The 56,190-nt window shown below is 42.6% G+C and carries 61 protein-coding genes, 1 tRNA gene, 1 other RNA gene and 1 pseudogene (2 of these 64 running past the window's edge); 49 read left to right on the top strand and 15 right to left on the bottom strand.

What is annotated here, in order from left to right; translation table 11 throughout:
• The 12 genes from comGC to folK all read left to right on the top strand — a co-directional run.
• Positions 1-131, top strand: partial view of a competence type IV pilus major pilin ComGC gene (gene comGC / locus O3629_RS01375; RefSeq protein ID WP_101770912.1) — the 3' end only. It extends 187 nt beyond the left edge of the window; only the last 131 of its 318 coding nucleotides appear in the window; its start codon lies off the left edge, out of view; it ends in the stop codon at positions 129-131.
• On the top strand, positions 121-525 hold the full coding sequence (gene comGD, locus O3629_RS01370) for a competence type IV pilus minor pilin ComGD (protein ID WP_061455769.1): 405 nt from the start codon (positions 121-123) through the stop codon (positions 523-525). The genes comGC and comGD overlap by 11 nt, the downstream gene beginning before the upstream one ends.
• The gene (gene comGE / locus O3629_RS01365) at positions 491-778 is read left to right on the top strand and encodes a competence type IV pilus minor pilin ComGE (RefSeq protein WP_003004353.1); all 288 of its coding nucleotides are present in this window, start codon (positions 491-493) and stop codon (positions 776-778) included. Before comGD ends, comGE begins: the two co-directional genes overlap by 35 nt.
• Positions 768-1,220, top strand: coding sequence for a competence type IV pilus minor pilin ComGF (gene comGF / locus O3629_RS01360; protein WP_049496849.1), 453 nt, complete (start codon positions 768-770; stop codon positions 1,218-1,220). The genes comGE and comGF overlap by 11 nt, the downstream gene beginning before the upstream one ends.
• Positions 1,207-1,644: a competence type IV pilus minor pilin ComGG gene (comGG, locus tag O3629_RS01355; RefSeq protein WP_371608608.1), complete on the top strand. Its 438-nt coding sequence runs from the start codon at positions 1,207-1,209 to the stop codon at positions 1,642-1,644. The genes comGF and comGG overlap by 14 nt, the downstream gene beginning before the upstream one ends.
• Positions 1,645-1,674: 30 nt before the next feature.
• Positions 1,675-2,628 (top strand): class I SAM-dependent methyltransferase, encoded by a 954-nt coding sequence (locus O3629_RS01350; RefSeq protein WP_371608607.1) that lies wholly within the window; start codon positions 1,675-1,677, stop codon positions 2,626-2,628.
• 51 nt (positions 2,629-2,679) lie between these two features.
• The gene (locus O3629_RS01345; protein ID WP_371608606.1) at positions 2,680-3,873 is read left to right on the top strand and encodes an acetate kinase; all 1,194 of its coding nucleotides are present in this window, start codon (positions 2,680-2,682) and stop codon (positions 3,871-3,873) included.
• Between the two features lie 72 nt (positions 3,874-3,945).
• Positions 3,946-4,677: a CPBP family intramembrane glutamic endopeptidase gene (locus O3629_RS01340; protein WP_371608605.1), complete on the top strand. Its 732-nt coding sequence runs from the start codon at positions 3,946-3,948 to the stop codon at positions 4,675-4,677.
• A 162-nt stretch (positions 4,678-4,839) separates the two neighbouring features.
• Positions 4,840-5,790 carry a dihydropteroate synthase gene (folP, locus tag O3629_RS01335; RefSeq protein WP_371608604.1) on the top strand — a complete coding sequence of 317 codons (951 nt, stop codon included), beginning with the start codon at positions 4,840-4,842 and terminating at the stop codon, positions 5,788-5,790.
• Positions 5,791-7,101: a folylpolyglutamate synthase/dihydrofolate synthase family protein gene (locus O3629_RS01330; RefSeq protein WP_195327209.1), complete on the top strand. Its 1,311-nt coding sequence runs from the start codon at positions 5,791-5,793 to the stop codon at positions 7,099-7,101.
• Positions 7,102-7,109: 8 nt separating this feature from the next.
• Positions 7,110-7,664, top strand: coding sequence for a GTP cyclohydrolase I FolE (gene folE / locus O3629_RS01325; protein ID WP_195327208.1), 555 nt, complete (start codon positions 7,110-7,112; stop codon positions 7,662-7,664).
• A gap of 25 nt (positions 7,665-7,689) precedes the next feature.
• Complete coding sequence (gene folK / locus O3629_RS01320) at positions 7,690-8,499, top strand: 2-amino-4-hydroxy-6-hydroxymethyldihydropteridine diphosphokinase (protein ID WP_195327207.1); 810 nt, start codon at positions 7,690-7,692, stop codon at positions 8,497-8,499.
• Positions 8,500-8,834: 335 nt separating this feature from the next.
• On the opposite strand, the gene O3629_RS01315 is transcribed toward folK, so the two are convergent.
• Positions 8,835-10,319 (bottom strand): DUF1846 domain-containing protein, encoded by a 1,485-nt coding sequence (locus O3629_RS01315; RefSeq protein WP_371608603.1) that lies wholly within the window; start codon positions 10,317-10,319, stop codon positions 8,835-8,837.
• A gap of 244 nt (positions 10,320-10,563) precedes the next feature.
• Complete coding sequence (pepA, locus tag O3629_RS01310) at positions 10,564-11,628, bottom strand: glutamyl aminopeptidase (RefSeq protein WP_014712788.1); 1,065 nt, start codon at positions 11,626-11,628, stop codon at positions 10,564-10,566.
• A 142-nt stretch (positions 11,629-11,770) separates the two neighbouring features.
• Here pepA and O3629_RS01305 point away from each other — a divergent pair, with 142 nt between their 5' ends.
• The 19 genes from O3629_RS01305 (at position 11,771) to O3629_RS01215 (ending at position 28,013) form a co-directional block, all read left to right on the top strand.
• Positions 11,771-12,061, top strand: coding sequence for a DUF4651 domain-containing protein (locus O3629_RS01305; RefSeq protein WP_371608602.1), 291 nt, complete (start codon positions 11,771-11,773; stop codon positions 12,059-12,061).
• On the top strand, positions 12,058-12,375 hold the full coding sequence (locus O3629_RS01300) for a thioredoxin family protein (protein WP_021154296.1): 318 nt from the start codon (positions 12,058-12,060) through the stop codon (positions 12,373-12,375). The genes O3629_RS01305 and O3629_RS01300 overlap by 4 nt, the downstream gene beginning before the upstream one ends.
• A gap of 9 nt (positions 12,376-12,384) precedes the next feature.
• Entirely contained in the window at positions 12,385-13,011 is a 627-nt protein-coding gene (gene ytpR, locus O3629_RS01295; RefSeq protein WP_371608601.1) for a YtpR family tRNA-binding protein, read from the top strand.
• Positions 13,012-13,112: 101 nt separating this feature from the next.
• Positions 13,113-13,508, top strand: a complete 396-nt coding sequence (locus tag O3629_RS01290; RefSeq protein WP_003004675.1) for a single-stranded DNA-binding protein — start codon at positions 13,113-13,115, stop codon at positions 13,506-13,508.
• A gap of 189 nt (positions 13,509-13,697) precedes the next feature.
• The gene (locus tag O3629_RS01285) at positions 13,698-14,681 is read left to right on the top strand and encodes a substrate-binding domain-containing protein (RefSeq protein ID WP_371608600.1); all 984 of its coding nucleotides are present in this window, start codon (positions 13,698-13,700) and stop codon (positions 14,679-14,681) included.
• Positions 14,681-15,997, top strand: coding sequence for a sensor histidine kinase (locus O3629_RS01280; RefSeq protein WP_371608599.1), 1,317 nt, complete (start codon positions 14,681-14,683; stop codon positions 15,995-15,997). The genes O3629_RS01285 and O3629_RS01280 overlap by 1 nt, the downstream gene beginning before the upstream one ends.
• A gap of 5 nt (positions 15,998-16,002) precedes the next feature.
• Positions 16,003-16,686, top strand: coding sequence for a response regulator transcription factor (locus tag O3629_RS01275; RefSeq protein WP_037585171.1), 684 nt, complete (start codon positions 16,003-16,005; stop codon positions 16,684-16,686).
• A complete protein-coding gene (locus tag O3629_RS01270; RefSeq protein WP_371608598.1) occupies positions 16,683-17,981 on the top strand; it encodes an ABC transporter substrate-binding protein in 1,299 nt (432 codons plus the stop codon). The genes O3629_RS01275 and O3629_RS01270 overlap by 4 nt, the downstream gene beginning before the upstream one ends.
• Before the next feature lie 140 nt (positions 17,982-18,121).
• On the top strand, positions 18,122-18,559 hold the full coding sequence (locus O3629_RS01265; protein ID WP_024054947.1) for a PTS sugar transporter subunit IIA: 438 nt from the start codon (positions 18,122-18,124) through the stop codon (positions 18,557-18,559).
• A gap of 14 nt (positions 18,560-18,573) precedes the next feature.
• Positions 18,574-19,068: a PTS sugar transporter subunit IIB gene (locus O3629_RS01260; protein ID WP_000261775.1), complete on the top strand. Its 495-nt coding sequence runs from the start codon at positions 18,574-18,576 to the stop codon at positions 19,066-19,068.
• A 56-nt stretch (positions 19,069-19,124) separates the two neighbouring features.
• A complete protein-coding gene (locus O3629_RS01255) occupies positions 19,125-19,967 on the top strand; it encodes a PTS sugar transporter subunit IIC (RefSeq protein ID WP_003004789.1) in 843 nt (280 codons plus the stop codon).
• On the top strand, positions 19,951-20,805 hold the full coding sequence (locus O3629_RS01250; RefSeq protein ID WP_037585172.1) for a PTS system mannose/fructose/sorbose family transporter subunit IID: 855 nt from the start codon (positions 19,951-19,953) through the stop codon (positions 20,803-20,805). Before O3629_RS01255 ends, O3629_RS01250 begins: the two co-directional genes overlap by 17 nt.
• A gap of 101 nt (positions 20,806-20,906) precedes the next feature.
• A complete protein-coding gene (locus O3629_RS01245) occupies positions 20,907-21,200 on the top strand; it encodes a hypothetical protein (RefSeq protein ID WP_003004348.1) in 294 nt (97 codons plus the stop codon).
• A 129-nt stretch (positions 21,201-21,329) separates the two neighbouring features.
• Complete coding sequence (gene groES / locus O3629_RS01240; protein WP_003013619.1) at positions 21,330-21,611, top strand: co-chaperone GroES; 282 nt, start codon at positions 21,330-21,332, stop codon at positions 21,609-21,611.
• Between the two features lie 21 nt (positions 21,612-21,632).
• Positions 21,633-23,258 (top strand): chaperonin GroEL, encoded by a 1,626-nt coding sequence (groL, locus tag O3629_RS01235; RefSeq protein WP_003004647.1) that lies wholly within the window; start codon positions 21,633-21,635, stop codon positions 23,256-23,258.
• A gap of 1,029 nt (positions 23,259-24,287) precedes the next feature.
• Positions 24,288-25,022, top strand: a complete 735-nt coding sequence (locus O3629_RS01230; RefSeq protein ID WP_371608597.1) for a response regulator transcription factor — start codon at positions 24,288-24,290, stop codon at positions 25,020-25,022.
• 12 nt (positions 25,023-25,034) lie between these two features.
• On the top strand, positions 25,035-26,339 hold the full coding sequence (locus O3629_RS01225; RefSeq protein ID WP_021154308.1) for a sensor histidine kinase: 1,305 nt from the start codon (positions 25,035-25,037) through the stop codon (positions 26,337-26,339).
• Between the two features lie 289 nt (positions 26,340-26,628).
• Complete coding sequence (locus O3629_RS01220) at positions 26,629-27,309, top strand: ABC transporter ATP-binding protein (protein ID WP_347089457.1); 681 nt, start codon at positions 26,629-26,631, stop codon at positions 27,307-27,309.
• Positions 27,306-28,013: an ABC transporter gene (locus tag O3629_RS01215; protein ID WP_371608596.1), complete on the top strand. Its 708-nt coding sequence runs from the start codon at positions 27,306-27,308 to the stop codon at positions 28,011-28,013. The genes O3629_RS01220 and O3629_RS01215 overlap by 4 nt, the downstream gene beginning before the upstream one ends.
• 129 nt (positions 28,014-28,142) lie before the next feature.
• On the opposite strand, the gene O3629_RS01210 is transcribed toward O3629_RS01215, so the two are convergent.
• On the bottom strand, positions 28,143-28,676 hold the full coding sequence (locus O3629_RS01210; protein WP_371608595.1) for a hypothetical protein: 534 nt from the start codon (positions 28,674-28,676) through the stop codon (positions 28,143-28,145).
• A gap of 215 nt (positions 28,677-28,891) precedes the next feature.
• Here O3629_RS01210 and O3629_RS01205 point away from each other — a divergent pair, with 215 nt between their 5' ends.
• The 3 genes from O3629_RS01205 to O3629_RS01195 all read left to right on the top strand — a co-directional run bounded on the left by O3629_RS01205 (position 28,892) and on the right by O3629_RS01195 (position 31,033).
• Positions 28,892-29,422, top strand: coding sequence for a hypothetical protein (locus tag O3629_RS01205; RefSeq protein ID WP_024056220.1), 531 nt, complete (start codon positions 28,892-28,894; stop codon positions 29,420-29,422).
• Positions 29,423-29,631: 209 nt separating this feature from the next.
• Entirely contained in the window at positions 29,632-30,219 is a 588-nt protein-coding gene (locus tag O3629_RS01200) for a type IV toxin-antitoxin system AbiEi family antitoxin domain-containing protein (RefSeq protein ID WP_003004721.1), read from the top strand.
• Positions 30,212-31,033, top strand: coding sequence for a nucleotidyl transferase AbiEii/AbiGii toxin family protein (locus tag O3629_RS01195; protein ID WP_371608594.1), 822 nt, complete (start codon positions 30,212-30,214; stop codon positions 31,031-31,033). Before O3629_RS01200 ends, O3629_RS01195 begins: the two co-directional genes overlap by 8 nt.
• 646 nt (positions 31,034-31,679) lie before the next feature.
• Here O3629_RS01195 and O3629_RS01190 read toward each other — a convergent pair.
• From O3629_RS01190 to O3629_RS01180, 3 genes are all read right to left on the bottom strand, one after another.
• Positions 31,680-32,285: a DUF1269 domain-containing protein gene (locus O3629_RS01190; RefSeq protein ID WP_037611158.1), complete on the bottom strand. Its 606-nt coding sequence runs from the start codon at positions 32,283-32,285 to the stop codon at positions 31,680-31,682.
• A 773-nt stretch (positions 32,286-33,058) separates the two neighbouring features.
• The gene (locus O3629_RS01185; protein ID WP_037611159.1) at positions 33,059-33,574 is read right to left on the bottom strand and encodes a DUF308 domain-containing protein; all 516 of its coding nucleotides are present in this window, start codon (positions 33,572-33,574) and stop codon (positions 33,059-33,061) included.
• Between the two features lie 218 nt (positions 33,575-33,792).
• On the bottom strand, positions 33,793-34,305 hold the full coding sequence (locus O3629_RS01180; RefSeq protein ID WP_024052628.1) for a helix-turn-helix domain-containing protein: 513 nt from the start codon (positions 34,303-34,305) through the stop codon (positions 33,793-33,795).
• Between the two features lie 207 nt (positions 34,306-34,512).
• Here O3629_RS01180 and O3629_RS01175 point away from each other — a divergent pair, with 207 nt between their 5' ends.
• The 4 genes and pseudogenes from O3629_RS01175 (at position 34,513) to O3629_RS01160 (ending at position 37,059) form a co-directional block, all read left to right on the top strand.
• Positions 34,513-34,695, top strand: coding sequence for a hypothetical protein (locus tag O3629_RS01175; protein ID WP_082901105.1), 183 nt, complete (start codon positions 34,513-34,515; stop codon positions 34,693-34,695).
• 45 nt (positions 34,696-34,740) lie between these two features.
• Positions 34,741-35,718 carry a replication initiation protein gene (locus tag O3629_RS01170; RefSeq protein WP_371608593.1) on the top strand — a complete coding sequence of 326 codons (978 nt, stop codon included), beginning with the start codon at positions 34,741-34,743 and terminating at the stop codon, positions 35,716-35,718.
• 11 nt (positions 35,719-35,729) lie between these two features.
• Positions 35,730-35,918, top strand: coding sequence for a DUF3173 domain-containing protein (locus O3629_RS01165; protein ID WP_000369785.1), 189 nt, complete (start codon positions 35,730-35,732; stop codon positions 35,916-35,918).
• Position 35,919: 1 nt separating this feature from the next.
• Positions 35,920-37,059, top strand: a pseudogene (locus tag O3629_RS01160) (tyrosine-type recombinase/integrase).
• Positions 37,060-37,145: 86 nt separating this feature from the next.
• On the opposite strand, the gene O3629_RS01155 reads toward O3629_RS01160, so the two are convergent.
• From O3629_RS01155 to O3629_RS01145, 3 genes are all read right to left on the bottom strand, one after another.
• A tRNA-Lys gene (locus O3629_RS01155) sits at positions 37,146-37,218 on the bottom strand.
• A gap of 5 nt (positions 37,219-37,223) precedes the next feature.
• Positions 37,224-37,416, bottom strand: a non-coding RNA gene (gene ssrS, locus O3629_RS01150) — 6S RNA.
• Positions 37,417-37,482: 66 nt separating this feature from the next.
• Complete coding sequence (locus O3629_RS01145) at positions 37,483-38,754, bottom strand: replication-associated recombination protein A (protein ID WP_371608592.1); 1,272 nt, start codon at positions 38,752-38,754, stop codon at positions 37,483-37,485.
• A 114-nt stretch (positions 38,755-38,868) separates the two neighbouring features.
• On the opposite strand from O3629_RS01145, the gene O3629_RS01140 reads away from it, so the two are divergent.
• The 7 genes from O3629_RS01140 (at position 38,869) to dtd (ending at position 45,365) form a co-directional block, all read left to right on the top strand.
• Positions 38,869-39,339, top strand: a complete 471-nt coding sequence (locus tag O3629_RS01140) for a DUF3013 family protein (RefSeq protein ID WP_003009881.1) — start codon at positions 38,869-38,871, stop codon at positions 39,337-39,339.
• A 12-nt stretch (positions 39,340-39,351) separates the two neighbouring features.
• Positions 39,352-39,792, top strand: a complete 441-nt coding sequence (locus O3629_RS01135; RefSeq protein WP_371608591.1) for an NUDIX hydrolase — start codon at positions 39,352-39,354, stop codon at positions 39,790-39,792.
• Positions 39,789-40,262, top strand: a complete 474-nt coding sequence (locus O3629_RS01130; RefSeq protein WP_371608590.1) for a GNAT family N-acetyltransferase — start codon at positions 39,789-39,791, stop codon at positions 40,260-40,262. Before O3629_RS01135 ends, O3629_RS01130 begins: the two co-directional genes overlap by 4 nt.
• Before the next feature lie 137 nt (positions 40,263-40,399).
• Positions 40,400-41,350 (top strand): 50S ribosomal protein L11 methyltransferase, encoded by a 951-nt coding sequence (prmA, locus tag O3629_RS01125; protein ID WP_371608619.1) that lies wholly within the window; start codon positions 40,400-40,402, stop codon positions 41,348-41,350.
• A gap of 1 nt (position 41,351) precedes the next feature.
• Positions 41,352-42,095 carry a 16S rRNA (uracil(1498)-N(3))-methyltransferase gene (locus tag O3629_RS01120; protein ID WP_371608589.1) on the top strand — a complete coding sequence of 248 codons (744 nt, stop codon included), beginning with the start codon at positions 41,352-41,354 and terminating at the stop codon, positions 42,093-42,095.
• A 162-nt stretch (positions 42,096-42,257) separates the two neighbouring features.
• Positions 42,258-44,477 carry a bifunctional (p)ppGpp synthetase/guanosine-3',5'-bis(diphosphate) 3'-pyrophosphohydrolase gene (locus O3629_RS01115; protein WP_371608588.1) on the top strand — a complete coding sequence of 740 codons (2,220 nt, stop codon included), beginning with the start codon at positions 42,258-42,260 and terminating at the stop codon, positions 44,475-44,477.
• 444 nt (positions 44,478-44,921) lie between these two features.
• Positions 44,922-45,365 carry a D-aminoacyl-tRNA deacylase gene (gene dtd, locus O3629_RS01110; protein WP_151379110.1) on the top strand — a complete coding sequence of 148 codons (444 nt, stop codon included), beginning with the start codon at positions 44,922-44,924 and terminating at the stop codon, positions 45,363-45,365.
• A 21-nt stretch (positions 45,366-45,386) separates the two neighbouring features.
• Here the strand turns inward: dtd and O3629_RS01105 are convergent, their stop codons facing one another.
• The gene (locus tag O3629_RS01105) at positions 45,387-46,040 is read right to left on the bottom strand and encodes a metal-dependent transcriptional regulator (RefSeq protein ID WP_371608587.1); all 654 of its coding nucleotides are present in this window, start codon (positions 46,038-46,040) and stop codon (positions 45,387-45,389) included.
• Positions 46,041-46,164: 124 nt separating this feature from the next.
• On the opposite strand from O3629_RS01105, the gene O3629_RS01100 reads away from it, so the two are divergent.
• Positions 46,165-47,190: a DUF3114 domain-containing protein gene (locus tag O3629_RS01100; protein WP_061455732.1), complete on the top strand. Its 1,026-nt coding sequence runs from the start codon at positions 46,165-46,167 to the stop codon at positions 47,188-47,190.
• A 34-nt stretch (positions 47,191-47,224) separates the two neighbouring features.
• Here the strand turns inward: O3629_RS01100 and tpx are convergent, their stop codons facing one another.
• The 4 genes from tpx to O3629_RS01080 form a co-directional block, all read right to left on the bottom strand.
• Complete coding sequence (gene tpx / locus O3629_RS01095) at positions 47,225-47,719, bottom strand: thiol peroxidase (protein WP_049491046.1); 495 nt, start codon at positions 47,717-47,719, stop codon at positions 47,225-47,227.
• Positions 47,720-47,797: 78 nt separating this feature from the next.
• Positions 47,798-48,727, bottom strand: coding sequence for a metal ABC transporter substrate-binding lipoprotein/fibrin-binding adhesin FimA (gene fimA, locus O3629_RS01090; protein WP_371608586.1), 930 nt, complete (start codon positions 48,725-48,727; stop codon positions 47,798-47,800).
• Between the two features lie 11 nt (positions 48,728-48,738).
• Positions 48,739-49,581, bottom strand: a complete 843-nt coding sequence (locus O3629_RS01085; protein WP_003004302.1) for a metal ABC transporter permease — start codon at positions 49,579-49,581, stop codon at positions 48,739-48,741.
• Positions 49,578-50,300 (bottom strand): metal ABC transporter ATP-binding protein, encoded by a 723-nt coding sequence (locus tag O3629_RS01080; protein ID WP_023919584.1) that lies wholly within the window; start codon positions 50,298-50,300, stop codon positions 49,578-49,580. Before O3629_RS01080 ends, O3629_RS01085 begins: the two co-directional genes overlap by 4 nt.
• Before the next feature lie 192 nt (positions 50,301-50,492).
• Between O3629_RS01080 and O3629_RS01075 the strand changes: the two genes are divergently transcribed.
• Both O3629_RS01075 and O3629_RS01070 read left to right on the top strand, forming a co-directional pair.
• Positions 50,493-52,388 carry a M13 family metallopeptidase gene (locus O3629_RS01075; protein WP_371608585.1) on the top strand — a complete coding sequence of 632 codons (1,896 nt, stop codon included), beginning with the start codon at positions 50,493-50,495 and terminating at the stop codon, positions 52,386-52,388.
• A gap of 404 nt (positions 52,389-52,792) precedes the next feature.
• The gene (locus tag O3629_RS01070) at positions 52,793-53,884 is read left to right on the top strand and encodes a glycerol dehydrogenase (protein ID WP_031574902.1); all 1,092 of its coding nucleotides are present in this window, start codon (positions 52,793-52,795) and stop codon (positions 53,882-53,884) included.
• A gap of 315 nt (positions 53,885-54,199) precedes the next feature.
• Here O3629_RS01070 and O3629_RS01065 read toward each other — a convergent pair whose 3' ends face one another.
• The gene (locus tag O3629_RS01065) at positions 54,200-55,522 is read right to left on the bottom strand and encodes a DUF1958 domain-containing protein (protein WP_371608584.1); all 1,323 of its coding nucleotides are present in this window, start codon (positions 55,520-55,522) and stop codon (positions 54,200-54,202) included.
• A gap of 144 nt (positions 55,523-55,666) precedes the next feature.
• On the opposite strand from O3629_RS01065, the gene O3629_RS01060 reads away from it, so the two are divergent.
• On the top strand, positions 55,667-56,190 hold the beginning of the coding sequence (locus O3629_RS01060) for a peptide ABC transporter substrate-binding protein (protein WP_371608583.1). The gene runs 1,456 nt beyond the window's last position; only the first 524 of its 1,980 coding nucleotides appear in the window; the start codon lies at positions 55,667-55,669; the stop codon falls past the right edge of the window.

Genomic DNA, 56,190 nt, shown 5'->3' with positions numbered 1-56,190 from the left:
TCAATCATACCAATGACCAAGCCACTCTAGCCAAACTGATTGCTGATGGAAATATTACCAACAAACAAGCAGAATCCTATCGTGCCTATTATGCGAAAAATAGTGGAGAAACTCGTGCGGTTGCAGATTAAGGCCTTCACCTTGGTGGAGACCCTTCTGACCTTGATGATCGTCAGTTTTATCTATCTGGGCTTATCGGGATCGATCAAGAAGAGCTTTCAGCAGGTGGAAGAAAAAGTATTTTTTGCAGAGTTTGAACACCTCTATCAAGAAAGCCAAAAGATAGCCTTGGCAAGGCAAACGGAATTGGATGTTGAAGTGACTGCAAGGAAGATTCAAACGCCCTACCAGACGGTGGAGATTCCTGATTCTGTCATTTTGCAAGATCCTAAAACTATTCGTTTAGACCGTGCAGGTGGCAATTCATCCCTGGCCAATGTTCACTTTCAGACACAGAGAGGAGTGGTGACCTATCAGCTTTCGCTTGGAAATGGGAAAATTAAAAAAAGCATCCGTTCCCGCTAGTATTCTCATAGAATCTTTGGTAGCCTTGGGTTTATTTGCCATGATTACGACCTTATTGTTAGGGGAGATCCGGCGTTCGCGCAAGGAGCGACTAGCGGATTTCAAAGAGGTAGAGGTCTTATCTGTCGCTCAAATGGCGCTTCAGACAGGGCAAAATCATCTAGAGGCCAATGGCATTCAGGTTCAAGTCGAAAAAGATGCCGATCAACTCACGGTCTATCATCAAGGAAAGGTGGTACTGCATGTGGAATAAAGGAAAGGTCAAGGCCTTTACCCTGCTCGAAGCCTTGGTCGCTCTCTTAGTGCTTAGTGGGGGAGTGTTAGTCTTTCAAGGCTTGACCAAGCTCCTGCATGCTGAATTGGACTACCAGGCGCATCAAAAGCAGGAAGAATGGATACTTTTTCAGCAACAATTGCAGGTGGAATTGGATCGGAGCCATTTTGAAAAAGTAGCGGACAATCATATCTACTTGGTTCAGGATCAAAAACCAATTGCCATTGGTCAATCTAAAGGAGATGATATCCGAAAAACAGATGATAAGGGCAGGGGCTATCAGCCTATGATTTCAGAGGTTCGCTCTAGCCAAATTTGGCAGGAGGGAGAGTTGATTCATCTGCGGTTGAATTTCGAAGAAGGTCTAGAAAGGGAGTATGTCTACCATGTGGTACCAGCGATGCAAAATGAAAAAAGTTAAGGCTGGTGTCTTGCTTTACGCTCTCTTGATGGCAGCGATTTTTAGTCTCTTACTTCAGTTTTACCTGCACCGACAGGTTGCGGAAAGACGAATCTTAAAGACGAGTCAAGATCGACTTCGGGCCTATGCTTTGGTACAATTGGCTCTTGAAAAAGGAAAGGGTGATGAGAAGGTGTCAGAGATTCACTTAAAGTCTGGAGTTGTTCAGCTACAGCAGGATCCTGGTTTTCTTCATGCTCAGGCTAAGATGAATGGCGAAAGCTATGAGTTTGTCCTTCCTGTAAGGGAAGAAAAGGAAAGCAAGAAGAGTCAAAAAGAAAAGAAGAAGACACAGAAAGATAAGGAGAAGGCAGAGACCGAAACGCCTTCTGAAGAGACGCCAAAAGAGACCAAGGAACCATCAGAAAATAGCGAAAAAGACTAATTTTTGGTATGATAGGGTGCGGAGGAAATCATGAATTTCGAAAAAATTGAACAAGCCTATACCTATCTATTAGAAAACACTCAAAGTATTCAAAATGAATTGTCGACCAACTTTTATGACGCCTTGATTGAACAAAATGTCATGTATTTGGATGGCAAGACGGATCTAGACATTGTTAAAAACAATAGCAAAAAATTAAAAGAACTAGGTTTAAGTAAGGAAGAATGGCGCAGAGCCTACCAATTCCTTTTTATGAAAGCTGCTCAGACAGAACCTTTACAAGCGAATCACCAGTTCACACCAGATGCGATTGGTTTTATCATTACATTTTTGATCGATCAGTTGGCCAAAGGCGACCAATTGGATGTCTTAGAAGTGGGAAGTGGAACCGGAAATCTCGCTGAGACCATTGTCAACAATAGCCGCCTCACGATTGATTACTTAGGATTGGAAGTGGATGATCTCTTGATTGATCTATCTGCTAGTATCGCAGATGTGATGGAGTCTAGCGTTGTCTTTGCACAAGGCGACGCGGTGCGTCCACAAGTGTTGAAAGAAAGTGACTTGATCGTTAGCGACTTACCGATTGGCTATTATCCAGATGATGCGATTGCACAGCGCTATCAGGTGGCGAGCTCCGAAGGCCATACCTATGCTCATCACCTCATGATGGAACAGGCTCTGAAATACCTGAAACCTCAAGGAGTAGCCATCTTTTTGGCTCCAAATAACCTCTTGACGAGCCCTCAGAGTGATCTGTTGAAAGCTTGGCTAACAGACAAGGCTCAAATCCTTGCCATGCTGACCTTGCCAGAATCTCTTTTTTCAAATCCCGCCTATGCTAAGACGATTTTCGTCCTACGAAAACAAGAAGAAGAGTCTGTTCAGCCCTTTGTCTATCCGTTTACCGATCTCCAGGATCAAGACCAGGTGGTTCACTTTATGGAAAGTTTCCAAAACTGGTTAAAGGATAGTGAAATTTGATCAAAGATCTGATATAATAGAGGAAGTGAAAACGCTTAATGAGGTGAATATATGTCGAAAACAATTTCTATTAATGCAGGAAGCTCTAGTTTGAAATGGCAATTGTACCAAATGCCAGAGGAAACTGTTCTTGCAAAAGGGTTGATTGAACGGATCGGTTTGAAGGATTCTATTTCAACCGTTAAATTTGATGGACGCTCTGAAAAACAAGTATTAGATATCCAGGACCATACACAAGCTGTAAAAATTTTGTTGGATGATTTGATTCGCTTTGATATTATCAAATCCTACGATGAGATTACAGGTGTGGGTCACCGTGTCGTTGCTGGTGGAGAATACTTCAAGGATTCTGCCTTGGTAGATGACGAAGTCCTTCGAAAAGTAGAAGAATTGTCTTTGTTAGCACCTCTTCATAATCCTGCAAATGCAGCCGGAATTCGTGCCTTTAGAGAGATTTGTCCAAATATTACCAGTGTTGTGGTATTTGATACTTCTTTCCATACAACCATGCTGGAAAAAGCTTATCGTTACCCTCTTCCAACTAAATATTACACAGAAAATAAGGTCCGTAAGTACGGCGCTCATGGAACCAGTCATCAGTATGTAGCTGGTGAAGCTGCTAAACTTCTTGGAAAACCATTAGAAGAATTGAAATTGATCACCTGCCACGTTGGAAATGGTGTATCTGTTACAGCGGTTGACAAGGGAATCTCTGTGGATACCTCAATGGGCTTCACCCCTCTAGGTGGAGTCATGATGGGAACCCGTACAGGGGATCTCGATCCAGCGATTATTCCTTACTTGATGGAGCATACAGAGGATTTCAATAAGCCTGAAGATATTAGCCGTATCCTCAATCGTGAATCAGGTCTTCTGGGTGTTTCTGGATCTTCTAGTGACATGCGGGATATCCATACAGCGATGCACAATGGAGATGAAAAAGCTAAATTGGCTTACGATATCTTTATCGATCGTTTGCAAAAATACATCGGTCAATACTTAGCAGTCTTGAATGGTGCAGATGCCATCATCTTTACAGCAGGAATCGGTGAAAATGCAGTAAATGTTCGTTCTTCTATTATCAATGGAATCAGCTGGTTTGGCTGCAAGGTCGACCCTGAAAAGAACGTCTTTGGAGTTGTCGGAGATATTTCTACAGATGATTCCCGTGTGAAGGTATTGGTGATTCCAACGGATGAAGAGTTGGTGATTGCGCGTGACGTTGAACGTTTCAAAAATCAGTAAACTGAAATAAAGTGAGAAGGCTGGAGGCGAAAGCCCCAGTCTTCTTATTTTATACAAGAAAGAGGTTGTCCATTGAAAAACATACAGTCTTTTATTCGAGAGCACCCATTATGTAAGAATGCCCTCTGGCTCCTTCTCTTTGTGCCCTTATTCTTTCTCTCCCAATTTCCCCTCATCGCCATGGTTTATTCCCTTCAAGAAGGAGTGGATGCAAGGTGGGTCACTATCCTCACTCTCTTGGTGACAGTGGTGGTGCTCTTTGTTTTTTATAAGGTCATCAAGATGAGCCCTCTGGAGAACTTAGATGTTCGGGTCATTACCTGGCCGGCTTTGGGGAGAAATTTTCTTTTTCTTCTCTTATTGATGGCTAATAACCTGCTCGCCTATCCCTTGTTGAAACAAGAGGCAGGTGGTACAACGGCAAACCAAGCGGCTCTGAATGAACTGCAATCTCATGCTCCTTTTCTTGCTATGGGCATGGTCGTGATCCTTGTTGCTCCGATTCTAGAAGAGCTGCTCTGTCGGGCCATCATCCCTCGTTTGATCTTTCGAGGGGCAGAACCAATCGGTTACCTAGCTGGTGCTCTCTTTTTTACGTACTTGCATGGACCGAGTACCCTAGGGGAATGGGTAGCTTACGGAGGCATGTCCTTGATCTTAACTTGGGTGGCTTATCGCTACAAGCGGATCGAATATAGCATTTGCCTTCACATGACCTTGAATGCGCTGGCTTATTATTATCCAGCTGTATTCCTCCTTTGTTTATTGCCGGTATCGAGAGTTTTCTTCCATGATAAATTATGATAAAATGGTAGGTACCAATGAGTTTTGATGCAGAACCATCCTACAGAAGGTCAGAAAAAATCAGAAATCCGTATGGAGAGTAGACTCAGAGTTTTAGAACACTTGTTCTAGCCTCTTTTGTTCGCAATCATGCTGTAGGAAGGGAATCAAAGGAGAACGAAAATGATTGATAATAAATGGCTGAGTGGCCAAGGGACCCTTCTTTGTGGGATCTTAAATGTCACTCCGGATTCATTTTCTGATGGCGGTAAGTATACGAGTGTGGATGCAGCCTTGCAGCAGGTGAGAAAACTGATCCAAGAAGGAGCTCAGATCCTCGATATCGGAGGAGAATCAACCAGACCAGGAAGTCATTATGTGGAGATCCAAGAAGAGATTGACCGCGTGGTTCCAGTGATTAAAGCCATTCGGAAAGAAAGTGATGTCTTGATTTCAGTGGATACCTGGAAGTCCCAGGTGGCGGCAGCGGCGCTCGAAGCTGGGGCTGATATTGTCAACGATATTACGGGTTTTCTTGGAGATCCTAAGATGGCTGCTGTCGTCGCGGAGCATGAAGCGAGCGCAGTTCTCATGTTTAATCCAGTGATGGCAAGACCGCATCATCCAAGTTCCACTATCTTTCCAAGTTTTGGTTTCGAACCAGTCTTTTCAGAGCAAGAGCTTCAACAGATGGCTCAAGAACCGATTCAAGACTTGATGTGGACCTTCTTTGACCGCTCGCTTGCGGTAGCGAAAGCAGCTGGTGTCCAGACGGATCGTATTATGTTGGACCCTGGGATCGGCTTTGGTTTGACCAAGCGTGAGAACTTACTCTTATTACAAGAACTTGAGACGATTCACCAAAAGGGGTATCCGATCTTTCTAGGGGTCTCCCGCAAACGCTTTGTGGTCAACATTATTGAGGAAGCTGGATTTGAGACAGATCCTGCAACGGAGACTGGTTTTTGGAATCGGGACCTGGCTTCGAGCCATTTGACGAGTATTGCAGCCAGTCAAGGAGTCGAAGTGGTGCGGGTGCATGATATTCCCCTACACAAGATGGCAGCCAGTCTGGGACAAGCCATTTTCCAAGCCCAAGAGGCAGCAGATACCAATTTAAAACAATACAAGTAAATGAAGACGAAAGAACATCAGTTGGATCTTCGTTGGCTAGAAGCCTATCGTTCGCAGGATCCACATTTTGGCTTGGAGCGCATGGAAGCTCTCTTGGCTTTGAGAGAAAATCCTCACCTAGACTGTCGGGTCATTCATGTTGCGGGGACTAATGGCAAGGGCTCTACCATTGCTACCTTGTCCCAACTCTTGAGGCAGGCAGGTTTACGCATTGGAGTCTTTACCTCTCCTTATCTGATCCACTACAATGACCAGATCACCATTAATGGCGAAGCCATTTCCGATCAAGACCTGCAAACCTATCTGGATAGCTACCAACAGCTCTTGGAAGCTGAAGAATCAAGAGACATCTTTCAAGGTTTGACGGAATTTGAAGTGATGACGGCGATCGCCTATGATTATTTTGCTCATGAGGAGCTGGATTATGTGATTATGGAAGTCGGTATGGGGGGGCGACTAGACAGTACCAACATCTGCCAGCCCGTTCTGACCGCGATCACTTCGATTGGCTTGGATCATGTTGCCCTTCTTGGGCCAGATCTGGCTTCCATTGCCCGTGAAAAGGCAGGCATCATTAAGCCAGGAATTCCTCTGGTTCTAGGGAAATTAGAAGCAGAAGCCAGCCAAGTCATTGAAGGTATTGCGATTCAGAAGCAGGCACCGATAACAGCCTATGACAGAGATTACCAAGTTGAGCTAGAAGCCTCTTGTCTATCAGGCCAATCATTTTCTTATCACAGTTCTAAAAGAGAAAAAGCCTCTTATCAAGTAGCGCTCTTAGGTCATCACCAGGCCAGAAATGCAGCTCTTGCGATCAGTATCTGTGATGTACTTTTTGAAAGAGAAGGGCGTGAACTCTTGTCAAGAGAGTTAGTGGATGAGGCCTTGCATCAAGTCGTCTGGCCTGGCCGGATGGAAGTGGTCTCGCAAAATCCCATGATCTTGCTAGATGGGGCCCATAACCCCCACGCCGTTGCGCCTTTAATCGCAAGTCTTCGGGAACTGTTCCCAGGCCAAAAAAAGACCATTCTTTTTACCTGCATCCGGACCAAAGCCTTAGAAGAGATGCTCATTCAGTGGCAGGAACTAGAAAATAGTCGCTTGATCCTCACGACTTTTGAAGATCCAAGAGCCTATTCTCAAGAAGAGATAAGAGCTGCTGCGAAAAACCATCAGCTTGAGGAAGTTAACTGGCAAGAGTTTCTACAAAACTGGCAAGCTGAAGGCGATGAGCTCCTCATTGTAACGGGGTCGCTCTACTTCCTTAGTCAGGTACGACCTTATTTATTAAAAACAGAAAAATCCAACTAGGAGATGATATGGATACAAAGAAAATTGAAGAAGCAGTGAAAATGATCATCGAGGCAGTCGGTGAAGATGAGAACCGTGAGGGACTTCAGGAAACGCCGACCCGCATTGCCAAGATGTACCAAGAAATCTTTGCAGGACTAGGGCAGACAGCAGAAGAGCACCTGTCTAAATCATTTGAAATCATTGATAACAATATGGTGGTCGAGAAGGATATCTTCTTCCATTCCATGTGTGAGCATCACTTTTTGCCATTTTATGGAAAAGTGCACATTGCCTACATTCCAAATGGCCGTGTGGCTGGGCTTTCAAAACTGGCTCGTACGGTCGAGGTTTACGCTAAAAAACCACAGATTCAGGAACGTTTGACGGTAGAAATCGCAGATGCCTTGATGGAATATCTTGGAGCACAAGGAGCACTTGTCTGGGTAGAAGCAGAGCATATGTGTATGAACATGCGTGGTGTCCGTAAACCTGGGACCGCTACAGTGACAACTGCAGCGCGTGGACTGCTTGCGACAGATAAAAACTTAAAAAATGAAGCCTATAAACTCATGGGCCACTAATGGCTGGCTATAAGAGGTGAACAGAGTGGATCAATTACGGATCAAGGACTTAGAGGTATACGCCTATCATGGTGTTTTTCCAGCAGAAAAAGAATTAGGACAACGCTTTGTCCTAGACCTATGGGTAGATTATGAGATGACTCGTGCTGCCCGCACAGGTGATTTGGAAGCTTCAATCCATTATGGGATCTTGGCGGAACAGTTGACCGAGTGGATGCAGGCAGAAAAGATCGATCTGATTGAAACAGTGGCCTTTCAGTTGGTTCAAAAGATTTTCGAAAGCTATGCCTTTGTAGAAAAAGTTCGTCTGGAGTTGAAAAAGCCCTGGGCTCCTGTTCCCTTGCCATTAGAGACTTGTTCTGTGACAATCGAACGGGAGAAAAAACGGGCCTTTATTGGGCTTGGCACCAATATGGGAGATAAACAACTGCAACTAGAGACGGCGCTAGAAAAACTCAAGGATCGAGGCATTCGCCTTCTTCAGACATCCACAAGGATTGAAACAGAACCTTGGGGAGGAGTGGAGCAGGACACCTTTTTGAATCAGGTGGCAGAGGTTGAAACTTGGATGACCCCAGAGGATTTATTAGAGACCTTACTGGTCATTGAGCAGGAAATGGGGCGTGTCCGTGAGGTCAAGTGGGGGCCACGTGTGATCGATCTAGATCTGCTCTATATGGGGGACACCATTTGTTACAGTCCTAGCTTAATCTTGCCACATCCTTATGTGGCAGAACGTGCCTTTGTCCTAGAATCTTTGAATGAAATTGCTCCTCATTTTGTGGACCCTGTTCAAAGAAAGCCCATTCGCCAATTATGGGATGCTGTCAAATAGTTTCTCTTCTTTGCATTATAAAAAAACAATCCCTCGAGCAGGGATTGTTGAGAGCGTAGATAAACGAATCTTTAATAGAATCTAATCAATTCTTTAAAAATTATACTCGTTATAGTTATTCAGTCATCTAATGAAACTTTCCGCCGTGAGAAAAGTGCCTGAAACAATACCGTTTCAGGCACTCGGAATTATTGAGACCTTAGGCTCAATAATTAGTCATGGAACTTCGTAGAAGTTCGCTGACGTCCGTACTCACCTAAGGAAAGTTTTTTAAGAAGACTTTGTCTTCAATCTGAACAATTCCTAAAACAGGGATTGTTTTTGTTTGTCTGAGTTTATTTACGATACAAACGATCGTACTGGTAGACAGGGTCCATGGTGACGTTGATACCGAGCTTGCGAAGGACATTCTTGTCTTCGTCTGTCAGCATTACGGTTGAGTGGGCTTCACTGCCTTTCAACTTGCCTAATTCTTGCATAGCAAGCTTAGCGTCTTCATTGGTCATAGCTGTAATGGCTAGGGCAATGAGGATCTCGTTTGAGTGAAGACGAGGGTTACGGCTACCCAAATGATTGATCTTCAAGCCTTGGATAGGTTGGACGTATTCTGGCTCGATTAATTTGGTTTCTTTATCAATATGTGCCAATTTCTTGATCGCATTGATCAAGAGGGCTGCGGTTGGGCCAAAGAGATCAGAGGTTTTTCCGGTTACCATCTCGCCGTTTGGTAATTCAAGGGCCAAGGCTGGCTCACCTGTTTCTTCTTCTTTTTGGCGGGCAAGCACGGTCACTTTCCGATCATTTGGAGTAATCCCCAAATCATTCATCAAGAGCTCGATCTTCTTGACAGGTCCTTCACCGACACGCTCTGCTTTAACATCCAAAATGGTTTGGTAATAGCGACGGATGATTTCTTGTTGGGAAGCTTCAATCGCAGCGTCATTGTCCACAATGGCAAAGCCAACCATGTTGACGCCCATGTCTGTTGGAGAAGCGTAAGGAGAGGTTCCTAAGATGCGTTCCAACATGCGCTTCAAGACAGGGAAGATTTCGATATCGCGGTTGTAGTTGACCGTTGTTTCCCCGTAGGTTTGGAGGTGGAAAGGATCGATCATATTGACATCGTCTAGATCTGCAGTCGCTGCTTCATAAGCCAAGTTAACTGGGTGGTGCAAAGGAAGATTCCATACTGGGAAGGTTTCAAACTTAGCATAACCGGATTTGATCCCATTTAATTGGTCATGGTACATATTGGACATACACGTTGCCAGCTTACCAGAACCAGGTCCAGGAGCTGTCACAACGACCAAATTGCGACTAGTTTTGATGTAGTCATTTTTCCCCATTCCTTCAGGAGAGATGATGTGGTCCATATCAGTCGGATAGCCCTTGATCGGATAGTGGAGATAAGAGGCGATCCCGCTCTTGTCCAGTTGTTTGCGAAAGGCATCTGCTGCAGCTTGTCCAGCATATTGGGTGATGACGACAGAGCCTACAAAAATCCCCAATTCATTGAATTTGTCGATCAAACGCAGTACTTCTTGGTCATAAGAAATCCCTAGATCCCCACGGGCTTTTGAGTGCTCAATGTTGTTGGCGTTGATGGCAATGACAATTTCCACCTGGTCGCGCAATTCTTGGAGTAGCTTGATCTTATTGTCTGGTTCGTATCCAGGGAGGACACGAGCAGCGTGAAAGTCTTCTAACATCTTACCACCAAATTCAAGGTAGAGCTTGCCATCGAATTGGTTGATCCGCTCAATAATGTGGTCACGTTGCAAGTTCAAATACTTTTCAGAACTAAAAGCTTGTTTTTTCATGTAAAACTCCTGTATATAAGGGAAGGGTCTGCCACACAAATCCAAGGATGAGTGTTCCGTTCCCTACCATTTCATTCTTTCATATTATATCAGAAAACAGATGGAAGATAAAATATTCTAAGATACTTTCCTAAGGGGAGTGTGGATGCCAAAGGGCTTAATGGTGACTCACGCTAGAAAGTTTCAAAGAGAACCTTGTTTTCCCCCTAAAAAAGCCCCTTACGGGGCTTCAGATCGATGTTGTTTAATAGTGTTTGATCAAATCAACTGTAGAGCGATCCAATTTCTTAACCAATGCTTGTAAGAAGGCTTGCGCTTGCAAAAAATCATCCATGGCATAGAGGGTTTGGTGAGAGTGGATGTAACGTGCACAGACACCAATGGTTGTGGATGGAACTCCGCCATTCTTCAAGTGTGCTGCACCTGCATCGGTACCACCTTTGGCACAATAGTATTGGAATTTGATGCCCGCTTCTTCAGCAGTAGTGAGCAAGAAATCTTTCATATTTGGTAGCATGATGTGACCTGGATCGTAGAAGCGAAGCAGTGTTCCTTCCCCAATCGCACCTTGGTCTCCAAAGACATCGGCTGCTGGCGAACAGTCTACAGCAAGGAAGATTTCAGGATCAAATTTAGTGGTTGAGGTGTGGGCTCCACGAAGTCCCACTTCTTCTTGAACGTTGGCCCCTACATAGAGTTCGTTGTTTAAGGCTTGTCCAGAAAGGCTCTTGGCCAATTCGCTGACCATCAAGACACCGTAGCGGTTATCCCATGCTTTTGAGATGACGTTTTTACCATTAGCAGTAAGAATCGCAGAGCTATCTGGGACCAAGGTATCTCCAGGACGGACCCCATAGCTTTCAGCTTCGGCTTTAGAGCTAAAGCCTGCATCAAAGACGATGTCGCTAATGGCAGGTACGGTTGGTCCACCTGTTCCACGTGTCAAATGAGGAGGAACAGATCCTGAAATAGCAGGGTATTCACGTCCGTCACGTGTAAAGAGTTTGAAGCGTTGGCTGCTGACGACCATCGGATTCCAACCTCCGATTGGGACAACACGGAAAGTTCCGTCAGCTTTGATTTCACTGATCATAAAACCAACTTCGTCCATGTGGGCAGCTACTAAGATACGAGGAGCATCGGCTGCCGTTGAGTGTTTGACCCCAAAGATCCCACCAAGACCATCTGTCACGATTTCGTCCACATGAGGGGTCAATTGTTGGCGCAAATAATCCCGTACAGGAGCTTCGTGACCTGAGATGGCAGGGATTTCAGTTACTTCTTTGATTTTAGAAAATAAATCAGTCATAGGTTACCTTCTTTCTGATGCTATTTTATCACTTTTTCTACAAGGATGGTAGCGTTATTATGGAAATCAGTCCCAAAAAGCGGAGGGAGAGATCTAGCCTAGACCGTTGTCCCTCTGCTTATTTTGTGTTACAATAGGCACTATGAAAGCTAAAAAAATTATTTTGTCTAGTCTGGCTGTAGCAAGTGCAGGAGCCCTTGCGGCCGGTGTTTATAAAATTGCAAAAGATCAAAAGCATCTTCGTACCCAAGAAGAATTGGTAGCAGAAGTACGGGAGCAAATGGAAGCCATGGGGACGATTGCGACTCTGTATGTGGAACTCTACGAGTCTAGTGAAGAGCGCTTAGTAGGAGGCGTCATTTTTGAAGATGAGCGCCATTACCGCTTTGTCTATGAGGACGGTCTCTTGCATTACGAAGAGGAAAAATTATGATTACACCAAATTCTCTAGAAGAAATTGCTTCATACGTAGAGCAAGATGGCAAGAAAGTCTTTGTCTTTTCAGCCGACTGGTGTGGGGATTGTCGTTACCTCAAGCCTTTTTTGCCGGAGATTGAAGCTGAAAATCCCGAATTTACCTTTATCTTGATTGACAGAGATGCCTATATGGATCTGGCGAAAGTCTGGGATGTTTATGGGATCCCAAGTTTGGTGGTTCTGGAAAAGGATAAGGAAATCGGTCGGTTTGTCAATCGGGATCGGAAAACCAAAGCGCAGATTACAGCATTCTTAGCAGGATTAAAATAGGAGAAAAACATGATTGTAACATACAACAAAGAACAAGTCGGCGATGTATTGATGCTGACCTTGAAAAATAGTGGGGAAGCAAAGCTCACGGTGGAGAGAAAAGGAAAGGTGGCTCGCGTTTACCGTGAGGACAACCAAGAAACGGTTGCCTGGAATATCTTTGAACTCTCAACTATCTTTGCCGTAGAAGGCAAGGGCCAAGTCTTTTTGACAGATGAGCAAGTGGCTCGTTTGAACCAAGAATTAGAAAGAGAAGGTTTTTCAGAACGCTTGGTCAATGATCGGGAACCAAAATTTGTGGTGGGAGAAATCCTTGAAATGGTGGCCCATCCAGATAGTGACCACTTGAATATCTGCCAAGTAGCAGTTGGGGCAGATAAGACGGTTCAGATCGTAGCAGGGGCTCCAAATGCGCGTGTAGGCCTCAAGACCATTGTTGCTCTTCCAGGTGCCATGATGCCGGATGGTAGCTTGATTTTCCCAGGAGCACTTCGTGGAGAAAAAAGCTATGGCATGATGTGCAGTCCTCGCGAATTGCACTTGCCAAATGCTCCTCAAAAACGAGGCATTATTGAATTGGATGACGCAGAAGTAGCAGGAACACCATTTGATCCTGCTCGCCACTGGCATGAATAAAAAGAAGAATCTAGGATTTTTTGAATCCTAGATTTTTTTGATTTTGGTTTGCCACCTCCATTTTTTGAAATTTTTTCGAATAAATAGATAGGAGGTAAATGATGTATAATAAAGTTATTTTAATCGGTCGCCTGGTGGCGGCCCCAGAATTGCACAAAACCAGCACAGACAAATCCGTTGCCCGAGTGACCGTTGCGGTCAATCGTCGCTACAAGGATCAAAACGGGGAGCGAGAGACTGACTTTGTAAATGTGGTTGTCTGGGGGAAATTAGCTGAAACCATGGCTAGTTATGCCAGCAAAGGGAGCTTGATCTCTTTGGATGGAGAGATTCGGACGCGCCGCTACGAGAAAAATGGGGTCATGCAATATGTGACAGAGGTCCTCTGCCAAAGTTTTCAGTTATTAGAGAGCCGCGCTCAGCGAGCGATGCGTGAAAATGGTGGAACGGGAGATTTAGCCGACATCATTTTAGAGGAGGAAGATCTTCCTTTTTAGAAACAAAAAAAGAAAGCTGGTTCGTTTATAGACCAGCTTTTTTTGATACTTGGTAGGGATTTCATTCGGAAAAAGTCTTTTAAAAATAAATCAAAAATATGCATCTGTACAATAAAAGCCAGCACTTTTCTTGAAAAAGTAGTAAAATAAAGTAATATATATTCAAAATTTTCAGAAAAGGAACGGAGTTTGAAGGGGAAAGAAGAAAGAAAAGAACGGTTGAAATGGCTGATAAAACGGGTTTTACTGGTGATTCCAGTGGCTTGCATCCTCTTGTGGATCTATGCCGTTTGTCAAACCAGTAGCATCAAGGATCAGACCAAGATCGGTGTCACCTATATGACCATGAACAATGAGTTCTATAAAAGTATTCATTCGGAAATTAGTCGAATTGCCGATGAGAGAGGTGCTCTTGTATCTGTTCGAGATCCGGAATTGGATGAAAAAAGGCAGAGCCAGCAGATCGATGATTTTTGCGCCCAAAAAGTAAATGTGATTGTGATTAATCCGGTCAAAGGGGATAGTCAGCCCATTTTAAGGGCTCTTAAAAAAGCTAGAAAACAAGGAATTAAGATCATTGCAGTTGATACCCAGCTCAAGCATTTTAAGCCGGATGCCAGCATTGTCTCCGACAACTACCAAGCAGGAGTCTTGATTGCGAAAGAGCTGATGAAACGCTCTTCAAATGCTCAGATCCTTCTCTTGGAGCACAAAGGGACTGTTTCAGCAGATACGCGGATTCAGGGATTTAAGGATACCATCAAAGGACATGGGTCATATGAGATTATCTCGGAACTAGAAACCAAGGGGCAGACGGAGATCGCCATGCCAGCTGTCCGTAAGTTCTTGCAGTCAGGGGGGGATGTCGATACACTAGTTGCCCTGAATGATCGCTCGGCTATAGGAGCTTTAGCGGCGATCAAGGAGCAAGGAATCACCCATCCCATTGCGATCTATGGGATTGATGGCTCACCAGATATGAAAGCCTTGCTGCACTCGACAGATGATGTTGTAGGAACCGTTGCCCAGTCTCCGTTGAAGATGGGAGACCGTGTGATGGAGGTCATCCAAGATATGACGGCTGGGAAGAGCTACCAAAAAGAGATAACCATTCCGGTTCAAATGATGACAAAGGAAAACATCGATCACTTTGATGTGAATGGGTGGCAGTAATGAGAAAATTTAGAGGTGTGAGATACAGTTTGGCCATTCTGATGGTCGTGAATTTTATCGCTGTGATGCTCAACAGTATCATCTATCTTCAAGCAACCAACTATATCATTGCCCAACGACAAGCCTCCCTATTAGTAGAACGTTTAGAGCGTATTCCTTTTGCGCCTTCGACAACTTTTTGGTTGTCTGCGCTCTTATTTGCTGGAATTGCCTTGATCTCCATGAGTCGTTACTGGTCTCAAACGAGTCGATGGTCCATTTTTGATAAGTGGAACATTTTGGAGATCCTCCTGATGTTGCTCTTGATGTGGGTCCAAAATGTAGCTTATAACGGGCTCATTCTCTTGGTTTTTGCGGATATCTTCTATGGTTCCAAAGAGTTGAATACCAAGCGAGACCGCAAGTATTGGTTTGCGTTTATCCTAGTGAGTTTCTTGATGCTTCTTGTGACCAATTCAGACGTCTTTTCGCTTTTCTTTCCGATACCTTCTCTGGATGTCTATATTCATTTTTATCCTGCCTCCATTCGGATTCTGGCCTTTTTCTTGAAGAATTCCCTCTATGCTTTGAATATGGTGCTCTTCATTATTTCGCTTTTGTTCTATATTATGAATGTTCTTGCGGAAAACCACGAAGTAGAAGAAGAGTTGGCCATGGTTTCGAAGGTCAATACGGAGTTGAACAACTATATGGCCTTGTCTGAGAAGATTGCAGAAGATCGGGAACGTAAGCGGATTGCTCGGGAAATTCACGATACCTTGGGGCACGCGCTAACAGGGATCTCGGCAGGGCTGGATGCTGTCGGAGTCTTGATTGACATCGATCCCAATCGGGCAAAAGAGCAGGTAAAAAGCGTATCAGAAGTGGTTCGTGAAGGGATCCAGGATGTGAGGGGCTCTCTCAACCGCCTCCGTCCAGGTGCCCTTGAGGGACGAACCCTCAAAGATGCTTTGGAAAAGATGATCCGTGAGTACCAGACGCTTTCCAACTTGCAGGTTGATTTACACTATGAATGGGTCGATGTCGATATGGACGTCATGATTGAAGATACGATCTTTCGTGTGATCCAGGAGTCTATGACCAATGCGGTTCGCCACGGTCATGCTAGTCAGATGAGCCTTCATTTTTTTGAAGATAAGGAAGATTACCTGATCGAGTTGCAGGATAATGGGGTTGGGTTTGAAACCTTGACCTATGGCTATGGACTCAAGCAGATGATGGAACGAATTTCTATCCTAGGAGGACAGCTTCAATTTGAAAGCCGCGATGGATTTTTCACGCGCGTCAGTTTACCGAAATATAAAGAAGGGAGATAGAGATGGTGATAAAAGTAATGGTGGCAGATGACCAGGCCTTGATTCGAGAATCTCTGAAAATAATTTTGTCAGCCCACCCCGATATCGAAGTGGTGGCCACAGTGGAAGATGGGAATCACGTCTTGTCTAGCATTCCACAGACACATCCTGACCTGATCTTAATGGATATTCGGATGCCAGGCATGGATGGGGTTTTGGCGACAAAAGAAGTCAAAGAGCACTATCCGGATATCAAAATTATTATTTTAACGACCTTTGATGATGATGAATTTATCTATAGTGCACTCAAGTATGGTGCTTCAGGTTATCTTTTAAAGGGAGCCTCGACAGAGGAACTCTATGAAGCGATTAAGGTGGTGTATCAAGGCGGAGCCATGATCAACCCGAATATCGCTAGTAAAGTCTTTCAAATTTTCTCACAAATGGCCAAAACCAACTTCTCTATTGCTGTAGATGAGGACAATGTCAAGGATTTGAGCACGACGGAATGGCGCATTATCCAAGAAGTCGGCTATGGAGAGTCCAATAAAGAAATTGCGGCCAAACTTTTCTTGTCAGAAGGAACCGTGCGCAATTACCTATCAACGATTTTGGCGAAATTAAACCTACGAGATCGAACGCAATTGGCGATCTGGTCAGTCCAAACAGGAGTGACGAGACGTGATTTTTCTAAAGGAAATACAGAATGAAATTGAAGCGAAAGCATCTTTGTTGGGGGATCGGTCTCCTTGTTGCGCTCTGTGCGAGCGCAGGTTTTTATTGGTGGAAACAGCAACCGACCGTCCTCCATATCGGCGTTTATGCAGGTTCTAGCTGGGATGTGCCGACCAGTCAACGTTCCCATGCCTTGGATCGTGCGATTCAAAAATTTGAAAAATCCCATCCCCACGTTCGTGTAGAGTATGAAAATGGGATTCCGCAGTCGGATTATTCTGACTGGCTCTCCGAAAAGATTGTCTCAGGAAAGACGCCAGATGTGTTTATGGTCTCTGAGCAAGATCTTTCCTTATTAGCAGCGCGGGGCGTATTAGAAAAGTTAAACGGCTATATGGATCGAAAAGATCAAGCTGCCTTTTATCCCGTTGCCTTTGAATCGGGTGTCTATCAGGGGCAAACCTATGCCTTACCTTATGAAAGCAATCCGATTTTGATGTGTGTCAATAAAGATCTCTTGGATAAAGAAGGTATCGCGGTTCCCAAAGAAGGCTGGACCCTTGAAGAGTTCTATACGATTTGCAAGAAACTAACCAAAGATACCAATGGGGATGGGCAATTGGATCAATTTGGGAGCACAGAATACACCTGGAAAGAAGCCTTGGCGGCAAATGGAGGTCATCTCTTCCAAGGTGGCATGCTCAAGCTGACAGCTCCAGAAGTGAAAGAGTCTTTGACTTTTCTGCAAAAATTGAAAGATCTAAATAAAAATTACAAGGTGAGCTCTAAAGATTTTGACCAGGGGAAAGTCGCCTTTTATCCCATGACCTTGGCCCAATATCGGACCTATAAACCGTATCCCTACCACGTTTCTAAATATTCAAACTTCACCTGGACCTGTATCCCGATGCCGGCTAAGTCAAAAACGACTAAGGCAACCTTGGTCACGACGACTTCTTTTGCTATGTCGGCTCGAAGTTCTCATTCCAAGTTGGCTTGGGAATTAATGCAACTCTTAACAGAGGATCCCGAAATTCAACAAACCCTCTTTGCCCAATCCCAGGGGATCTCTGTCATGCCACAGGTAGTCAAGAGTCGCTCTAGTAAAGACCTCTTGCAGGTAGATGATTTTGGGACGGATTCCTTGACCAATCAGACCTTGAACCGCATCATGGAACAAGCTGTTGAAAGTAGTCCTAAAAATGTCTCAAAAGAGGTGTTAGAAAAGTTAGATTACTTGATTGGCAATGCCTTGCGCGATCAAGATGTTGAGAACCGCTTGCCTCAAATTCAGAGGGAGATTGAAAGTAGTCTACAGGTAGGAGTTTAGAGTAAAATAAGATGGCATTTTGTCAAGTGACAGATGTCATTTTTTTATTGCTAAATGTCATATTAGGAATGTGACATTTGACAATGTAAAAACGCTTTCAAATAATCTACAATAGAGTCAAATAAAGGAGGCGTAGAAAAATGAAATACCTCGTTTTGGTCAGTCATGGCGGACTGGCAGAAGGTCTAAAAACATCACTAGCCATGTTTGCTGGTGACAAGTTGGATCAGGTCATCGCAGTTGGACTCAAAGAAGGAAAATCGGTCGATGACTTCGCAGTTGATTTCAGAGAGAGCATTTCAGGATTGACAGCTGATGATTCTGTTTTGGTCTTGGCAGATATCGTAGGTGGTAGTCCATTAACCACTGCAGCCACGGTTCTAGAAGAAGCTGGAAAGCTCGATGGAGCCTTGATCCTTGGTGGGATGAACCTCACCATGGCCTTGACGGCAGTTGTGATGAAGGATGTGTTGGAGGGAGACGATTTGTCAGCCACCATCTTATCAGAAGCACGATCTGCACTACAGCCTTTTGAAATTTCAGCCGCTGGTGCTGAAGAAGATGATGACGATATTTAATAGGGAGGTACCTTATGGTAGTAACATTTGTACGGATTGATGACCGCATGATTCACGGTCAAACAGTCACACGCTGGGCAAAGGAAAAACCATGTGATGGTTTGATTGCCGTAAATGATGCAGCAGCATCAAACAAGGTTTTGATCCAAGCTTACAAAGGCGCATCAGACAAGAAAACCTTTGTATGGACAAAGGAAGCTTTTAAAGAAAAATCAGCAAAAGTAACAGAATCAGATAGTCGTTACTTCTTGATTACCAAAAATCCAATCGATATGAAGGAAATTTTGGTCGACCAAGGGTTTGTCCCAGGTGATGTTAAAGAAATCATTGTTGGCCCTGCAAATGATCGTCCTGGAGCTGTGAAATTGGGAAATAACCAATCCATCACTCAGGAAGAAGCAGAAGCCTTCCAAGCCATTCAAGCAGCAGGCTACAAGGTGAAATTCCAATTGTTGCCAGATGTTTCCATCGGGTATTGGGATGATTTCAAATCAAAATTTGGTTTTTAAAACTAACAGTCTGATCTGTTAGGTAAATAAATTTACAAACAAAAGGAGCGTTTGTTATGACAATTTCATGGATTCAAGCAATCTTGCTTGGTATTTTCGCCAGCTTGTCTTCAATGCCTGGTATGGGAGGTTCCAGTATCGGGAACTATACACTCGGTCGTCCTTTGATCGGTGGGTTGATTTCAGGTTTAATTCTTGGAGATGTGACAACCGGTATTATGGTCGGGGTTGCCCTTCAAGTCGTTTATATCGCCTTGGTAACACCTGGTGGTACCGTATCTGCCGATGTGCGTGCCATCTCTTACATCGGTGTTCCTCTTGCTATCTTGTTTGTGCATGCTAATAACATCACAGATGAAGCAGGAATCGCCGCAGCTGCAGCTCCAATCGGTGCAGCCGTTGGGACAATTGGTACAGTTCTTTTCTACGGTACCGCTACTATGAACTTGGTTTGGCAACACATTGGTTGGAAAGCCGTTGAAGAAGGAAACTTCAAAAAACTCTACGCAGTTGACTGGGTTTACCCTTGGATCTCTCACTTCCTCTTCTCTTTCCTTCCAACAATGATTATCACCAAATACGGTGAAAACATGGTTGATTTGATGAAACAATACCTTCCTATGGATGGTTACTGGATGAAAGCCCTCTTTACAGTCGGTGCTCTTCTCCCATGTGTCGGTATTGCCATCTTGTTGAAACAAATTGTTACAGAAGCAACTGACTTCATTCCATTCTTTGTTGGATTTACCTTGGCAAAATCTCTCGGATTGAACTTGGTATCCAGTGCCGTTGTTTCATTAATCTTTGCAGTAATCTACTATGAACTTGAAGTGATCAAATCGATGAAAGCTGCTCCAGCCGGAGTGGTGGACCAAGACGATGATGAGGAGGATATTTAAAATGGCTGATAGAAAGAAAATTTCAAAGAAAACATTAGCAAAAGCATTCCATCATTGGTATTATGGTCATTTGACTTGTTTCTCTCAAGAACATATGCAAACCTTCGGGTACTTGACTTCTATGCTTCCAATCGTAGAAGAAATGTATGACACAAAAGAAGAACAAAAGGATGCTATGCAAACCTATACGGCCTTCTTCAACACTGAACCACAACTTGGATCTCTTGTTGTAGGGATCACAGCTGGTTTGGAAGAAGCGCGTGCAAACGGAGATGCAGTAGATGGCGAAACCATCAACGGTATGCGTGCCGGTTTGATGGGACCAATCGCTGGTATTGGTGACTCATTGGTCGTTGGTACCTTGATTCCAGTTCTCTTAGGGATTGCCCTTGGTCTTTCTAAAGGTGGTAACGTCGCTGGTGCTCTCTTCTACATCGTCGTATGGAACCTCTTAGTCTACTTTGGTATGCGCTTTGCCTTCTTCAAAGGTTACCAATTAGGGGATAAAGCCGTTGAATTCCTTGTAGGACCAAAAGGACAAGCTCTTCGTAAAGCGATCAGCGTTGTCGGTGGTATGGTTATCGGTGCCGTAGCAGCTACTTGGGTATCTGTTACAACAGCCCTTCAATTCAAGAATTCTGAAGGAAAAGTCTTCTTGAACATCCAAGAAAAGATCGATGGTGTTTATCCAGGTCTCTTGACAGCAGCCTTCATCACTCTTTGCTGGTGGTTGATGTCTAAGAAAAAAATTTCACCAAACAAAGTCATGTTACTTCTCGTTGTAGTGGCTTTGATCGGTGTTGCCCTTGGTATCTTTGACCCACATCTTAAATACTAAGGTCAAGAAAAAACGAATTTGCTAGTAGGAGTTTTTGAGAATGAAGTGAATGGACCTCCTTTATTTGCACTTCATTCTCAATTTTTATCAGGAGGAATCCCATGGTTACAAAACAAGAACTTGTCAATGGATATGAAACAGAAATCAAGTACCAACGCCACATGCTTGAAAACCTTGGTCGTTGGTTCAGCTTACTCTTTATCATTGCCAGTATTGGTGTGGTATTGATCTATCTCTTTCACAAAAGTTTCCTCCCACTCTTGATCCTCGGGATTTTACTAGCCTTGGTTGGAATTTTAGGCATGATTGTTTTTGGATATGGTATCTACCGTGGGCGGATCAATCTTCAAAAAGTGATCGATGATTTCAATCAAAAATTGACAATTTTAAATTGATATTTTAGAAACATCTCATCTATTTTTGAGGTGTTTTTTTCTTGACTATTTCTGACCAAGTGATACAATAGAAACATAAGTTAGCACTTATGTATAGAGAGTGCTAAAAACACGTATGGAGGAATGAACATGTTAAAACCATTAGGAGACCGTGTGGTCTTAAAAGTAGAAGAAAAAGAACAGACTGTTGGAGGTTTTGTCCTCGCAGGTGCGAGCAAGGCTGATACAAAAACAGCTGAAGTAGTGGCCGTTGGTGAAGGTGTGCGTACCCTAAGTGGTGAACTCATTGCTCCAGCTGTAAAAGCAGGAGACCACGTTTTGGTTGAAAGCCATGCAGGAATTGAAGTGAAAGATGGGGAAGAAACCTACACCATCGTTGGAACATCAAACATTCTTGCAATTGTAGAGTAAGAGAAGAAAGAGGTAAGAGAAATGGCAAAAGATATTAAATTTTCATCTGATGCACGTTCTGCAATGGTCCGTGGTGTCGATGTCTTAGCAGATACAGTGAAAGTTACGTTGGGCCCTAAAGGACGCAATGTGGTTCTTGAAAAATCATTTGGTTCACCTTTGATCACAAATGATGGGGTGACCATCGCAAAAGAAATCGAATTGGAAGACCATTTTGAAAATATGGGTGCCAAATTGGTGTCAGAAGTGGCTTCTAAGACCAATGATATCGCAGGTGACGGTACAACGACCGCAACGGTCTTGACTCAGGCCATCGTCCGTGAAGGGATCAAAAACGTCACTGCAGGAGCTAACCCAATTGGCATCCGCCGTGGGATTGAGACTGCTGTTGCAACAGCAGTAGAAGCTTTAAAAAACAATGCGATCCCAGTATCGAGCAAGGAAGCGATTGCTCAAGTAGCTGCTGTGTCTTCTCGTTCTGAAAAAGTCGGTGAGTACATCTCTGAAGCCATGGAAAAAGTTGGCAAAGATGGGGTTATCACGATTGAAGAGTCACGTGGAATGGAGACAGAACTGGAAGTCGTTGAAGGCATGCAATTTGACCGTGGTTACCTCTCACAATACATGGTCACTGATAATGAAAAAATGGTGGCTGACCTTGAAAATCCATACATTTTGATCACTGACAAGAAGATTTCAAATATCCAAGAAATCTTGCCATTGTTGGAAAGCATTCTTCAAAGCAACCGTCCACTCTTGATCATCGCTGATGATGTCGATGGCGAAGCTCTTCCAACACTTGTCTTGAACAAGATCCGCGGTACCTTTAATGTCGTAGCTGTCAAGGCACCAGGATTTGGAGATCGCCGCAAAGCCATGCTAGAAGACATTGCCATCTTGACAGGTGGTACAGTCATTACAGATGACCTTGGTTTGGAATTGAAAGATGCAACCATTGAAGCACTTGGTCAAGCAGCTAAAGTGTCAGTCGATAAAGACAGTACTGTCATTGTCGAAGGTTCTGGTAACCCAGAAGCGATCGCTAACCGTGTGGCGGTTATCAAGTCACAAATCGAAACCACAACCTCTGAATTTGACCGTGAAAAATTACAAGAACGTTTGGCTAAATTGTCTGGTGGTGTTGCCGTAATCAAGGTCGGTGCTGCAACAGAAACAGAATTGAAAGAAATGAAACTCCGTATCGAAGATGCCCTTAATGCGACTCGCGCAGCCGTTGAAGAAGGGATCGTTGCCGGAGGTGGTACAGCTCTTGTCAATGTTATCTCTGCAGTCGCAGCCCTTGAATTGGAAGGGGATGAAGCAACCGGACGCAATATCGTTCTTCGTGCTTTGGAAGAACCCGTGCGCCAAATTGCTCACAATGCCGGTTATGAAGGATCTATTGTGATTGATCGCTTGAAAAATGCCGAAGTCGGAACAGGTTTCAATGCCGCAACAGGTGAATGGGTGAATATGATTGATGCAGGAATCATCGACCCTGTCAAAGTGAGCCGTTCAGCCCTTCAAAACGCCGCTTCCGTAGCGAGTCTGATCTTGACGACCGAAGCAGTCGTAGCCAACAAACCAGAACCAGCAGCCCCAGCAGGACCAGGAATGGATCCAAGCATGATGGGCGGGATGATGTAACCTGATACCAATGATTGGTGCTAAAGCACCGAATCATTGGACGGTAGCCGCTATGTTGCGGCCTACCTAATCATCTTACTAGCTCAAAGGGAGGAAAATATCGTTCCTCCCTTTTCACGTCGTAACCCCTTGGTTAATTTATCAGGTGCATTTATTGTTATGGCAAGCACCATGGTGCCTTGCCGAAGTGTCTTACTAGCTCAAAGGGAGGAAAGTATCGTTCCTCCCTTTTTCGCGTCGTAACCGCTACAAATGATTGAGGCTATGACTCTCATCATTTGACGCCAGCCGCTATTGTGCGGTCTGGCTAATCGTCTTACTAGCTCAAAGAGAGTGGGACAGAAATCGGTAATTCGTTAGAATTCGATTTCGTCGTCCCACCTCCGCACAGTTGAGTAGGGCTGTAAAAACTGATAAAATCAGCGTAGTAGAGCCCACTCAACCACTGTGTCTTGCTCGACAATCCAAAAATAATTGAGGGGCTAGGACTTTTGTCCCAGCCTCTTTTTATCGTGCTTTGGGATTTTCATTTGTTATGGAATAATATTTTTATTTTAAATTTTGTAACAGAAATGATAAATACTAGTTAAAGAGGACTTGCGTAGATGCTTGGGAATCAAGCGTTTGTTGTGTTTTCAGGCGGAGGAATATTTGCCAACAAATTGCAATACAAATTAACTGATTTTGTAATAATTCTAGTGTATACTATTAAGAGTAGATCACAGGTCTACATTGTTGCAAGGGGAGAACTTCCCACATACATGTCTATTGACAATAAAACTTGATCGTAATATCGCTGTTAGTAAAATGAGAGTTTGAACATAGTGTAGATTTTATCGACCTTTTTCATATTAAAAAATATTTTTCAAATTCCCCTTGCGCAAGCTCTTCCGGATTCCTCCGGGAGAGTTTTTTCTTGTTAAGGAGAAAAAGATAGAATGCCTTTTGAGTCTACTTTGAAAGAGTGGCTCAGCAGCTATTATTTATGGTAAAATAGAACATATTCGTCGAGGGGAAGGAGTGAAGACTTTGTTGAAGATTTTTGTGTTAGAAGATGAGTGGATCCAGCAATCACGAATCGAATCGGTCTTGCAGGAACTTATCGCTCAGAAGTCCTTGCAATGCAAAGCGCCAGAAGTGTTTGGGAAATCAAGCCAGTTGCTAGATGCTATCACAGAGAGAGGCGCTCATCACCTATTCTTTTTAGATATCGAGATTAAAGGTGAGGAGAAAAAAGGTCTGGAGATTGCAAAAGAGATTCGTAAGAAAGACCCCCATGCGACCATTGTCTTTGTCACCACTCACTCTGAATTCATGCCCATTACCTTTCAGTACAAAGTAGCCGCCTTGGATTTTATCGATAAAACGCTGGGTGAGGAAGAGTTCAAAGAGAGAATCAGCTCAGCCATCGACTATACCTTGGAGCAAGCTGGGACCACGATTGCGCAAGATGCCTTTACATTTGAGAGTGCGATGGCGCGTGTACAAGTTCCTTTTAATAAGATTTTGTATGTTGAAACGTCCCCAACCATTCACAAGGTCATTTTACACACCCAGGAAGAGCGCTTGGAATTTTACGCTAGTATTGCCGATATCGAAAAAGCAGATCCCCGCTTGTATCGGTGCCACCGCTCCTTTGTGGTGAATCCGCAAAATATTACGAAGATTGATAAAGAAGCCAAGAAAGCTTTTTTTGAAAATGGGGACAATTGCTTGATCTCACGGACCAAGTACAGAGGCTTACTGGAAGCTTTGAAAAAATAGAGGGAGAAAGAATTGCTGTTAAATATTCTAATATCTTACTTAAAGTTCTTCGTCAGCATGCTGATCTATCGTCATATTAGTAGACAAGAGTTCGCCTGGCGCTGGCTCTTTTTGTGCCCCTTCTTCTTTGCAGTCGTCTTTACCCTTGTGCCACCGGTAGGTTTTTTTGGCTATTTCTTAGTATTTATTGCCTATAGTTTCTATCGAAATCGTAACATACGACCCCTTTTGAATATTTTTTATGGGCTCTACCCAGTTGTCATGGAGAGTCTCATTGGGCGTCTCTTAGCCTTTTATGTCTTTCCAATGCTGGGGGTTATACTTGTTCATGAGGCGTCTGTCAGCTGGTACGATGCTCTACTTGAATTGCTAGTCTTTCCTGTCTATTTAGGAATCACCAAGCTGTTAAAACTAGATTTTACAGATCTAAAAGTAGGATTCCAACGTCAGTATTTTAATCGTTTCTTACTCCCAATGGATCTTTCTATGTTTGTGTATTTAGTCAGTGTTGTAGGTCTGGTGGCTTTTGAGAATGCTATTCCGTATGCAGATGCTTTACGGGGACAGTTAAATAGTATTTATTTGATCTTATTTTTCATGCTCCTCTTGTATTTTAATGCAGTGTCCAAAGAACGATTGAAACAAGAAATTCTAGAGCAGAAAGATAGGCAACTACAGGAGTTAGCCACCTATAGCCGACACGTCGAAATGCTCTATGGGGAGATTCGTGCCTTTCGTCATGATTACCTGAATATTTTAACCAGTCTCAAGTTAAGTATTGAGCATGAAGATCTCAATGCGATCAGGGAAGTCTATGAGAATGTTCTTCGAGAGAGTGGCCAACAATTTTACGATAGCAAGTTTGATATTGCCAAACTCAGTCATATCGAAAATCCAGCTGTAAAAAGTGTTCTGTCCGCAAAATTGTTGGAAGCGCAAAATAAAGGGATTGGGATCTCTGTCGAGATCGATGAACCTGTTCGTGATTTATTCATCGAGGTTTTAGATTTCATCACCTTCTTATCCATCCTTTGTGACAATGCTATTGAAGCGAGTCTCGAATCAGACGACCCACAGCTGACTCTTGCCATGCTCCAGGAGGAAAACTCCCTCATCTTAATCGTTGAAAATAGTACAAAAGCTGAAAAAATAGATCTGGTTAGAATTTTTGAAAAGGACTTCTCAAGTAAAGGAGATGGCCGCGGTCTTGGCTTGTACAAGATCCAACAATTACTGGAAAAATATCCCAAAACGACAGTGTCTACCAAGAGTTCAAACTACCGATTTACCCAGAGCCTGACCTTTTGGAAGGAATAATGGAAGAGAGAGTGGGACAGAAATCGGTCATTCGTTAGAATTCGATTTCGTCGTCCCACCTCCGCACAGTTGAGTAGGGCTGTAAAAGCTGATGAAATCAGCGTAGTAGAGCCCACTCAACCACTGCGTCTTGCTCGATAATCAAAAGACAATTGAGAGGCTAGGACTTTTGTCCCAGCCTCTTTTTTGACCGTTCACGACAATTTTTTGACCGATTCTGACAGAGAGCCTCCAAGGCTTTCCCATCGAAGTATAATGGACACAAGATCAATAAGAAAAGAGGGATCCTATGTTTCAGGTAGCATCTATTACAAAATCGTTTAAGGAGAAAGCTGTATTAAAGGGGGTGTCTTTTTCGATAGAAGAAGGAGACAAAATTGCCTTGCTGGGAAATAATGGGGCAGGTAAAAGCACCCTGTTTAACATTATCGCAGGGCAGCTCCAGGCTGATTCGGGGACGATAAAGACTTCGCTTGATTTTCAAAGAGAGATTGGGATGATGCCTCAGGGGGATCTGCTCATCGAGGATCTAACCGTTGCTGAATTCGTCGAATTAAAAAGCCGGATGAATCAGCAGAAGCAGGCTGATATCAATGGACTCTTAGAAATGGTCGAATTGAGAGAATCAAGAGAGCAGATGGTGGGAAGTCTTTCTGGTGGTCAAAAGAGACGCTTGTCCTTGTTGTTAACCATTTTGAATCATCCAAAGTTGATTTTTTTAGATGAGCCGACGACAGGCATGGACTTGGAAGCAGTGGATAATTTTTGGAAATTGCTGGAGCAGCAAGAGTTTACATCTGTTGTGGTGACCCATGATTTTAACCAAATTGATGCCTTTTTTACAAAAGTCTTGATTTTAAAAGATGGTCGAATTGCTGCCACAAAGGCTGTTGAGGACATTCACCAGGCTGGTCAAACCATTGAGCAGTATTTCCGAGAAGAGATGAATAAAGGAAGGGAACAAGCATGAGAAAGATTCAATTAAAACAAGTTTTACGAAATAAGCGCTTCGTATTATTCACCATTATTTTACCCATAGGCTGGTATATCTTCTTTTATCAGCTTCAAAAAGGGGTTTCGCCAAGTATTTTATTAGGTATTGCCGTATTTATCGGGGTCATTGGCAATAGCCTTGCAACTTTTAGTAAGCGAATCGCCTCAGATATCGGGTTTTATTCTTTTGAATCCCGCTTTACAAGCTATAGTGTCAAGAACTATTTATGGGATCAATCGATCGTACAACTGATTTTGAACAGCTTGATCTTTTTAGCAGTACTAGTAGTTGCTGTTCTAGGTTTTCACTTTCCAGTGACGACTAGCCTGTTGGTGCAATTTTTCCTCTTATCCTTGATGGGGATCTACTTTAGCGTGATTGGCTTTGTTCTTGGGGTCAGGGTAGATGCCAAGACGATTGATACCATTGGCTTTCCTGTCATTATTTTGGCCGCTATGACCATTATTCCCTTTGATACGCTTGGCGCAAGTGGAGGATTTATGGACTTAGTTAGCAAGCTACAGCGGGCTTTCCCAGGCTATTATTATACAAAGCTGATCCAAGATTTGACTGAGAAACAAACGATCGATGTCTCTCAATTAGGACTCTTTGTTTCCGTATTTGGATTGAATTTGCTATTTTTCTATCTGCTCGTACCCAAAGGGAAAATGGGGAACTAGGAGTAGTTAAAAAAGCCTTGAATTTTCAAGGCTTTTTCTTTTCTATAAAATGGTTCTTCTGTGATCTTCCTTCAAGTACTTGGAAAGATTTCGCCATTCTAAAGCTCTAATGGAGGACTTTTTTACTTGCTAATATAAAAAATCAATGCCGTAGTTTTCTTTTAGATAGGTCGCCAACTCGGCTTTTTCTTCCTCTCTAAATCGACAGAGGCTAAGGGCGAGACGCAATTTCAAGGTGCTTGTATTGATGATGATGTTTGATTTAGAAATATTTTCTAACTGGGTGACTTCTCTGAGGTTAAAATCTAAATAGCAAGCCTTGCTGTTGACATGATCAGGGTCGCTAACATCCACTTCGACATAAGATGCTCGCAACAATTCTTCTTTTGGAATGAAGATTTCTTTTGAGAAGAAAAGCCCAGGGTAGACATAAATACCTTCAAAGGTGAATTCAAAGGAGACTCTGTGGCTAGTTAGTCTTTTGATGCCTGCAATTGTTGCGTAGATAGCAGCGAAAAAGAGAATGGTTGAAATCACAGTGGGAAGATTTAGTTGAGAAAAGTCGATCAATCCATGAGCGGGAGAAAAGAAAAATTGAAAGGATACACCCGCCGCAAAGATTAGATAACCGACACCAACAAATTTTGAATAATAGATTTTCATTTTGGACTCCTTACATTTCAAATGCATGAAAACTTGGAATTTCAAGTACCCTTATCATAGCGGATTCGGTGAAGAGCTGTCAAATGTTTGGTAGGGTTCTTGTGATTAGATCATTTCAGGTTATGGTATACTAGATGGAAAGTGTGGCTAGGAGTGAAATGAAAAGCTGCTGTAGAAATCATAACCGGGTCAATGCTGGTAAGAAAGGAAGACAAATGGTAACACCCCTGATATTTATTATTTCTCTCGTCTTGCTTTTGCGTCGTTTTACAAGCAAACGTTCACGAAAGATCATTGGATTCTTATATGCTTCATTTGCAGTCTGGTTTGTTTATTCGATCCTTACTTATGGAAGCTACACCCTCCAGCCTGGTCAAAGTGTTCAATTGAGAGTTTATCCCAATACGGATCAGCTAGAATATAGGTCGGAACTCCAGTTTAAAAAATTTGATGATGCTAAGTTAAAATTGTCCGGTCGAAAAGGTTGGGGGATGAAAGATAGTCACATAGTCTATAATGTTGAAAAGCAAACAATAACGGAGCTCATTTTTTTAAAAGACAAAACAGAGCGTAAAGACTTACCAAATGATAAAAGTAAGAGTTTCTATTTAGAAAACGATGGAATAGTGATTCAAGGGGAAGTAGAGGAAGTATTTGGGGTGACGGAACGAAAGCCCTACAACATCACCATCACCAATGTAGACGATAAACCAGCCCACTTTGAAGCGCGAGTGGTGGACCGGTGAACTGTGAACTGGACCTCCATCTACTCCAGCCGCTTCAGTCCAAAGAATTGGGACGATGTGACCGTCAAGGATATTTGGAGAGAGGATTTTGGAAAGTGATGTCGGAGCTATTTGTCCGGCATCTTTTTATGAATAATCGTTATTGTTACTTTTGTGCGTGTGATATGATATAATAAAAGCACAGAAGTAACAACAATAGGAATGCTGAAATGATTCAAAAACAAATACAGGAAATGCTAGATCATCAGTCTATTATTAGAACATCTGATGTAGTTAAAAAAGGGATCCCAAAGCCTTACCTAAATCGAATGGTGGAAAATGGTCAACTCATAAAGGTTGCCAGAGGGATTTATATCACCGATTGGTCTCAGTATGATGAGTATGCCATTTTCCAACTCCAACATCAAAAAGTGATTTATTCTTATCTATCAGCATTGTATCTCCATGGGCTGATAGATGTTATCCCTAAATACAAAGAAGTGACGGTCTATACAGGTTATAATCCTCATCGATTTCCTAAGGAGGTAAAAAGGCATTTCATCCAGAAAGAATTGTATGAAGTCGGTGTGACAAAGCTACAAACGTCCTTCGGAAATGAAGTAAGGGTATATGATTTGGAGAGATCGATATGCGATCTCATTCGCGAGCGACAAAAGATAGATGTGGAAATATTTTCGACTTCTTTAAAGAGATATATTCAATCTTCAAAAAAAGATCTACGAAAACTCTACAAATATGCGCGAGAGTTTCATGTGCTCGAAAACGTCCAATCATTGATGGAGGTCTTATATGAATAAAGATAGATTGATTGCTCTGTGCCATAAAATTTCAAACGAAAAACAGGTAGATTTCAATGTTGTGCTAACTTATTATTTTCTAGAAACGATACTTGCAAAGATAGCATCTAGTACGTATAGTCATAACTTTGTATTCAAGGGAGGATTTCTTTTATCCAATATTATTGGTGTTGAAAGTCGAACAACTTCTGATATGGATTTTATTTTAGAACAATTTAAGATGGACAAATCTCTACTAGAAAGTACTTTAAAGGAAATCCTAACTGATGATTTGGTTCATTATGAAATTACTAAGATAAGTGAAATTAAAGATGAAGATCCTTATGGTGGTTATCGAATCCATATTTTATGTCGGCTTGATAATATACGTCAGACAATTCCTTTAGATATTGCGACTGGTGATCCTATTACTCCCAAATCCGTTTCCTATCGTTATCATAGTCTCTTTCAAGAGATTGACTATGAGATCGTGGCCTATAATTTGGAGACAATATTGGCTGAAAAATTAGAAACGATTTATCGAAGATCTTTCTTTAACACTCGAAGCAAGGATTTTTATGATGTGTATGTAATTTATAGTATGGAAAAAAGCCGATTGGATAGTAAAAAGCTTCGATCAGCTTGCGAGGCAACATTTTCCTATCGTCAGACAACGTTAGATGTAGTAGATTTTCAAAATATGATTGATGAGATGAAGGATGATATAACATTGGCGCGTCATTGGGAAAATTATCAGTCTCATTACCCTTATGCAACTTCTATTTCTTTCAGGGATGTTTTGGAAGTTGTTCAACAGCTATTGTTAGAATTATGATACCTAATATAGACTTTCATTAACAAACTACCTCCGAGGTGGTTTTGAGATTATAACGATGTGTTAGATAAAAGCGAGCTTTGTCATGAAGCTCGCTTATTTGTATTCATAAAAAAGTGAGCTAAGTACTCTTAAGACAAGCAAAAAAGCCTTGGTTTTCAAGGCTTTTTCCTGTTGATTTAGATGCCCCCTACATGAATTTGTATGAATTTTTCATATTGAAAATAATCAAAAATGTTGAAATATAAGTTATTTTTAGAAGATACTTGGAGCGTTTTTAAATATAATTATTTCAAAATGGGGCAAAAGTGGGGCAAAAACGAATGACTCACATTTGGTTAGAAAACCTATAATACCTATATATGTTGACCCTCGTATCCAGACGAACCATAACTCTATAAGCTTTGATTCAGGAGACCAGTGTACCTATGATAAATCATCAGTGCCTATTATTAGAGAATATAGAAAAGTCATGTAAATTAGCTACAAATTTACATGACTAACATAAAAAGCGAACAAACAGAAGTTTAAGTGCCAGAAAACTCCGTTTGGTCGCTTTTTTATTAATTTAAACCATTTATTTAAATAGCTTAATAGTAAAGATTTTCAAAAATCGAAATCTTTTTACCTCAGTCTCTTCAGTCTGTTAATTTTTTTTCGAAAATTTCTCTTTAATATTAGCTTTCAATTTATCAAATTTTTCACGACGAGCTTCTTTTTTATCCGCAATTAAGCGAGCTTTAGCTTGATGCTCTAAATCTTCTTGAATTTTGAGAGCTGACTCTATCTCTGCCGCAACAGTAGCGACATCCCATCTAGCAATGTCAACCTGATACTTTTCAAAAATAGCATTTAAAACAGATTCATCATTTTCTTGTACAAGTGCAATAATAGCTACTTCGCCATTAGTCAACTTTTTACTAACGGTTGTAATTAATGCCGAATTGATCAATTCTTTGTCTGAACCAACGGAGGCGCCAATTGCTCCACCAGTAGCAAAACCAAAGAGAACACCTAGTGGTCCACCTAAAATTCCGATTAAACTACCAATTAATCCGCCTTCGAAATAATCATCTCCTAGGGAATTCATCAAGTCAAAGCTATCTTTGACGTTAATAACACCATTTTCAGCTTTTACAATTGAAGCCTGAGCTAATTTTGTATTTTCAGTTTGAACAAACTGTTTTAATTCTGAAAAGGCCTGAAAGGCTTCACTTTCAATATGAAAAATTGAGACAACAACATTTTCCATGGGCTTACACTCCTTTATTACTTTATAGAGATAGAATAAAATCTCCTATATTGTATAATAGTACAAAATACTGCTATACAAGGCGAATTGTAGCATACAATAATCTTTTATGTAATATACAATATATTACATAAAAGATTAAAGTTTTATTACAAAACTTATATTCTATAAATTAGGCAATTTTAAAATTTTGATTAAAAAGAAAGATTTAGATAGAGCTGTTGGTAGACTTAGGAAATTTTAAGAACATGCATTAGTTAAATTAAATGGTTCTTTTCAATTAAGTTTTAACTTCTATCTGGTAAGTAAAAGGAAAAATAATACCCGTGGTGCTAGTTAAACTCAAAATACAAGAAAAGCCTAAAAGGACTATACTGTAAATGATAAAACAAAACAGGAGGATAGTCCAAATGAGCCACTTACATTAGTCCTGTGAAATACAGAACTAAATCCTTCACTTAAATTACTTGTCTAACTTTTTGGGGTAAGTACCAACAGTGCTTTTTTTTTGTTGAAATCGCAAAGAATCTAAGCTTTCTTTTTGCAGATAACATTCGCTCTTTTATTTTCAGTATGATTGAGTCGATGCCCCGTTCTCGACCGGTTATTATTGCAACTTATCGAATGCTAGAGCACTATGCCATCACTTTTTGGAAGAATACTTAGAGCAATTCTACGTAGAATGGAATGCGAAAAAGTGATAATTAAAGAGACGAAAAAGCTGAGAATATGATTTCCCAGCTTTTTTGAATGCGATAGAAATAGCAACTAGACTATTTACGAAAGGCCTCAATAATGTAGGTGAAGCCAGTAACTAAAAATGAAAAGGCAATGACATAAACGACAAAGACACCTGTAGCCACTGGATTGAACAGAATCACTAGACCTAGTAAAAATACAAGCAAGGCTACCCACGTGATATTGCTACCAATAATAGGGAAAATCAATCCTAGACGTTTGCCTTTAAAGAAAGCAATAATGGCTTCTACAATTAACCAAATTCCTACAATGGTCGGAATGACGACCGGCAGGGTCACAAAGCCATAAGCAACGAGGTAAAGAGCTAAGAGAAGACTAACAAACCCTTGGAAAAGATAAACAGGTGAGCGAAGCTCTTTTGGTGCAGAGAAATAGCCTAAAATAGCTGCTATAGAAGAAACCAGTAAATCAAATGCAATCCACCAGCTGTAAGCAACAAGATTAGCTACTGGGTTTGTAAATAGGAAAAGTCCTAAAAGGACAAAAACAACTCCTGCAAGGAATAGCAGTAAACGATTAGAAAATTTCATTTCAATCCCCCCTATATAGTATAGTCTGATAATAAAACTATTATATTTATTTTTATAGAAAATGTCAATAAAATAAATAAACAATTTGGAAGTTTCAGTCTGACTTACAAAAAGAAAAGGAGTTTCCACTCCTTTTCACAGATTGAAGACAAAGTCCTTATAAAAGTGTCTTCTAAAGATTTTAACTTCAATCTGAAGCGAGGTTATCCTCGCTTTTTCTATTTATCAAACAATTCCTTATTTTCAATCAAGAGTTCTAGTGGAGATTTTTCTCTTGCTACAATAAAACCAGGTTCATATTGAGTATGAAATGTTCTTTTCTGAGAAGTTGGATCAATATACAACTCATCTCCATCTTCTGTGTATAGTTGGTTGCCTTTTGTTAGATAAAGTAAATCCTCTAAGTGCTGTCCATAAGTATGTAGGAAATGTTCGATGTATTTGACAGCTTTTAAGATCTCACTTACTTTGTCAGAGTATTCATTCGATTCAAGAACACTCTTTTCTAACTCAATTTCTTTACTAGTTCCAAATAGTTGGGTTGGAGTTGCATTAAAATATTCTGCTATCTTATCCAAATTTGCAAAGGTAGGATAGCTTTTTTGTTTTTCGTAGTCAGAGATGGATTGTTTACCGATTCCTAAATCTTCCGCAAGTTGAGTTTGACTTACTCCTTTTTCTATGCGTAGGCGTGCCAAATTGGGTCCAAAATTTTGAATAATAAAGGTCATGGGAAACTCCTAATTTTATTTTTAACTTATTTTATCACCTATAAACTTACAAATCAAGTTTTTAGTTGACTATCCAAAATAATTTTTATAAAATATATTTATAACTTATAAACAAGTTATAAACTATACAAAATGGTTCGTAAGTTTAAGGACAGTGAGTGAGGAGGAAGTTGAGGGCGAGACTATGACTTATGACTATTCGAAGCCTTGGAGCTAGAAATTGTGTGGACAAGGTCAAGGGACGAGCCTGACGGGAAGTCAGGCGAAGTCCTGCAGACTGTCGTCCATACAATTTCTAGCCAAGCAAAAGCTGGCTATTCTAACAGCCAGCAAAAAGGTACACTTAGGACAACGTCCAAAGAACGACGGAACGAGCAAACGTTGATTTGACGGTGTTTCTGAGGCCTAAAAAATCTAAAAGAAGGGGGGACAATTTTGTTGGTTTCTATACAAGATTTAAGAAGCATTCAAGAACGATGTGATGTAGGAGAATTAGTACAGAGGTTAGATGTCAGTATCGATAGACTAACGGTTATCTGGGATACAGACACTGGTTCTCTAAGACGGATTTTCAAAAATCTGAAACAGGCAATAAGTACAAGAGTTGATTCATTTGAAATATATGATAATGTTCGAGATGATGTCTTTACTTTAGCTAAAGTTTTTAATGAGTATGATTCGATCAATATTATATTTTTTCAATTATCCATTTATGGAGGTGAACAATTGATTCGGATTGATTTCAATCCTAACACTTTAAAAGAATTTGATGGAATGAAAGTATGGAGGCAATTAATGTACTTTGCTAGATTGAATTCATTGACGGTACGTTTGTCTCGTTTTGATTTGGCATTTGACATTTTCAACAGGCCTGAGATCGTTAATTTGCAACATATTAAAGGTGGTGTTACCCATAAGGTCTTCTATGGTCGAGGGGGTGAATTAGAGACGAAATATTGGGGTTCTAGCGGTAGTAATGTACAAGTTAGGTTATATGATAAGAATAAAGAAATCATTGCTCACAAGCGCGATGAGAAGCTAGATTTGGCTGTAAATCCGTTTTGGTGGAGACTGGAATTCCAACTTAGAACCAAAGCGATTGGTGAGGAGATGGTCCGAGATGTTATGAATCGACTTGATAATTTCGGATTTTATAAGCTAGAACATATTCGAGTGGAGCAAAGAGCATTTACAATTATCTTTCTCAACAATCCTGAACTGTTATCATTGGCTTTTCCAAATTTAAAATCAGACAGCATCAAAAAGAAAAAAACAAGAGTCCGCAAACTATTGAGAGAAGAAACGAACCAATTTGCGGAAGAATTAAAAGAAGTATTAATACAGAATCTCCCTAAATTAAATACAGAATTACAACTACTTGTAGGTGAGTTTCTGAATTTAGAAAATAAATAAGGAGGATAACTATGGACAATAATTTAATTAGTAACAAAGAATTAATTGAAATGGGCTATCGCCCTCATACAGCGAATGATATCATTCATCAGGCGAGAGAATTACTTGTATCACGAGGCTATACGTTTTATAATCGCAAACGTTTGATGGTTGTTCCCAAAAGTGTTGTAAATGAGATTCTAGGAACAGAGGTGGCGTAATATGGCAAGTGTTCGTTACCGAAAGCGAGGAGATAGTAACTTATGGACCTATGAAATTCGTAACAAAGGAAAAACTGTTGCTCATAATAGCGGTTTTAAAACAAAAAAACTTGCAGAGTCAGAAGCTGAACCGATTCTGCAAGAACTTCGTTTAGGAAAAAGAATTTCTAGAGATATTTCTCTTGTAGATCTATATCAAGAATGGCTTGAACTAAAAATTCTACCGAGTAGTAGGTCGGAAGAGACAAAGAAAAAATATCTTCTCCGTAAAAACACAATTGAAAGATTATTTGGAAATAAAAAAGTCACTCAAATTCGTGCGAGTGAATACCAAAGAATAATGAATAAGTATGGGCAAACAGTTGGTAGAAATTTTCTTGGTAGATTGAATACTGGGATTCATCAGAGCATCCAAATGGCAATTGCTGACAAAGTTCTAATAGATGATTTTACACAACATGTCGAGTTGTTTTCATCCAAAGAACAACAGATGACAGAAGAGAAATATTTACATACAGAAAAGGACTATCTGGATTTACTTTTAGCAGTAAAGAGAAAATTCGATTACCAACGTTCAATTGTTCCTTATATCGTCTATTTTCTATTAAAAACAGGCATGAGGTTTGGAGAGTTAGTAGCGTTAACTTGGAATGAGGTTGATTTTGACAGAGGATTGTTAAAAACATACAGGAGGTATAATACTCTCTCTCATAAGTTTGTTCCACCAAAAAATAAAACGTCTATTCGGATGGTTCCGATAGACGAAGAATGTATTAAGATATTACAAGTCCTAAAAATTGAACAGGAGAAGGCTAATAAAGAGCTAGGAATCAAGAATAGGTATAAAATGATTTTTTAGCATTATGGATATATTCACTTGGTACCAGATATTGCAAGTGTCAATAAAGCTTTAAGTGTTCTTTTAAATGAATTAGATATTTATCCAATTATCACGACAAAAGGAGCACGTCATACCTATGGAAGCTACCTCTGGCATAAAGGATTTGACCTTGGCGTTATTGCAAAAATTCTAGGGCATAGAGATATTTCAATGTTAGTAGAAGTATATGGACACACTTTAGAAGAGAAAATTTTTGAGGAATTTAATCAAATCAGAGATGTCTGGAAAGATTGCTCATAAAAAAATGTGGGGCAAATGATGGGGCAAATCAGTTATAGACAAGCAAAAAAGCCTTATAAAACAAGGCTTTTTCCTGTTGATTTAGATGCCCCCTGCAGGGCTCGAACCTGCGACCCATAGATTAAGAGTCTACTGCTCTACCAACTGAGCTAAGGAGGCAAATATAAAAAGCTGTATTGGTGCCGAAACTTCACGATTTGTATTGAACCCGCGCAATTAAGCAGGTGGGCAACTCGCTCTGACTTAGCTGCTTCCGCGTGAAACGGCCTGCATACTGCCAGAAGTCTTTTGTTTCCCTAATAATACAAAAAATAGTCGGTCAACACTTAAGTGTGAAGTCGTACACCACAGCGTTTCTATATGTATATGATACCACATTTTGAAAATATTTCAAGGGAAAATCTCAATTTTTTGAAACCGATGTCACTTTTTCTTGAATTGCTCAATCTTCTCCTTGGTGGCTCCGAGAGCACGCTCGTACTTGCCATTTTCATTGGGAATAAAGTAGGACGCGTGTTTGAGCTTATCTGGCAGGTAGTCCTGCTTGACCCAGTTGCCAGGGTAGTTGTGGGGATATTTATAGTTTTGCGCATTTCCCAGCTCCTTGCTTCCGGCATAATGACCATCGCGGAGGTGGCGAGGAATAGGAAGGTTGCCAGAACTTCTAAGATCAGCTAGCGCCTTATCCATGGCAACGTAGGCTGAGTTAGATTTAGGCGAAAGGGCTAGATCGATGACGATGTTGGCGATGAGAATGCGGGCCTCAGGAAAGCCGATGCGCTCAGCTGCTTGAAGGGCTGTTACAGTATGGATCTGCGCATCTGGATTGGCTAGACCGATATCCTCATAAGCGATGACAGTCAAGCGACGAGCTAGGCTGGGTAGATCTCCGGCTTCGATCAAACGAGCAGCGTAGTGGAGACTGGCATCGACATCCGAACCGCGGATAGACTTTTGTAGGGCAGAGAGCACATCGTAGTGGCCGTCTCCATCTTTGTCCATGGTGATGTAGCTGCGCTGGAGGCTGTTTTCCATGATCTCTAGCGTAATATGGCGGATCCCTTCTGCATTTTCAGAAGTCGACAGGACCGCCAGATCGAGAGAATTAAAGGCAGAGCGAAGATCTCCATTGGTTGAGGTAGCGATGAAATCCAAAGCGTCCTCATCGAGCACGATTGGAAAATCAAAGCCACGCTCGGGATCATCCAGCGCCGTTTTCAGAGCTTGCTTGATCTCCTCCGTCGTCAATGGTTCCAGCTCAAAGATTTGTACGCGGCTACGAATAGCGGGTGTGACAGAGAAAAAGGGATTTTCAGTTGTTGCACCGATCATCATGACCAGACCGCTTTCGAGCAAAGGCAGGAGAAAATCTTGTTTGGTTTTATCAAGGCGATGGATTTCGTCCAAAAGAAGGACTAAGCCACCAGAAAATTTGGCCTCCTCTGCGATTTCTTGGAGGCGTTTTTTACTGTCAACTGTTGCATTAAAGGTCCGAAAGGCATACTTAGTGGTTCCTGCGATCGCAGAAGCAATACTGGTCTTTCCGATCCCCGGAGGTCCATAGAGAATCATAGAGGACAGACGATTGGCTTCGACCATGCGACGAATGATTTTGCCTTCTCCGACCAGGTGCTGTTGACCGATGACTTGATCGATCGTCCGTGGTCGCATACGGAGTGCGAGATTGTCGGGCATTTCCTTCTCCTTTCTAGCTTTGTCTCCTTTCAAAGAGGCGTTTTTTATGGTAAGATTGTAGTAACTATTGTATCATATTCCGCTCTAAGAGTGGGAATTTAGAAAGAGGACGCTATGTCTAAATACGGATTTTTGGATGTTTTAGAAGAGGAGATGGACAAGGTTTTTCCCTTTGATTTTGAGATCAATTGGGATAAGAAAAACCATGCGGTAGAAGTGGCTTTTCTCTTGGAAGCACAGAATACGGGAGGGGTTGCACTGGTTGATGAAGCTGGCGAAGAGTCTGATGAGGATATTTTCTTTGAAGAAGCCGTGCTCTTCTACAATCCAGCCAAGTCTCATGTGGAAGAAGATGCTTATTTAACAGCGATTCCTTATGAGCCTAAAAAAGGCTTGTCTCGTGAGTTTCTAGCCTATTTTGCGACTTTCCTTCGAGATACAGCTGAGCTGGCCTTGGATGAGCTCATGGATTTCTTAGCAGACGAAGAAGCAGAGAGCTTTGAGATCGTATGGAACCAAGAAGTTTTTGAAGAAGGCAAAGTTGGCCTGGAAGAAAGCACCTTTTATCCCTATCCAAGATATTAGGAGGGAAAGCTCATGCTTGAGGATTGCATAGAAGCACGGTTCGAATTTACGGGTTGTAAAATTGCCTTGATTTGTGATAGGCAAATTTTGACCATCTTGCGCGATGATAAAGAAACGATTCCTTACCCTAATATGTGGGACTTGCCAGGTGGGGGTCGGGAAGGAAATGAGACCCCTTTTGAGTGTGTGGCGCGTGAGGTTTATGAGGAATTGAACATCCAACTATCTAAAGAGGAGGTCATCTGGTCTTGGATCTTTCCTGGCATCTTGGATGAGAAGAAACAGTTTGTTTTTCTAGTTGGAAACCTATCACAAGAAGAGTTTGAACACATTGACTTTGGAGATGAGGGACAGGGCTACAAGTTAGTGAGCTTTGAAGAGTTTTTGGCCTCAGATCGGGTTGTTCCACAATTACAAGAACGCGTGAGAGATTATGTGGAGGAAAGTTTATGATAAGACTTGAGAGAGCAGGGGCGGAAGATTTAGAAACCATTATTGCCATTCAAAGAGCCAGTTTTAAGGCAGTTTATGAAAAATACAAAGATGAATATGATCCTTATCTGGAGGACCGTGAACGAATCAAATGGAAACTGGCAGAGCGTCCCAATAGCTATTACTACTTTGTAAAAAAAGATGAAGAAAACATCGGATTTTTACGAGTTCAGACCAATGAAGAGTTAACGGAAGCTTGGTTAGGGACCGCAGCGATTCTGCCTCCGTATCAGGGAAAAGGGTATGGATCTAAAGGTTTGAGCTTGCTGGAAAAAGAATTTCCAACCATCACACAATGGGATTTGTGTACGGTGTTACAAGATGCAGGCATGGTCGCCTTCTACGAGAAGAATGGCTACCATCAAACCCATATCGAGCCTGAAAAAGAAGGCATGGATATGGTCTACATGAAAAAATTGATAGAGAAATAGAAAGGACGGTTCGGTTAAATTTCTAAACTGAACCCACCCTAAACACTATGCCAAAAAGATAAACTTCTCATAGACACAAGTGTCTTCAGAGAGTTTCCTATTTTGGCTTTGTGTTTTACGGGCTTGGTATCTTAATGATGGAAACATGGCAAGAGTTAAAAGTTACAGTCAAGCGTGAGGGAGAGGAGCTGGTCTCCAACCTCTTGATTGAATTAGGCGCCCAAGGGGTAGCGATTGAAGACAGCATGGACTATGTGGGGAATGTCGACCGTTTCGGTGAGATTTTTCCTGAGGTCGAGCAGCAAGAAGAAATCGTGGTGACGGCCTACTACCCGGAGACGGTCGATGTAGCTGCGGTTGAAGCGGACTTGCAGGCTCGCTTAGCAGAATTGACAGACTTTATGGATCTGGGTGAGGTCAAGATGGGGACGACTGCTCTGGCTGAGGAAGATTGGGCCGACAACTGGAAGAAATACTATGAACCAGCTCGCATTACCCATGATTTGACCATCGTGCCGTCATGGACAGACTATGAGGCGACGGCTGGAGAAAAGATTATCAAGCTAGATCCTGGTATGGCCTTCGGAACTGGAACGCATCCTACGACTAAGATGAGCCTCTTTGCCTTGGAGCAGGTTCTTCGTGGTGGGGAAACGGTGTTAGATGTGGGGACAGGTTCCGGTGTCCTTTCTATTGCTAGCTCACTTCTGGGTGCTAAGGAAATCTTTGCCTATGATCTGGATGATGTAGCGGTTCGAGTTGCTCAGGAGAATATTGAACTCAACCCTGGCATGGAAAATATCCATGTAGCCCCAGGTGATTTGCTCAAAGGTGTGGAGATTGAAGCAGATGTTATCGTGGCCAATATCTTGGCGGATATCCTCATTCATCTGACGGATGATGCTTATCGCTTGGTCAAGGACGAAGGTTACCTGATCATGAGTGGCATTATCAGGGACAAGTGGGACATGGTCCGTGAGTCAGCAGAAGCAGCTGGATTTTTCCTTGAAACCCATATGATCCAAGGGGAATGGAACGCCTGCGTCTTCAAGAAGACCAAGGATGTCTCCGGTGTGATTGGAGGCTAGCATGCAGCAGTATTTTGTAAAAGGCTTGGCTAGCTCACCAGTCACCATCGAGGACAAGGAAACCAGCAAGCATATGTTTCAGGTTATGCGCCTAAAAGAAGAGGACGAAGTTACTCTAGTCTTTGATGACGGGATCAAGCGCTTGGCGCGCGTGGTCAATGTAGAAGCCCGTCAGTTGGAGCTAATCGAAGAATTAGCTGATAATGTGGAACTGCCAGTCCAAGTGACCATCGCATCAGGCTTTCCCAAGGGAGACAAGCTCGAGTTCATCACTCAGAAAGTAACCGAACTCGGTGCTAGCCAGATCTGGGCCTTCCCTGCAGACTGGTCCGTTGCCAAGTGGGACGGCAAGAAATTGGGTAAAAAGGTCGAGAAACTAGAAAAAATCGCCCTTGGAGCAGCCGAGCAAAGCAAGCGGAATTTGGTCCCAAGTATTACCCTTTTTGAGAAAAAGGCAGACTTTCTGGCTCAGTTAGAACAGTTTGATCGGATCGTGGTGGCTTATGAAGAGTCGGCTAAAGAAGGAGAGGCAGCAGCTTTACTTCAGTCTCTGACCGGATTGCAAGCTGGAAGCAAATTGCTCTTTATCTTTGGACCAGAAGGTGGTTTATCTCCTGCAGAAATTGAAAGTTTTACAGCTAAAGGAGCAGTCCTTGCAGGACTTGGGCCTCGCATCCTACGAGCAGAAACAGCACCACTCTATGCTCTCAGCGCCGTGAGTGTTGTTACAGAATTAATGAACTAACGAAGTGAAGAAATCGCTTCGTTAGTTTTTTTACAAGAATGATGAAAGCAAGGTGGATCCCAGAATGATCTTCGAGAAGTATCCGTATATTAAAGTAGCTTCATTGGTTCCCATCTGCTGCTAAAAGTGTTAAAATAGTATCCAAGAAACTGGAGAAAATACATGCCGAAAGAAGAGAATTTAACAGGGGACCAAGTCATTGCCCTTACAAAAAAATATTTATCACCTGAAGATGTTGCTTTTGTGCAAAAGGCTTTGGTCTACGCGGTTGATTGCCATAATGGGCAATTCCGTCAGTCTGGCGAGCCTTATATCATCCACCCAATTCAAGTAGCAGGAATCCTTGCCAAGCTGAAACTGGATGCTGTGACGGTCGCCTGTGGCTTTTTGCATGATGTCGTGGAAGATACGGATGCGACTTTAGATGATTTAGAGCGCGAATTTGGTCATGATGTGCGCGTGATTGTCGATGGGGTGACCAAGCTCGGGAAGGTCAAGTACAAGTCCCATGAAGAGCAGTTGGCGGAAAACCATCGCAAGATGCTCATGGCCATGTCTCAAGATATCCGTGTCATTTTGGTCAAATTGGCAGACCGCTTGCATAATATGCGTACCCTCAAGCATTTGCGCAAGGATAAACAAGAGCGCATTTCGCGTGAGACCATGGAGATCTATGCACCGCTAGCCCACCGTCTCGGGATTTCCAGCGTCAAGTGGGAGCTTGAGGATTTGTCCTTCCGTTATCTGAATGAAGTCGAATTCTACAAGATTTCGCATATGATGAAGGAAAAACGTCGCGAGCGAGAAGAGTTGGTCGAAGAGGTTGTCCACAAGATTGAGACCTATGCTGGGGAACGCCATCTGCATGGGAAAATTTATGGTCGACCAAAGCATATCTATTCGATCTATCGCAAGATGCAGGATAAGAAGAAACGCTTTGATGAAATCTATGACTTGATTGCCATCCGCTGTATTTTGGATACTCCAAGTGATGTTTATGCTATGCTAGGCTACATCCATGAGCTCTGGAAGCCAATGCCGGGGCGTTTTAAGGACTATATTGCCAACCGGAAGGCCAATGGCTATCAGTCTATCCATACGACTGTATATGGCCCTAAAGGACCGATTGAATTCCAGATCCGAACCAAGGAAATGCACGAAGTTGCTGAGTATGGGGTTGCGGCTCACTGGGCCTATAAAAAAGGCATCAAGGGTCAAGTCAACAGCAAGGAATCTGCTATTGGGATGAACTGGATCAAGGAGATGATGGAACTCCAAGACCAGTCAGGCGATGCCAAAGAATTTGTTGAAAATGTAAAAGAAGACATCTTGGCAGAAGAGATTTACGTCTTCACACCAGATGGAACCGTACGCTCGCTTCCGAAAGATTCCGGACCGATCGATTTTGCCTATGAAATCCACACCAAGGTTGGGGAAAAAGCGATTGGTGCCAAGGTCAATGGCCGGATGGTGCCTCTTAATACCAAACTTCGGACGGGAGATCAGGTGGAGATTATCACCAATGCCAACTCCTTTGGTCCAAGCCGTGACTGGCTGACCCTTGTTAAAACTAGCAAGGCGCGCAACAAGATTCGTCAGTTCTTTAAAAATCAAGACAAGGAATTATCTATTAACCGTGGTCGGGACCTCTTGATGGCCCAATTCCACGAGCATGACTTGGTAGCCAATAAGTTCATGGACAAAAAGCACATGGACAAAGTGCTACAAAAATCAAGTTACAAGACAGAAGAAGCCTTGTTTGCGGCGATTGGTTTTGGAGAGATCGGAGCTATTACCATCTTTAACCGCTTGACGGAGGATGAACGCCGGGAAGAAGAACGGGCTAAGGCACGCGCAGAAGCAGAAGAGCTAGTCAAAGGTGGCGAGGTCAAGGTTGAAAATAAAAAAGACACCTTGAAGGTCCGTCACGAAGGTGGCGTGGTTATCCAAGGCGCTTCTGGGCTCTTGATTCGGATTGCTAAGTGCTGTAATCCAGTTCCAGGTGATGAAATCGTCGGCTACATCACCAAAGGACGCGGTGTTGCGATTCACCGTCAGGACTGTATGAACCTACGTGCCCAAGACAACTACGAGCAACGCTTGATCGATGTAGAATGGGAAGATAACAATACGACCAAGGACTACATTGCTCACATCGATATTTACGGACTCAACCGTGCCGGACTTCTGAACGATGTACTACAAGTCCTCTCCAATACAGCTAAGATGGTCTCAACCGTCAATGCCCAACCAACCAAAGACATGAAATTTGCCAATATCCACATTTCCTTTGGGATTCCAAACCTGTCTATGTTGACAACAGTTGTGGATAAGATTAAGAGTGTGCCGGAGGTGTACTCTGTTAAGCGTACCAACGGCTAATCGGCTGCTCAGTTATCTTTTATTGCTTCGTTAGCTCGCCTCGCCGTACTTAAGTACTGTCTTTGTCTCGCTGCCTCGCACTAAAAGCAACTGAACAGCCTTTACTTTTCAGATAGTATGCCTGCGTCTCACTGCCTTGTCTGATGTCGATTTTCTTTGAAGAAGCTAGGATGTGCTCAGAACTCTTTTATTGCTTCGTTAGCTCGCCTTGCCGTACTTCAGTACTGTCTTCGTCTCGCTGCCTCGCACTAAAAGCAACTGAACAGCCTTTGATTTTTAGATAATATACCTGCGTCTCACTGCCTTGTTTGATGTCGATTTTCTTTGAAGAAGCTAGGATATGTTCAGAACTCTTTTATTGCTTGGTTAGCTCGTCGTCTGTGGTTGACGTTCTTTCAAGGTTAGCAGTGAATGCTCGATAGATTTATAAAATAGGATAATAAAATGAAATTAGTGATTCAACGGGTCAAGAGTGCCTCGGTTTCCATTGATGGTCAAGTCTACAATGCGATCCAGCAAGGCTTGCTGCTCCTAGTAGGTGTCGGTCCAGATGACGATCAGAAAGATTTAGATTATGCGGTTCGAAAGGTATCGCAGATGCGTATTTTCTCAGATGAGGAAGATAAGATGAATCTTTCGGTCAAAGATATTCAAGGAGAAATCTTGTCGATCTCTCAATTTACCCTCTTTGCGGAGACAAAAAAAGGCAACCGTCCTGCTTTTATAGGGGCTGCCAAGCCAGAGATGGCCAGTCAGTTATATGATGCCTTTAATGATCAATTAGAAAAAGAAGTCCCTGTCAAACGAGGGATCTTTGGAGCCGATATGGCGATTGAATTGATCAATGATGGTCCGGTGACGATTTTACTAGATACAAAAAATCCATAAGTAAGAAAACATGCAGTCGGGTTAGACTGCATGTTTTTCAATATAGAGTTGTTGGGCGATCACTTGGTTGATAGAAATTTCTTGTTCATGGATAACTAAGTGATAGAGTCCTGTGTAGTCATCGTACCGTTGAAACGCGATGGTATCACCAATTTGGAGATGGATCTGGTCTAAGAATTTTAGCAATTCATAGGTGTCATAGACTCTTTGCAGAATATACAGACCAGGCTCAGTCGTTTCACTAAGACGGTCTTGGTAGGCTTCGACAAGCCTTTCACCTTTCTTTGGAATTGTCCCACCATGAGGGCAGGTCTTAGGATTTCCAAGCATGTGATCCAGCCGGTCGATGAAATGTTCAGAAACGGTATGCTCGAGAACTTCTGCCTCTTCATGGACTTCTTCAGTTGTGTAGCCAAGATTTTTCAGCAGAAATACTTCGATCAAGCGGTGCTTGCGGTAGAGATCAGAGACCAACTGCGATCCTAGATCCGTTAGTAGATACCCATGGGTCTTATCCTTCACCAAGAGACCCTCTGAGATCATGCGCTTAATCATCTCGGTCACAGCGGGTGGAGAGACCTGCATGCGACTCGCGATTTCCTTGTTGCTAATTTTTTCTACTTCTGTGCCAATTTCATAAATGCACTTGAGGTAATCTTCTTTGTTTGGTGTCATGCTTTCCTCTTTTCTTCGCTCACTTCTAGTATATCAAAAATCTCCTCAAAAACGCTAGTGGAGTAATGAGAATTGTCTCAAGCTCCAAAAGATGGTAGTATAGAAGCATAGAAAGGACGGCACTATGAACAGACGGGAATTAGTGAGATTAGGCTGGAGAGAGAGTAGTTTAGCCTATCTAGAGAAGCACTTGCAGGGATTGAAAGATCCACAAGCCTACCAAGAACAATACCAGTCTGTCTTTTTCTTTGCCAGTCCTCTGTTTCAAAATATGTGGTTTCAAGAGATCAAAGATCTAACGGAAACGGCTGCCCAAGACTTGCTGAGGGGAGTCATGAAAATTCTTCTTATGCCAAGTGACCTGTCCGGAACTTGTGAAGAAACAGCCTTTCTTCTGAGTAGGATGGCTCCAGATTGTCCGCCAGGTTCCGACTTTTGGAAGGCTTTTTCACACGTCGTGCAAATCGCCTTTGAAAAGGATCCCTTAGCAGATCAGTCGGGAGATCAGCTCTTGAAACGCCAGGTTCACCAGTTACGCTACCTACTTTCAAGTTACCAAGCCCAGTGGATTCGGACGCATGAGGCCAGAGCTGGACAGACTGACGAGGAGGCCTTACAAGCTTACCTACAGGAGGCTAGAGCGGTCACGGTGGATGCTTATGCGGCTGCTCGCCTTCACAATAAGGTCTCCCTAGGGCCAGATGGTCACCTTCATTATCCATCAGGGACCTCCCAACAAGTCAATTTCAAGGTCTTGTTAAATTTCCATACGGAGTATATTCTCGATCAAGCCGGGCGTTTTCTCAATGAAGTCGATCCAGTAGAAGTTTCTGAAAATGGCATTGTCAATGGGGCTAGTTTTAACTACGGGCTGGCTAGGGGACGGACCCATAAGGACTTAGATATTGACCCCGTCAAAGCTTGGGATCCAGCCTTTCGCAAGCATGTCCTCTATCAGCAAGATGTTCGCTATCTAGCCCCTAAAAATGATCGCAGTGTCGAAGGCTACTGGAGTCGAAAAGGAGTCTTTGCACAAGGAGGCAAGAGCTACAAGCAACAAGTGGCACAGCGCGTGCGGAGTTTCCTCAGAGGCATCCCTCGCTTACGCTGGCGCGTCCTCCTACAGAATGGGCTTCATCGGATTTTATAGCAATGGAAAAGAGGTCGCAGACCTCTTTTTTCATTTATCCAAGCGCATTGACGGCTTCGATTGCAGCGTCGTAATTTGGTTCGCTGTTGATATTTTCTAGGTATTCAACGTAAGTAACCTTGTTATCCGCATCTAAGACCAAGACAGCACGCGCAAGTAGGTGCCATTCATTGATCAAGAGGCCGTATGCTTTCCCGAAGGAATGGTCGTAGTAGTCTGAGAGCATGATGGCATTGTCGAGCCCTTCAGCAGCGCACCATTTACCTTGAGCAAAAGGAAGGTCGACAGAGACCGTCAAGACGACAGTGTCTTCCATATCCGATAAGGTTTGATTGAAGTGACGTGTTTGAGTGGAACAGATACCAGTGTCAATAGATGGGATGATGCTGAGGACTTTTTTCTTGCCAGCGAAATCAGCTAAAGATTTCTTCTCAAGAGCTGGAGTGATCAATGAAAAATCATGGGCCATTTCCCCTACTTGAAGTTGAGATCCGGTAAAGGTCACAGGGTTTCCTAAAAATGTTGCCATAAAAAGACTCCTTTTTTGTTTTTATTGTACCGCAATACCGGTGGAGGGACCACTGATTTGTTTAGAAATCTGAATGGTCTACTGACTCAATCCTTCTGCGATCTTGTCTAAGTTCCACTTCATCATGCTGTAGTAGCTATCGCCCTTTTCTCCTCCTTTGGCAATCGAGTCAGTGAAGATCTTTGCATAGATCGGGATATTGGTATCTTTAGACACAGTTTTCATAGGACGTTCATCGACGCTAGATTCAACAAAGAGGGCAGGCACCTTGGTTTGCCGGAGCTTTTCTACCAGCGTTTTGATTTGGTCAGGTGTGCCTTCTTCTTCCGTATTGATTTCCCAGATATAGGCGGATGGGACGCCGTAGGCTTTGGAGAAGTATTTGAAGCAGCCTTCGCTGGTTACAATCATCTTCTTCTCTTCTGGGATATTGTTGAATTTTTGTTTGGCTTCTTGGTCGAGCTTGCTGAGTTTTTCAGTATAGGCAGCTAGATTTTTTTCGTAGAAGTCCTTGTTTTTGGGATCTTTTGCGATCAATTGTTTGGCAATGTTTTTAGCGTAGAGGATCCCGTTTTCGAGATTGAGCCAAGCGTGAGGGTCTTCTTTTCCAGCTTGGTTTTGGCCTTCCAAGTAGATGACGTCGACTCCGTCGCTAGCTGCGAAATAGTCTTTGTTTTCAACTTTATTGGCATTTTTGACCAATTTAGTAAACCAAGCATTGCCACCGGTTTCGAGGTTGATCCCGTTGTAGAAGATGAGGTCTGCTTGCGAAGTCTTTTTGACATCTTCTGGAAGCGGTTCGTACTCGTGAGGATCTTTGCCGACAGGAACGATACTGTGCAGCTCGATCTTATCCCCAGCTATATTTTTGGTGATATCTGCAAGGATGGAGTTGGTGGTGACCACTTTCAATTTATCAGAAGCTCCAGAAGAAGAGCCTTTGCTACAGGCCAACAGACCAAATAAGAGCGCCACAAAGAGGGCGAGGATAGAAGTGAATTTTTTCATGGTTTTCTCCTTTAATGAGATGAAAGAGCGTGCTTATTCTTTCTCTGCTTAGGAGCGATAAAGAAGCTGATGAGAAAGAAGACAGCAGAAGTGAGGACAATACAAGACCCGACGGCGATGTTTAAGCTATAGCCAATAAAGAGTCCCAGGATGGATGCAAGAGCACCTAATCCGGATGAAAGGAGCATCATGGACCAGAGACTATTGGTATAGAGATAGGCCGTCGCAGCGGGTGTAATGAGCATGGCGACGATGAGAATGGTTCCGACACTCTGCATAGCAGTGACAGAAACCAAGGTCAAGAGCACCATAAGGAGGTAGTGATAGACCTTGACCCGGACGCCCATGGATTGAGCCAGAACAGGATCAAAAGATGTGAGCAGTAAGGGTCGAAAGAGTAGGACAATCACCAGCAAGACCGCAGCACCAACACCGATGGTTATCCACATATCCCGGTCTTGGACGGCCAAGATATTCCCAAAGAGGATGTGGAAAAGGTCGGTGGAACTTTTAGCGACTCCAATCAGGATGACTCCTAAGGCGAGGAAAGAAGAAAAGGTAATCCCAATTGCAGTGTCGCTCTTGATGATGGAGTTGCTCTTGATATAGGTGATAAGGACGGACGCCAGGAGGCCAAAGACAATAGCGCCAATAAAGAAATTGATGCCCAGGATAAAGGAGAGAGCCACACCAGGAAGAACTGCGTGTGAGATAGCGTCTCCCATGAGAGACATGCCTCTTAAAATAATGAAGCATCCAACGGCTCCAGCGACAATCCCGATGGCGATGGCTGTGATCAGGGCATTCTGTAAGAAGTGGAATTGCTGTAATCCATCGATAAATTCTGTAATCATCCGACGCCACCTCCTATAAAGAGTTCATGCCCATAGGCTGCATGCAGATTTTCTTTGGTAAAGGTTTCCTCTGTTTTCCCAAATGCAATCAGTTTACGATGAAGGAGGAGGACCTGGTCGAAATAAGCTGGGACCTTGCTGAGGTCGTGATGGACGATCAGAATGGTCTTGCCTTCTTGTTTCAAGGTCTGGAGGGTCTGCATGATGATGTCTTCGCTGACAGAGTCAATCCCTGCGAAGGGCTCATCCAAAAAAATGACATCCGCTTCTTGGACCAAGCAGCGGGCGATCAGCACCCGTTGGAATTGCCCTCCTGAAAGCTGGCCGATCTGGCGATCCGCTAGATCAAGAAGATTGACAAGTTTCAAGGCATTTTCCACTTTTTGGAGATCTTCTTTGCTTTTTCTCTTGAAGATAGAAAGGTGGGGATAAAGACCCAGTGAGATGCACTCTCTCACCGTGATGGGAAAGTGGAAATCAATAGCGGATTTCTGTTCGACGTAGGCCACCCGTTGAAGAACTTGGCTGAGATCTTTTTGATCGAGCTGGACCTTTCCCGCATGAGGGAGAAGTCCTAGCATGGCCTTGATTAGGGTTGATTTTCCAGCCCCATTGGGGCCAAGAATGCCTAGGATGGTTGGACCCTGGATGGTGAGGGAAAGATCCTCCAAGGCCAGTGTTTGCTGGTAAGCAACACTGAGATGTTCAATTTGAATCATGATTTTGCTCCTTTACCATTAATATACATGAATAAAAAAATTAAGTCAAGTTAATTTTTGAAATAATTATACACGAATAAAAAGTTAAGTCAAGTTAATTTTTAAAATAATTCAACTTAAATCTCTTGAAATCATTGAAAAAAGTTCCTATTTTTGATAAGGTTATTACAAAAGAATGAAAGCGAGAAGATCATGGTACGTTTACAAGATGATTTTTATGATTACGTCAATGGGGAATGGGCTGAGACAGCTGTGATTCCTGATGACAAACCGTCAACTGGTGGTTTTATGGACTTGATCCAAGATATCGAAAACTTGATGTTGGATATCACTGGAAAATGGCAACGGGGAGAAGAGCTGCCTGAAGACAGCATTCTGCAAAACTTCGTCAAATACCACAAAATGGTGGCAGATTTTGATGCGCGAGAAGCAGCCGGTGTCGCTCCAGCTATGCCTTTGATCAATGAAATTAAGGCTCTGTCTTCTTTTGAAGACTATACCAGCAAGTTGGGTACCTATGAACTAGCTGGCAAACCAAATCTCATGCCATTTAGCGTGTCACCAGACTATATGAATGCTCAAATGAATGTCTTGTGGGGAGAAGCGCCGGCTCATATCTTGCCAGATACGACCTACTATGAAGAAGGCAACGAAAAAGGACCAGAATTGCTGGCTATCTGGCGCCAAATGATGGAAAAACTCTTACCTAAATTTGAATTCTCAGAGGCAGAAATCAAAGATATCCTGGATAAGGTCATTGCGTCGGATGCAGAATTGGCCAAATATATCTTGTCAAATGAAGAAAGATCCGAGTACAACAAACTCTACCATCCTTATGAGTGGGCAGATTTCAAGGCCTTGGTTCCAGAATTGCCACTCGATACTTTCTTTACAGAAGTGATCGGACAAACTCCGGATAAAATCATCGTTCCAGAAGAGCGTTTCTGGAAGGAATTCGCACCAACATTCTATTCAGCAGCCAACTGGGAAACTATTCATGCAAGATTGAAACTCGGTGCAGCCGTAGATTGGACTTTATTCTTGACCGAAGAAATCCGTGTCTTGGCTGGTGAATATAGTCGTACGATTGCAGGTGTTCCAGAACCTCGTCCAAAAGAAAAGGCGGCCTTGTCATTAGCAGAAGTACCATATAGCCAAGCGCTTGGACTCTGGTATGCGGGAGAAAAATTTTCACCAGAAGCAAAAGCAGATGTAGAGCATAAAGTAGCGACCATGATTGACGTCTACAAGGAGCGCTTAGAAAAAGCAGACTGGCTCGCTCCTGAAACTCGTGAAAAAGCCATTGTCAAACTCAATGTCATCACACCACATATCGGCTACCCTGAAAAATTACCAGAAACATACGCCAAAAAGATCATCGACGAAAGCAAGACCTTGGTTGAAAATGCTCAAGCCCTTTACGAAATTTCCATTGCCCATACTTGGAGCAAGTGGAACCAACCAGTCGATCGGAGCGAATGGCACATGCCAGCTAATATGGTCAATGCCTACTATGATCCGCAACAAAACCAAATCGTCTTCCCAGCAGCGATTTTGCAAGCACCTTTCTATGACCTTCATCAATCGTCATCAGCTAACTACGGTGGAATCGGTGCAGTCATTGCCCATGAAATCTCCCACGCCTTTGATACCAATGGCGCTTCCTTTGACGAGCACGGTAGCTTGAAAGACTGGTGGAAGCCAGAAGATTACGAAGCCTTTACCGCTCGCACGCAAAAGGTCATCGATCAGTTTGAAGGGCAAGACTCTTACGGTGCCAAGATTAACGGGAAATTGACCGTTTCTGAAAACGTAGCAGACCTAGGTGGTATCGCTGCAGCCCTTGAAGCAGCGAAGAAAGAAGCAGACTTCTCAGCAGAAGAATTCTTCACTAATTTTGCTCGTATCTGGCGCATGAAAGCTCGGACAGAGTACATGCAACTCCTCGCAAGTGTCGATGTCCACGCACCAGGAAAACTCCGCACCAATGTCCAATTACCAAACTTTGACGAATTCTTTGAAACCTTTGATGTCAAAGAAGGCGACGGCATGTGGCGCGCACCAGAAGATCGTGTGATCATTTGGTAAATCAAGATACTAAGCCCGTAAAAAAAGCGAGAAGAAAATAGGAGATTGACCATGTGGGCCATGCCCACCAGGCAATCTCTCTTTTTCTCGACGCTTTTAGGGCGAGTTCAATTTCGTGATACTCGTTTCGTTGATCAAAGGAAGTAGTCTCGACTTCAGTTAAGCCATTGATTGATTTTCTCAATACTTGTAAAAAAATAAAAATCCCCAAAGTCAAGTTTCAACCTACTGAAACTAGCTTTGGGGATTTTTGATAATAAGATTCATCAAATAAAAACGAAGCGCTTCCAATAACTGCGTGAACAGATAAATTTAATTGAGTGGTGCCTTGTATAATTCTTTGAATTTCATAGAAATAAATGCTACTATAGGTGTGAACTAAATAAATTTTAAAGGAGCAGACTATGAGAAATTTTGCAAGTCCGTCACGTTACATTCAAGGTGAGAATGCCTTATTTGAAAATGCACAATCTATTTCAGAATTAGGGAATCACCCTGTTTTGCTATGTGATTCAGTGGTCTATGATATCGTAGGGAAGCGTTTTGAAGAATACCTTGGTCAAAATGGGCTCACGGTTTTGCCAGTCTTCTTCAATGGAGAAGCTTCTGACAACGAAATCAATCGTGTGGTTAGTCTGGCAGAAGAAAATGGCTGTGATTTGGTCATTGGACTTGGTGGAGGAAAGACCATCGATAGTGCAAAAGCTATTGCTGATCTTCTAAAATCACCAGTTGTGATTGCTCCGACCATCGCCTCTACAGATGCTCCCGTTTCCGCCTTGTCGGTTATCTATACGGATGAGGGTGCCTTTGAGCGCTATATCTTCTATTCTAAGAACCCAGAATTGGTCTTGGTGGATAGCAAAGTGATCTCTCAAGCACCAAAACGTTTGCTCGCCTCTGGTATCGCAGATGGATTAGCGACTTGGGTAGAAGCGCGTGCGGTGATGCAAGCGAATGGAAAAACCATGTTGGGTCAACGACAAACCTTAGCGGGTGTCGCCATTGCACAACGTTGTGAAGAAACCTTATTTGCAGACGGTCTTCAAGCCATGGCTGCTTGTGAAGCCAAAGTTGTAACACCTGCTCTTGAAAACATTATTGAAGCTAATACCCTTCTCAGTGGTATTGGATTTGAAAGTGGGGGATTAGCTGCTGCCCATGCCATCCATAATGGCTTTACAGCCCTTACTGGGGACATCCACCATTTAACTCACGGTGAAAAAGTAGCCTACGGAACGCTCGTTCAATTGTTCTTGGAAAACCGTCCGAAGGAAGAATTGAATAAATACATTCGTTTCTATCAACAAATCGGTATGCCAACAACTCTGAAAGAAATGCATCTTGAAACTGCAAGTTATGAAGATCTTCTCAAAGTTGGTCAACAAGCCACCATCGAAGGAGAAACCATCCATCAAATGCCATTTGAGGTGAAGGCTTCTGATATTGCCCAAGCCATCGTAGCAGTAGATGCCTATGTTCAAGGTTTAGACTAAATCAATATCTGTCATTCACAGATAATGTAGACAAACTGATTTTTTACATCAAACAAACTAATGGATGCCTAAAAAATTAAAATTAGATACTTTTTAAGGCTCATTAAAAAATACTTAGGAACTTTCCGCCGTGAGAAAAGTGCCTGAAAACAATTGTTTCAGGCACTCGGGAGTTTTGAGACCTTAGGCTCAAAACTAAGTCATGGAACTTCTTCGAAGTTCGCTGACGTCCGTACTCACCTAAGGAAAGTTTCTAAGATGGCTTTGTCGACAAACCAAGAACTCCCATACCTTATGGTAATGGGAGTTCTTTTCCTATTTTCTTCTTTTTGGATCGGTTTGTTTAAAGATCAGGTATAAAATTCCGGCAGGCAAGAAGCAGAAGAGCCACATGGCATCTAGTCCCTTGCTTTTACTGCTAGAGTTTGTTGCTTTAGAATCGCTCACGGCCATTCCCGCTTTAATACTTGGAGATACCTGTTGCAAGCCGTTCTGGACGACTAGGCGGTTATTTTCTAGTTTTAGCGCTGGCTTCGTCCCCTTCTTAACGGTCGCATAGAAGTCTTGCTTCAAGTGAATGGTCTTCCCGTCGATGGTATGATCGCCTGCAGAGAGGATTTTTTTATACTGGTAGTCTGCGAACATTTTCTCAGCCAAGGTATTCCCGATTTGATTGCGGTAGCTTTCGGCGATCTCGACATCGTAGTTCCCAACCCCCAAAATCACTTCGATAATCCGTTGTTTACCCCGCTTGGTAGTCGCGGTGTAGTTGTAGTCAGCAGTCGGGCTGGATCCGGTCTTGAGTCCATCTGTTCCTTTGAGGGCGAACTTTCCACCTTCGAGGGAAGTGTTGTAATTATCGTAGCTTTGCTCGTAAGGGGTTCCTTCCATGATGGTGGTGTGAGCTTGCTTGGTGTATTCCAGCATTTCTGGCAGGTCGTTTACAATGTGATAAGCCAGAATAGACATGTCTCGCGCTGTAATTTCGTTATTGGCATTGACATCGTAGCGCTGAGGATTGTAGTAGCCCTGAAGGACCGAAATCATTGCCCCATTTGGATTGTGCCATTTGGTATGGCTCATCCCCATTTCTTGTGCGTACTGATTCATTAAGTCCAAAAACTTATCGGGATCATTGTCCGTAACAGCGTTTGCGAGCATAATCACAGCTGCGCTAGAAGATGGGACAAAGAGCATCTTGATCAATTCAGATACCTTATAGTCCACACCAGCTACAATAGGTGAGTTACTTAACAAATTGTTTTCTGAAATAGCTTGATCAGCCTCTGTTGCTGTGACCACGGTATCGTATTTGATCTTACCTTCTTTGAGAGCCCGAAAGACCACATAGGCACTCATGAGCTTGGCCATGCTGCCTGAGTCCCGGACCGTGTCGATATTGTCTCCGTATAGGATGGCTCCAGTATTGGCATCGATGACGATGTCGGCCTTAGGCTTGTAAAAATCATCCAATACCAGTCCAGCATCGGCTGCGATTTTCATGACATCTTCTTGCTGATAGATATCGTCCGCAAAAGCAGTAGAGATAGGACCTAATGTCAAGACTCCTACAAGGAGGGACAAGAGGCTGTGTTTTAGTTGTTTGTGTAAATGTCTCCCGTTATTCATAAATTCCATTATATCATACAGGTTAGGGATTAAAACGGAAAAAATTCTAGAAAAAGAAAAAAGAGAACAATTTCGCAGTAAAAGCGTTTACATTTTCCTGGAAAGTGCTATAATTTAAATTGAATATAACATTTTTACAATGAGGTGAATTATATGAACAAAGGAAAGGTACTCTTAGCTACCAGCGCTCTGCTTTTATCAGCTGGTGTCCTAGTAGCTTGCTCAGGTGGAAAATCTGGAAGTTCCGGTGGACAGACGTTTAGCTATGTTTATACCCAGGATCCGGATACGCTCGACTATTCGATTTCCAATAAAAAATCGACTTCCGAGTTTACAGGAAATGCGGTAGATGGATTATTGGAAGTAGACAAGTATGGGAACTTAATCCCTTCGCTTGCTAAAGACTGGACTGTTTCCAAAGACGGCTTGACCTATACTTATAAACTCCGCAAAGGGGTCAAATGGATGACTTCTGAAGGGGAAGAATATGGAGGAGAGGTTAAGGCCCAAGACTTTGTGACAGGTCTCAAGCACGCGGCGGATAAGAAATCTTCGGCCCTCTATCTCGTCCAAAAATCTGTCAAAGGCTTGGATGATTATGTCTCAGGAAAAACCAAAGACTTCTCAACGGTTGGTATCAAAGCCATTGATGATTATACCGTTCAATATACCTTGAG

The organism is Streptococcus sp. 27098_8_12 (assembly GCF_041432115.1).
In the GTDB taxonomy this organism is placed as follows: domain Bacteria; phylum Bacillota; class Bacilli; order Lactobacillales; family Streptococcaceae; genus Streptococcus; species Streptococcus parasanguinis_V.
Note: the sequence above shows the minus strand (reverse complement) of the source record. Positions and strands in the feature narration are given on the sequence as shown.

What these genes read in the sequence shown, in the direction of transcription:
- O3629_RS01300 (WP_021154296.1), top strand. Translation starts at nt 12,058, where the DNA reads ATGATTACACCAAATTCTCTAGAAGAAATTGCTTCATACGTAGAGCAA.
- O3629_RS01140 (WP_003009881.1), top strand. Translation starts at nt 38,869, where the DNA reads ATGTCTAAATACGGATTTTTGGATGTTTTAGAAGAGGAGATGGACAAG.
- O3629_RS01220 (WP_347089457.1), top strand. Translation starts at nt 26,629, where the DNA reads ATGTTTCAGGTAGCATCTATTACAAAATCGTTTAAGGAGAAAGCTGTA.
- O3629_RS01210 (WP_371608595.1), bottom strand. Translation starts at nt 28,676, where the DNA reads ATGAAAATCTATTATTCAAAATTTGTTGGTGTCGGTTATCTAATCTTT.
- O3629_RS01215 (WP_371608596.1), top strand. Translation starts at nt 27,306, where the DNA reads ATGAGAAAGATTCAATTAAAACAAGTTTTACGAAATAAGCGCTTCGTA.
- comGF (WP_049496849.1), top strand. Translation starts at nt 768, where the DNA reads ATGTGGAATAAAGGAAAGGTCAAGGCCTTTACCCTGCTCGAAGCCTTG.
- O3629_RS01065 (WP_371608584.1), bottom strand. Translation starts at nt 55,522, where the DNA reads ATGGAATTTATGAATAACGGGAGACATTTACACAAACAACTAAAACAC.
- O3629_RS01190 (WP_037611158.1), bottom strand. Translation starts at nt 32,285, where the DNA reads ATGGAAAATGTTGTTGTCTCAATTTTTCATATTGAAAGTGAAGCCTTT.
- O3629_RS01315 (WP_371608603.1), bottom strand. Translation starts at nt 10,319, where the DNA reads ATGAAAAAACAAGCTTTTAGTTCTGAAAAGTATTTGAACTTGCAACGT.
- O3629_RS01255 (WP_003004789.1), top strand. Translation starts at nt 19,125, where the DNA reads ATGACAATTTCATGGATTCAAGCAATCTTGCTTGGTATTTTCGCCAGC.
- O3629_RS01250 (WP_037585172.1), top strand. Translation starts at nt 19,951, where the DNA reads ATGAGGAGGATATTTAAAATGGCTGATAGAAAGAAAATTTCAAAGAAA.
- prmA (WP_371608619.1), top strand. Translation starts at nt 40,400, where the DNA reads ATGGAAACATGGCAAGAGTTAAAAGTTACAGTCAAGCGTGAGGGAGAG.
- dtd (WP_151379110.1), top strand. Translation starts at nt 44,922, where the DNA reads ATGAAATTAGTGATTCAACGGGTCAAGAGTGCCTCGGTTTCCATTGAT.
- O3629_RS01120 (WP_371608589.1), top strand. Translation starts at nt 41,352, where the DNA reads ATGCAGCAGTATTTTGTAAAAGGCTTGGCTAGCTCACCAGTCACCATC.
- groES (WP_003013619.1), top strand. Translation starts at nt 21,330, where the DNA reads ATGTTAAAACCATTAGGAGACCGTGTGGTCTTAAAAGTAGAAGAAAAA.
- comGE (WP_003004353.1), top strand. Translation starts at nt 491, where the DNA reads ATGGGAAAATTAAAAAAAGCATCCGTTCCCGCTAGTATTCTCATAGAA.
- comGG (WP_371608608.1), top strand. Translation starts at nt 1,207, where the DNA reads ATGAAAAAAGTTAAGGCTGGTGTCTTGCTTTACGCTCTCTTGATGGCA.
- O3629_RS01100 (WP_061455732.1), top strand. Translation starts at nt 46,165, where the DNA reads ATGAACAGACGGGAATTAGTGAGATTAGGCTGGAGAGAGAGTAGTTTA.
- O3629_RS01265 (WP_024054947.1), top strand. Translation starts at nt 18,122, where the DNA reads ATGAAATACCTCGTTTTGGTCAGTCATGGCGGACTGGCAGAAGGTCTA.
- O3629_RS01195 (WP_371608594.1), top strand. Translation starts at nt 30,212, where the DNA reads ATGAATAAAGATAGATTGATTGCTCTGTGCCATAAAATTTCAAACGAA.
- O3629_RS01305 (WP_371608602.1), top strand. Translation starts at nt 11,771, where the DNA reads ATGAAAGCTAAAAAAATTATTTTGTCTAGTCTGGCTGTAGCAAGTGCA.
- O3629_RS01260 (WP_000261775.1), top strand. Translation starts at nt 18,574, where the DNA reads ATGGTAGTAACATTTGTACGGATTGATGACCGCATGATTCACGGTCAA.
- O3629_RS01290 (WP_003004675.1), top strand. Translation starts at nt 13,113, where the DNA reads ATGTATAATAAAGTTATTTTAATCGGTCGCCTGGTGGCGGCCCCAGAA.
- O3629_RS01080 (WP_023919584.1), bottom strand. Translation starts at nt 50,300, where the DNA reads ATGATTCAAATTGAACATCTCAGTGTTGCTTACCAGCAAACACTGGCC.
- O3629_RS01180 (WP_024052628.1), bottom strand. Translation starts at nt 34,305, where the DNA reads ATGACCTTTATTATTCAAAATTTTGGACCCAATTTGGCACGCCTACGC.
- tpx (WP_049491046.1), bottom strand. Translation starts at nt 47,719, where the DNA reads ATGGCAACATTTTTAGGAAACCCTGTGACCTTTACCGGATCTCAACTT.
- groL (WP_003004647.1), top strand. Translation starts at nt 21,633, where the DNA reads ATGGCAAAAGATATTAAATTTTCATCTGATGCACGTTCTGCAATGGTC.
- O3629_RS01085 (WP_003004302.1), bottom strand. Translation starts at nt 49,581, where the DNA reads ATGATTACAGAATTTATCGATGGATTACAGCAATTCCACTTCTTACAG.
- ytpR (WP_371608601.1), top strand. Translation starts at nt 12,385, where the DNA reads ATGATTGTAACATACAACAAAGAACAAGTCGGCGATGTATTGATGCTG.
- O3629_RS01270 (WP_371608598.1), top strand. Translation starts at nt 16,683, where the DNA reads ATGAAATTGAAGCGAAAGCATCTTTGTTGGGGGATCGGTCTCCTTGTT.
- O3629_RS01165 (WP_000369785.1), top strand. Translation starts at nt 35,730, where the DNA reads ATGGACAATAATTTAATTAGTAACAAAGAATTAATTGAAATGGGCTAT.
- O3629_RS01245 (WP_003004348.1), top strand. Translation starts at nt 20,907, where the DNA reads ATGGTTACAAAACAAGAACTTGTCAATGGATATGAAACAGAAATCAAG.
- folE (WP_195327208.1), top strand. Translation starts at nt 7,110, where the DNA reads ATGGATACAAAGAAAATTGAAGAAGCAGTGAAAATGATCATCGAGGCA.
- O3629_RS01350 (WP_371608607.1), top strand. Translation starts at nt 1,675, where the DNA reads ATGAATTTCGAAAAAATTGAACAAGCCTATACCTATCTATTAGAAAAC.
- folP (WP_371608604.1), top strand. Translation starts at nt 4,840, where the DNA reads ATGATTGATAATAAATGGCTGAGTGGCCAAGGGACCCTTCTTTGTGGG.
- O3629_RS01280 (WP_371608599.1), top strand. Translation starts at nt 14,681, where the DNA reads ATGAGAAAATTTAGAGGTGTGAGATACAGTTTGGCCATTCTGATGGTC.
- O3629_RS01330 (WP_195327209.1), top strand. Translation starts at nt 5,791, where the DNA reads ATGAAGACGAAAGAACATCAGTTGGATCTTCGTTGGCTAGAAGCCTAT.
- O3629_RS01075 (WP_371608585.1), top strand. Translation starts at nt 50,493, where the DNA reads ATGGTACGTTTACAAGATGATTTTTATGATTACGTCAATGGGGAATGG.
- O3629_RS01200 (WP_003004721.1), top strand. Translation starts at nt 29,632, where the DNA reads ATGATTCAAAAACAAATACAGGAAATGCTAGATCATCAGTCTATTATT.
- O3629_RS01185 (WP_037611159.1), bottom strand. Translation starts at nt 33,574, where the DNA reads ATGAAATTTTCTAATCGTTTACTGCTATTCCTTGCAGGAGTTGTTTTT.
- O3629_RS01145 (WP_371608592.1), bottom strand. Translation starts at nt 38,754, where the DNA reads ATGCCCGACAATCTCGCACTCCGTATGCGACCACGGACGATCGATCAA.
- O3629_RS01115 (WP_371608588.1), top strand. Translation starts at nt 42,258, where the DNA reads ATGCCGAAAGAAGAGAATTTAACAGGGGACCAAGTCATTGCCCTTACA.
- O3629_RS01105 (WP_371608587.1), bottom strand. Translation starts at nt 46,040, where the DNA reads ATGACACCAAACAAAGAAGATTACCTCAAGTGCATTTATGAAATTGGC.
- O3629_RS01135 (WP_371608591.1), top strand. Translation starts at nt 39,352, where the DNA reads ATGCTTGAGGATTGCATAGAAGCACGGTTCGAATTTACGGGTTGTAAA.
- fimA (WP_371608586.1), bottom strand. Translation starts at nt 48,727, where the DNA reads ATGAAAAAATTCACTTCTATCCTCGCCCTCTTTGTGGCGCTCTTATTT.
- pepA (WP_014712788.1), bottom strand. Translation starts at nt 11,628, where the DNA reads ATGACTGATTTATTTTCTAAAATCAAAGAAGTAACTGAAATCCCTGCC.
- O3629_RS01070 (WP_031574902.1), top strand. Translation starts at nt 52,793, where the DNA reads ATGAGAAATTTTGCAAGTCCGTCACGTTACATTCAAGGTGAGAATGCC.
- O3629_RS01205 (WP_024056220.1), top strand. Translation starts at nt 28,892, where the DNA reads ATGGTAACACCCCTGATATTTATTATTTCTCTCGTCTTGCTTTTGCGT.
- O3629_RS01130 (WP_371608590.1), top strand. Translation starts at nt 39,789, where the DNA reads ATGATAAGACTTGAGAGAGCAGGGGCGGAAGATTTAGAAACCATTATT.
- O3629_RS01345 (WP_371608606.1), top strand. Translation starts at nt 2,680, where the DNA reads ATGTCGAAAACAATTTCTATTAATGCAGGAAGCTCTAGTTTGAAATGG.